We start from the raw sequence: 57,671 nt of genomic DNA on the forward strand, positions 1-57,671 counted from the left end.
CCGGTTGCGGGAAGAACAACACCGAGGGCGGGGAAACAGGCACGGCTGGGACGCCGGGCAGGGCCGCCGCCCGACCGAGCCATGAGCCGCAGGAGGCCGGCACGTGTCGAGCGCACCCGAGCAGGAGGCAGTACAGGAGGGACCCGACGGATCGGAGGGGCGGGGCGGGCAGGCCGGGCCGGGCGGACGGAGCGGGACGCGACAGCGGTCCGCCACCCCGGCGCACGGAGAACCGGGCCCCGCCCTCACCCCGCCCTCCACCGTCCGCCCCGGCAGTCCGACACCCCTCGGAGCCCGTTACCGCACCGGGCCCGACGGCGTCGCGGGCACCAACTTCGCCCTCTGGGCGGGTGGCGCCGAAGGCGTGGAGATCTGTCTTTTCGACGACGAGGAGCACGAGACCCGCCACCCCCTGACCGAGCTGACCCACGAGATCTGGCACGGCTTCCTGCCCGGCGTCCATCCGGGGCAGCGCTACGGCTACCGCGTGCACGGCCGCTGGGACCCGTGGACCGGCGCCCGCTGGAATCCGGCGAAACTGCTCCTCGACCCCTACGCCCGGGCCGTCGACGGCGACTTCGGGGCCACGGCCGGCCCGGACACCCCGCCGGCCCTGCCCGCCCCGCTCTACGGCCATGTCCGCGACTGGCCGCACCAGCAGATAGCGGACACGGTGCGCGACGAGCAGGACTCCGCGCCGTACGTCCCCAAGGGCGTGGTGGTCGGCGGGGACCCGGGGGACGACACGGGCGACGAGTGGCGGGACGACCGCCGGCCCAAGACTCCCTGGCCGGATTCCGTCCTCTACGAACTGCATGTGCGCGGCTTCACCATGCGCCACCCCGGCATCCCGGAGCACCTGCGGGGCACCTACGCGGGCCTGGCCCACCCCGCGGCGATCGAGCACCTCGTCCGGCTCGGCGTCACCGCCGTCGAACTGCTGCCGGTCCATCAGTTCGCGCACGAGGACCACCTGGTGCGCAGGGGGCTGCGCAACTACTGGGGCTACAACTCCATCGGCTACTTCGCACCACACGCCGGGTACGCCGCGACCGGCACCCGCGGCCAGCAGGTCGGCGAGTTCAAACGGATGGTGCGGGCCCTGCACGACGCCGGCATCGAAGTCATCCTGGACGTCGTCTACAACCACACCGCGGAAGCCGGCGAACTGGGCCCCACCCTCTCCCTCCGCGGCATCGACAACCGCGGCTACTACCGCCTCCAGGACGACCCGCGCCGCTACGCCGACTACACCGGATGCGGCAACACCCTGCACGTCGTACAGCCCCAGGTGCTGCGTCTGATCACCGACTCGCTGCGCTACTGGGTGACCGAGATGGGCGTGGACGGCTTCCGTTTCGACCTCGCCGCCGCGCTGGCGCGCTCCATGCACGACGTCGACATGCTCTCCCCGTTCCTCGCCGTCATCGCCCAGGACCCGGTGCTGCGCCGGGTCAAGCTGATCGCCGAGCCGTGGGACGTCGGGTCCGGCGGCTATCAGGTCGGCGCCTTCCCGCCGTTGTGGACGGAGTGGAACGACCACTACCGCGACACCGTCCGCGACTTCTGGCGCGGCGCCCAGCCCGACGTCCGCGACCTGGGCTACCGCCTCTCGGGGTCCAGCGACCTGTACGCCTGGGGCGGCCGCCGCCCGTACGCCTCGGTCAACTTCATCACCGCCCACGACGGCTTCACCCTCCGCGACCTGGTCACCTACGAGCACAAGCGCAACGCCGACAACGGCGAGGGAAATCGCGACGGCACCAACGACAACCGCGCCTGGAACTGCGGTGCGGAGGGCGAGAGCGACGACCCCGGCATCGTGGCCCTGCGCGGCCGGCAGCTCCGCAACCTCCTCACCACCCTGCTGCTGTCCACCGGCGTCCCGATGCTGGTCGCGGGCGACGAGATGGGCCGCACCCAGCACGGCAACAACAACGCCTACTGCCAGGACTCCCCGGTCAGCTGGCTCGACTGGTCGCTCCTGGAGGACCCGCGGTGGTGCGGCCTGGCCGATCTCGCCGCCCGTCTGATCGCCCTGCGCCGCTCCCATCCGGTGCTCCGCCGCCGCGCCTTCTTCTCCGGCCGTCCGCAGGGCCAGGGCGGCCTGCGCGACCTGGCGTGGTTCACGGCGACGGGCACCGAGATGACCGAGCAGGACTGGTACGCCCCCGGGGCCACCCTGGGCATGTACCTCTCCGGCAACGACATCCCCCAACGCGACGGCCAGGGCGTCCGCATCGTCGACGACAGCTTCCTCGTCTTCCTCCACGCCGACCACCGGCCCCGTACGGTCACCCTTCCCGGGCAGCCCTGGGCCGCCGAGTACGAAGTCCTCATCGACACCTCCCGCGACGGGCAACCGCCCCCGGACGCCCCGGCCGAGCGGCACGCGGCGGGCAGCGAGCTCACCCTCCCGGGCCGTTCGGTGCTGCTGTTCCGGGCGGTTCCGGGGTAGGGCACGGGCGGCGCTCCGGCCGCTCCCGGCGCCCCGCAACCGCTCCCGTAGGGTGCGGGCATGACTGACGCGGGGGCGGACCCGGGCGCCGCGGACCACCGTGGCCCCGGGCGGTATCTGTGGTGGCTGGTCATCCGTCAGCGGCGGCGTGTCGCCGCCGGGGCGTCGCTCGGGAGCCTGTGGATGGTGGGGCTGATGCTGCCGCCGTACGTGCTCTCCCGCGCCATCGACGAGGGCCTGGCACCGGGGCACACCGCGGCGCTCGTCGGCTGGGCCGGCGTCCTGCTGGCCGTCGGGGCGCTGAACGCCGTGCTGGCGGTCATGCGGCACCGCACGATGACCAGGATCCGGATGGACGCGACGTTCCGCACCGTGCGCGTCCTGGTGGCCCACACCATGCGGCTGGGCGCCGCGCTGCCCCGCCAGGTGACGGCCGGCGAGGTCGTCACCATCGGGATCGGCGATGTCGCCGTGATCAGCCAGACCCTGACGGTCACCGGGCCCGGCGTCGGCGCCGTCCTGGCGTACGCGACCGTCGCCGCCCTGCTCCTTGCCGTCTCCCCGCTGCTGGCCGCGGTGGTACTGGTGGGTGTGCCGCTGCTCGCGGTGCTGGTCGGACCGCTGTTGGGCCGGCTGGAGGGCGCGGAGACGCGGTACCGGGAGCGGCAGAGCGGGCTCGCGGCGCGGCTGGCGGACCTGGTCGGCGGGCTCCGCGTGCTCAACGGCCTCGGCGGCAAGGGGGTGTTCGCGGACCGCTACCACCGCGAGGCGCGGGCGTTGCGGAGCGAGGGCTACCGGGTCGGCGCGGTGACCAGCTGGATCCAGGCCCTGGGGGTCGGCCTGCCGGCGCTGTTCCTCGCCGCGGTGACCTGGCTCGCCGCCCGGATGGCAGCCCAAGGGACCATTACCGTGGGCGAGTTGGTCGCGGTCTACGGATACGCGGCGGCGCTGGTGGTGCCGGTCTCCTTCCTGATCGAGGGCGGCTACGACCTCACCCGGGGGCTGGTCGCGGCCCGCCGTGTCGTCCGTTTCCTGGACCTGGCACCGGCGCCGTCCGACGGGACGAGCCGCGGGCCCGGGACGGCGTCGGCACTGCGGGATCCGGCCTCCGGTGTGGAGGTGGCACCCGGACAGCTGACGGCCCTGGCCTGCGCCCGGCCGGAGCAGTCCGCCTCGGTGATCGACCGGTTGGGCCGCTTCGCGGACTCGGCGGCGACGTGGGGCGCGGTGCGCCTCGACGCGCTCGATCCGGAGGCGCTCCGCGCGCGGATCCTGGTCGCCGACAACGAGGCCGACCTGTTCGCCGGGACGCTGCGCGAGGTGGTCTCCGGGCGGCGGGCCCGCGACCCGGAGGCGATCGACCGCGCCGTCCACACCGCCATGGCACAGGACATCGTCCGGGGTCTGCCGGACGGGCTCGACGCGGCGGTCGAGGCGCAGGGCCGCAACCTCTCCGGAGGGCAGCGTCAGCGCGTACGGCTGGTGCGGGCGTTGCTGGCCGACCCCGAGGTGCTGCTCGCGGTCGAGCCGACCTCGGCGGTCGACGCCCACACCGAGGCAGGACTCGCGACCCGGCTGCACGCCGCGCGGGCGGGCCGCACCACGGTCGTCACCAGCACCTCCCCGCTGGTCCTCGACCGGGCCGACACCGTGTACTACCTGGTCGACGGCCGGGTCGAGGCCGTCGGCAGCCACCGCGCGCTCCTCGACGCCCACCCCGGCTACCGCCTTCTGGTCTCCCGCGGCGAGGAAGACGACTCACCCGACAGCGGCGGCAGGACGCCGGCGTCCCCCGGCGAACCGGCCGGACGCGGCGCCCCCGTTGACGGGTGCGAGGCCGAGCCGGTGTCACCGGAGAGCGCCCGATGAGCGCCAACGGTCCCGCGCGGGCCGGCGGCTCGGCGGAGGGTGCGCTTCCGGTGGCCGGCCCCGCCGGGACTCGGCGCGCCGGGCTGCGGCTGATCCGGCGGGACGGGCGCGCCTTCACCCTCATGATCGTCCTGAACGTCCTGGCCGCAGCCGCCGGGCTGGTCGGCCCGTGGCTGCTGGGCCGGATCGTCGACACGGTGCGCGACGGCGGCGGGGTGCAGGCCGTGGACCGGCTGGCCCTCGTGATCGTGGTGTGCGCGGCGGCGCAGCTGCTGCTTGCGCGCTACGCCTGGTACGTCGGCCACCGCTTCGGCGAGCGGACCCTCGCGCGGGTGCGCGAGGAGTTCGTGGACCGGGCGCTGGCGTTGCCCGCGGCGACCGTGGAGCGGGCCGGTACGGGCGATCTGACGGCCCGTGGCACCGCGGATGTCGCGACGGTCGCCAGGACGCTGCGGGATGCCGCGCCGGAGGTGTTCATCTCGGTGGTGCAGGCGGTGTTTCTGCTCGGCGCGGTGGTGGTGCTCGATCCGCGGCTCGGGGCGTGCGGTGCCGGCCTGCTCGGCTGCCTTTTCGCCGCCCGCTGGTATCTGCGCCGTGCGCACACCGCCTATCTGGCGGAGGGTGCGGCCAATTCCGCCCTCGCCGAGCTGCTCGCGGCGAACGCCGCCGGCGCGCGGACCATCGAGGCCCTCGGGCTGCGGGAGCGCAGGACCACCGCGAGCGAGGAGGCGATCGAGCGGTGCCGCCGCACTCGTACCCGCACGCTCTTCCTGCGCAGTGTGCTCTTCCCGGCCGTGGACATCTCCTTCGTCCTCCCCGTGGTCGGTGTGCTGCTGATCGGCGGGGCGCTGCACGGGCAGGGCGCGGTCCGGCTGGGGGTGGTGGTGTCCGCGGCGCTCTACCTGCGGCAGGTGTCGGAGCCGCTGGACAAGATCCTGTTCTGGGTCGAGCAGTTGCAGAGCAGCGGTGCCGCCTTCGCGCGGGTGGAAGGGCTTGCGCGGGCGCCGAAGTCCGCACGGGCCGCCGGCGCCGCGGCAGCTCGCGTCCCGGCGCCCTCCCCCGCCGGCGATCCGTCCCCCGTCGACGACCGCATCGACGTGTCCGGCGTCCGCTACGCCTACGGGGGCGGCAACGGGGACGACGGGGACAGCGGGCGCGACCGGACCGGTGCCCCCGCCGGCACCGGCACGCACCCCGGCGACGTCCTGCACGGCGTGGACCTGACGATCCGCCCGGGCGAACGGATCGCCCTCGTCGGGCCCTCGGGCGCCGGAAAGTCCACCCTGGGCCGGCTGCTGGCGGGCATCGAAGCGCCGCGTACCGGCTCGGTGACCGTCGGACGGGTGCCCATCTCCGCGCTGCCGCCCGAGACGCTCCGCCGGCAGGTCGTCCTGGTCACCCAGGAGCACCACGTCTTCCTGGGGACGGTACGGGACAACCTGCGGATCGCCGCGCCGGAGGCCGACGACGCCGCGCTGCGGGCCGCGCTCGCCGCGGTCGGTGCCGAGTGGGCGGCGGAACTGCCGGACGGCCTGGACACCGAACTGGGCGCCGGCGGCCACCGGCCCGACGGCGCGCAGGCCCAGCAACTGGCCCTCGCCCGCGTGGTGCTGGCCGACCCGCACACCCTGATCCTGGACGAGGCGACGGCGCTGCTCGATCCGCGGACGGCCCGGCACACGGAGCGGGCGCTGGCCGCCGTCCTGGCGGGCCGTACGGTCATCGCCATCGCGCACCGGCTGCACACCGCCCATGACGCCGACCGGGTCGCCGTCATGGAGGGCGGCCGGCTGACCGAACTCGGCACCCACGACGACCTCGTGGCGGCGGACGGTGCCTACGCCGCGCTCTGGAGGTCTTGGCGCTCCCGGCCCGGCGAGCGGCCCGACGCTCCCGCGGCGCCCGGCGCGGACGGCGCCCCGTAGCCCTGCGGTCCCGGCCGCCCGGCCCCGTGCCCCCGGTCCCACGACCCCCGGTCACCGGCCGATTCGTCCGCCTTCCGGACATGGATTTCGCGCAACGGACGGTTTCCGGCCAATTAGTTGAACCGATCCTGACAATCGCACATCCGTGGTGGGACTCTTCCCCGCAACCGCCGCACGGGGCCCCACAGCACCACTCCCCACGGCAGGCCGTTCCACGGTTCCGTGTTCCACCGTTCCGTGTTCCACGCTCCACCCGTACGTCTCCCCCCACACGCTCCACGTGTTCTGCCTCGCTCTGCCCGGACGGCCGCTTCGCCGCCCGGTCCCCCTCGGCCGCACCGTCACGTCGGCCACCGCAGAAGGAGTCAGTGTGAGACGCACCCCCCATGGACGCGCCGTAGCGACCGGCGCGCTGGTCGCCGCCACGGCGATGCTCGCCGTCGGCGTACAGGCCGGCACCGGTACCGCCGCCGCTCCCCGGCCGGGCACCACCCACACCGCGCCCGACCCCGGCGCCGTGCCGGCCAAGCTGTCCCCCTCCCAGCGTGCGGAGCTGATCCGGGAGGCCGGCGCCACCACCGCCGAGACCGCCCGCAAGCTCGACCTCGGCGCGAAGGAGAAACTGGTCGTCAAGGACGTCTCCAAGGACGTCGACGGCACCACGCACACCCGCTACGAGCGCACCTACGACGGGCTGCCCGTCCTCGGCGGTGACCTCGTGGTGCACGAGAGCAAGGCCGGGGCGCTCCAGGGCGTCACCAAGGCCGTCCGCTCCCAGCTCAAGGTCGCCGGCACCACCGCCAAGATCAAGGCGGCCACCGCCGAGGCGAAGGCCGTGAAGTCCGCCCAGGCCCAGGGTTCGAAGAAGACCGAGGCCGCCAAGGCCCCGCGCAAGGTGGTCTGGGTCGCCGACGGCAAGCCGGTGCTCGCGTACGAAACCGTGGTCGGCGGGCTGCAGCACGACGGCACGCCCAACGAGCTGCACGTCATCACCGATGCCACCACCGGCGCCAAGATCTTCGAGTACCAGGGGATCGAGAACGGCACCGGCAACAGCCAGTACAGCGGCAAGGTGACCATCGGCACCGCGCCCTCGTACACGCTGACCGACACCGGCCGCGGCAGTCACAAGACGTACAACCTCAACCACGGCTCGTCCGGCACCGGGACGCTGTTCTCCGACCCGGACGACACCTGGGGCGACGGCACCCCGCAGAACGTCCAGACCGCCGGTGTCGACGCCCACTACGGCGCCGCGCTGACGTGGGACTACTACAAGAACGTGCACGGCCGCAGCGGCATCAGGGGCGACGGTGTGGGCGCCTACAGCCGCGTCCACTACGGCAACAACTACGTCAACGCCTTCTGGAGCGACAGCTGCTTCTGCATGACGTACGGCGACGGCAGCGGCAACGCCGCCCCGCTGACCTCCATCGACGTCGCGGCCCACGAGATGACGCACGGTGTCACCGCGGCCACCGCCAACCTCACCTACAGCGGTGAGTCCGGCGGCCTCAACGAGGGCACCTCCGACATCTTCGCCGCCGCCGTGGAGTTCAACGCCAACAACAGCAGCGACGTCGGCGACTACCTCGTCGGCGAGAAGATCGACATCAACGGCGACGGCACCCCGCTGCGCTACATGGACAAGCCCAGCAAGGACGGCGCGTCCAAGGACTACTGGTACTCCGGTATCGGCAACGTCGACGTGCACTACTCCTCGGGTGTCGCCAACCACTTCTTCTACCTGCTGGCCGAGGGCAGCGGCGCGAAGGACATCAACGGCGTCCACTACGACAGCCCGACGTACGACAACCTGCCGGTGCCGGGCATCGGCCGGGCCAACGCAGAGAAGGTCTGGTTCAAGGCGCTCAGCCAGTACATGAGCGCGAACACCAACTACGCGGCGGCGCGCACCGCCACGCTGTCGGCGGCCGCGGACCTCTTCGGCCAGGGCAGCGCGACGTACAACACCGTCGCCAACACCTGGGCGGCGGTCAACGTCGGCTCCCGGGTACCGGACACCGGCGCGGTCAACGTCACCAACCCGGGCAACCAGACGAGCACCGTGAACCAGGCGGCCAGTCTGCAGATCAAGGCGTCCAGCGGCACGGCGGGCGCCCTGTCGTACGCGGCGACCGGACTGCCCGCGGGCCTGTCGATCAACGCGAGCACCGGTCTGGTCTCCGGTACACCGACCACGGCCGGCACGAGCAACGTGACGGTCACGGTCACCGACTCGGCCAAGAAGACCGGGACGGCCGCCTTCACCTGGACGGTCAACCCGGCCGGCGGCAGCAACGTCTTCGAGAACGCCGATGACGTCGCGATCCCGGACGCGGGCTCCGCGGTGACCTCGCCGGTCGCCGTGACCCGCAGCGGCAGCGCACCGAGCGCCCTGAAGGTGGACGTCGACATCGTCCACACCTACCGCGGTGACCTGGTCGTGGACCTGATCGCCCCGGACGGTACGGCCTACCGGCTGAAGAACTCCAGCGCTACCGACTCGGCGGACAACGTGAAGGCGACCTACACGGTCAACGCCTCCTCGGAGACGGCGAACGGCACCTGGAAGCTGCGGGTCCAGGACGTCTACGCCCGGGACACCGGCTACATCAACGGCTGGAAGCTCACCTTCTGACCGGCGTCGGCACCTCGGCGTCACCCGGATGTGAAAGAAGCAGGCCGGAATCGTTCGCTCCACCACAACTGACCTGCTGAACAGCCAAGTTGGGCGTCGCTCCTGGATCATCGGGGGCGGCGCCCGACTCCGTTATGCGAACAGCGATCTTCTCTGTACGGACGATTTTCGGCCAACCTGGCCGCACCCCCCTGACATGCACGCGTTCGAATGGCAGTCTTCCCGACGCACGTCACACCCGCATCGCTTTGCACCCCCACCACTTGGCAAAGTTGAAGGAGCACGCGTGACCCCCCGCATATCTCGTAAGACCCGTGTCACCGGTACCGTCGTCGCCGCAGCGGCCCTCCTGGCCGCAGGCATCACCGCAGGTACCGCGGGCGCGTCCCCCACGCAGACCACCGAGCAGGGCGGCACGCCGCTCAAGCTCAGTGCCTCCCACCGCGCGGAACTGCTGCGCGACGCGAGTGCCACCAAGGCGCAGACCGCCAAGGAACTCGGCCTCGGCACGCAGGAGAAGCTGGTCGTCAAGGACGTCATCAAGGACGCCGACGGCACCACCCACACCCGGTACGACCGCACCTACGCCGGCCTGCCGGTCCTGGGCGGCGACCTGATCGTGCACACCGCCAAGGGCGGCGCCATCAAGAGCACCACCAAGTCGACCGGTAAGTCGATCAAGGTGGCCTCCACCACGCCGAAGATCGCCCCGCAGACCGCGGCGAAGTCGGCGCACGGCACCGCGGCGAAGTCCATCAAGGCGGCGAAGGCCGACGCCCCGGCGCCCAAGAAGGTCGTCTGGGCCGCCAACGGCAAGCCCGTGCTGGCCTACGACACGGTCGTCGAGGGCGTCCAGAAGGACGGCACCCCCAGCCGGCTGCACGTCATCACCGACGCCAACAGCGGCAAGAAGCTCTTCCAGTACGACGAGATCCACACCGGCAAGGGCGAGAGCGAGTACAGCGGCAGCGTCGAGCTCGGCACCTCCAAGGAGGGCTCCGGCTTCACCCTGACCGACGCCGACCGCGGTGGCCACAAGACCACCAACCTGGAGAACGGCGAGTCCGGCGACGGCAAGGCCTTCACCGACGAGGACGACGCCTGGGGCACCGGCAAGCCGGACGACCCGCAGACCGCGGCCGTCGACGCCCACTACGGCGCGGCCGTGACCTGGGACTACTACAAGACCGTGCACGGTCGCGCGGGCATCAAGGGCGACGGCAAGGGCGCCTTCTCCCGCGTCCACTACGGCGACAGCTACGTCAACGCCTTCTGGGACGACAGCTGCTTCTGCATGACGTACGGCGACGGCGAGGGCAACAAGGCCCCGCTGACCGCCCTCGACGTCGCGGCGCACGAGATGTCGCACGGTGTCACCTCCGCCACCGCCAACCTCACCTACAGCGGTGAGTCCGGCGGCCTGAACGAGGCCACCTCGGACATCTTCGGTACCTCGGCCGAGTTCTTCGCCAAGAACGACAAGGACCCGGGCGACTACCTCATCGGCGAGAAGATCGACATCAACGGCGACGGCACCCCGCTGCGCTACATGGACAAGCCCTCCAAGGACGGCTCGTCGCAGGACAACTGGGACTCCAGCACCGGTGGTCTCGACCCGCACTACTCCTCGGGTGTCGCCAACCACTTCTTCTACCTGCTGTCCGAGGGCAGCGGCGCGAAGGAGATCGGTGGCGTCAAGTACGACAGCCCGACGGCGGACGGCAAGAAGGTCGAGGGCATCGGCCGGGAGAAGGCCGAGAAGATCTGGTTCAAGGCCCTGACCGAGTACATGACCTCGAACACCGACTACAAGGCCGCGCGTGAGGCGACGGTCAAGGCCGCCACCGACCTCTACGGCGCGGACGGCGCCGAGGTCAAGGGTGTCGAGGCCGCGTGGACCGGTGTCGCCGTCAAGTAACCCCGCATCGCGGGCACTTGTGAGCGATCGCTGATCACTCCGGGGTAGCGTGAACCCAAGAGTGGGCGGTGTCCGGAGCCGGCGGCGGCCGGGGGGATTCTCCCCCGGCCGCCCGCCCGGCCCCGGGCACCGCCCTTTCGCGTGAGGGGGAGTGCGGATGATCCGCGTGCTGCTGGCGGACGACGAGCCGCTCATCCGGGCCGGCGTCCGCGCCACATTGGGGAGCGCGCCCGACATCGAGGTCGTCGCGGAGGCCGCGGACGGCCACCAGGCGGTCGAAATGGCCCGTGCCCACCGCCCCGACGTGGTGCTGCTGGACATCCGGATGCCGCGCCTCGACGGCCTCGGCGCCGCCGCGGAACTGGCCACCGCGGCCCCCGGGACAGCCGTCGTGATGCTGACGACGTTCTCCGAGGACGACTACCTCGCCGGCGCCCTCGCCTCGGGCGCCGCCGGTTTCCTCCTCAAGTCCGGTGACCCCCGGGAGCTGCTCGCCGGGGTGCGGGCCGTCGCCGACGGCGGCGCGGCGCTCTCGCCGTCCGTCGCCCGGCGGGTCATCACCCAGCTGGGACAGGGGCCGTGGGGCCGCGCGGTGGCCGCCCGCACCCGGGTGGGCGAGCTGACCGGCCGGGAGCGCGAGGTCCTCGGGCTGGTCGGCGCGGGCCTGTCCAACGCGGAGATCGCCGAGCGGCTGTTCCTCGTCGAGGGCACCGTCAAGGCGTACGTCAGCGCGATCCTCGCCCGCCTCGGCTTCAAGAACCGCGTCCAGGCGGCGATCCTCGCGTACGAGGCCGGCCTGGTCCCCTCGTCATGACGCCCGCGCGGATCCTCCCGCGGCCGCTGCCGGACCGCTGGCGCGCACGGCTTCCCGGGGCCGGACTGTGGCTGCTGCTGTGCGTGCCGCCCGCCACCGCCTTCAACGAGCTGTCCGGACGGGAGCTGTGGGGGACGGCTCTCGCCTTCCCGCTCCTCGGCATCTGCGTGCTGCTGCGCGGACGACGGCCGTTGGTGTCGCTGGCGCTGCCGCTCGCGGCGAGCCTGGTCCTCTCCCTGGAGCTGTTCACCCCCGCGTACTGCCTGGCGCTCGCCCTCTTCGGCTATCTCAGCGGCGTCCGGCTGCCCCGCGCACGCCCCGCGCTGCGGCTGGTCGCCGCCGTGGCGCTCGCCGGGCTGCCGCTGAGCGCGCTTTTCGGCCGCTCGCTGTGGCCCTGGTTCTCCCTGCTGATGACACTGCTGCTCAACGTGGTGCTGCCGTGGCTCCTGGGTCGCTACCGGCGCCAGTACGGCGCGCTGGTCCGCACCGGCTGGCAGCTCGCCGAGCAACTGGAGCGCGAGCAGCACGTGGTCGCCGACCGCACCCGGCTGCGGGAACGCGCCAGGATCGCCGGCGACATGCACGACTCCCTCGGCCACGACCTGGCCCTGATCGCCCTGCGGGCGGGCGCGCTGGAGATCGACCCGCGCCTGGACGCGGACCGCCGCGCGGCGGCCGGTGAGCTGCGCGCGGCGGCGGGCGCGGCCACCGAGCGGCTGCGGGAGATCATCGGCGTACTGCGCACCGATGACGAGGCGCCGCCCCGGACACCGTCCGGCGAGAGCGTGCCGGCGCTCGTCGAGGACGCACGGTCCGCGGGCATGACGGTCACGCTGGAGCAGGCGCGCGAAGCCGGACGGGACGGCACCGGGGGCGGCGCGGAGGATCCCGAGGACGCCGAAGCCGCGGCGGATGCCGGGGACATCGGGGGCGGTGGGCTGCCCGCCATGACCGGGCACGCCCTGCACCGCGTCGTCCAGGAGTCGCTGACCAACGCCGCCAAGCACGCGCCGGGTGCCGCCGTACGGGTGCGCCTCGTGCGCGCCGCCGGACACCTGCGGCTGACCGTGGTGAACGGCCCGCGCCCCGAAGGCCCCACTCCCGAGGCGGTCTCCGGCGGCAGCGGCCTGGTGGGCCTGGACGAGCGGGTACGGCTGGCGGGCGGCACCCTGCACACCGGGCCGACCCCGGAGGGCGGCTTCCGTGTGTCCGCCCGCCTGCCGACCACCGGAGGCACACCGCCCTCCCCCACCGGCCGACACGCAGACACGGCGGCTCGGCGTGAGTTGGAGCGTGTGCGTCATGAAGTGCGTCGCCGACTACGGCAGACGGTGGTGGTGCCGCTGGTGGTGATCACCGCGCTGTATCTCCTGATGGGCGTCTTCACCCTGGTCAGCCCCTCCTGGACGGTGCTGGACCGGGGCCGCTACGACACCTTGCGGACCGGGATGCCGCGCGCCGCGTCGGAGTCCGCGCTGCCGTTCTTCGCGCTGGACGCCCCACCCGACGGCACGCCCTCTCCCCCGCACGGCTGGTCCTGCGTCTACTACAGCGTCCGGCCCGGCTCCGACTCGGCGTACCAACTCTGCTTCGCCGATGACCGACTGGTCCGCAAGACCGTCGTACACCGGCGCGACTGACACCCGGCCCCGACGACGATCCCGCCCGGCACGCGAACGGCCGGGTGGCGATCGAACGCGCCACCCGGCCGCCACGACACGGCATCAGACCGGCAGCGAACCGGCCCCGTGCACCGCGGACCCCGAGGTCACCTCAGCAACACCCCGGGGACGGGCCGCGACGTCTGCCCGCCCGCCTCCGCCGGCACCGCGATCAGACCCGGTTCGGTGCCGGAGGCCAGCAGCCGGTGGGCCGGCAGGACGCGGACGGTGTAGCCGAAGGAACCCGTGCGGTCCAGCGCCAGGGGCCCTTCGTAGAGCACGCATCCCGCCAGGTCGGGACCCCCGGTCGGCTTGAGCGGCAGGGCAGTGGCATCGGTGATCCGGTCCGAGCCGTCGACCCGGCCGGAGACCACCTGCACCTCGACGTCCCCGGGCGTCAGCTCGCCGAGCGTCACCCGGACCCGCAGCGCCAGGGTGGCACCCAGCTCCGCGCTGCTGTGCGCCGGACCGTCGGCCGCACAGGTCTCCACATGGTCCACCGAGACCTGTGGCCAGGCCGCCCGCAACCGCGCCTTGTGCGCGGCCAGTTCCCGGGCCGCGTCCGGGGTCACGGCACGGTGCGCGTGCGCGGCCGGGGTGTAGAGCCGCTCGACGTACTCGCGGACCATGCGGCCGGCCAGCACCTTGGGCCCCAGCGTGACCAGGGTGCGGCGCACCATCTCGACCCAGCGGCGCGACACCCCCGCCTCGCCCTGGTCGTAGAAGCGCGGCGCGACCTGCTGTTCCAGCAGCGTGTAGAGGGCGTTGGCCTCCAGCTCGTCGCGCCGGTCGTCGTCGATGGCGGCGCCGTCGGCGGTCGGAATGGTCCAGCCGAAGTCCGGGTCGTACCACTCGTCCCACCAGCCGTCGCGCACCGACAGGTTCAGCGCGCCGTTCAGGGCCGCCTTCATACCGGAGGTGCCGCACGCCTCCAGGGGCCGCAGCGGGTTGTTGAGCCAGACGTCGCAGCCGGGGTAGAGCTTCTGGGCCATCGCCATGCCGTAGTCGGGCAGGAAGACCAGGCGGTGGCGGACGCCGGCTTCGTCGGCATACCGCACCAGCTCCTGGATGAGCCGTTTGCCGCCCTCGTCGGCCGGGTGGGCCTTGCCCGCGACCACGATCTGGAGGGGCCGCTCCGGGTGCAGCAGCAGCTCCCGGAGCCGGTCGGGGTCGCGCAGCATCAGGGTGAGGCGCTTGTAGGAGGGAACCCGGCGGGCGAACCCGATGGTCAGGACGTCGGGTGAGAGGACGTCATCGATCCAGCCCAGTTCCGCGCTGCCTGCGCCGCGCTCCCGCCAGGAGGCGCGCAGCCGCTCCCTGACCTCGGCCACCAGTTGTTCGCGCAGGGTGCGGCGCAGCTCCCAGATGGCCGAGTCCGGGATGCTCCGGACCGCCTCCCAGCGCTCCGAGCCGCCGACGGACAGCGCGTCCTCGGCGCGCCCGGCGCCGATCTGCCGCGCGCCGAGCCGCAGCACCTCGGGTGCCACCCAGGTCGGTGCGTGCACCCCGTTCGTGACGGAGGTGATCGGCACCTCCTCGGCGTCGAATCCGGGCCACAGTCCGGCGAACATCTCGCGGCTGACCTGCCCGTGCAGGGTGGAGACGCCGTTGGCGCGCTGGGCCAGCCGCAGCCCCATCACGGCCATGTTGAACAGGTCCGGCTTGCCGCCCGGATAGGACTCCGTCCCCAGCGCGAGGATCCGGTCGGGGTCGATGCCGGGCAGCTCGCCGTCGTCACCGAAGTGGCGGGCGATCAGATCGCGGTCGAAGCGGTCGATGCCCGCGGGGACGGGCGTATGGGTGGTGAAGACCGTACCGGCCCGTACGGTTTCCAGGGCTGCGTCGAACTCCAGGCCGTCTTCCGCGAGTTCGCGGATCCGCTCCAGGCCGAGGAATCCGGCGTGGCCCTCGTTGGTGTGGAAGACCTCGGGCGCGGGGTGGCCGGTCAGCCGGCAGTACGCCCGGACGGCCCGGACGCCGCCGATGCCCAGCAGCATCTCCTGGAGCAGCCGGTGCTCGCTGCCACCGCCGTAGAGCCGGTCGGTGACCTCGCGTTCTCCGGGGCCGTTGTCCTCCACATGGGAGTCGAGCAGCAGCAGCGGCACCCGGCCGACCTGCGCCTGCCAGACGACGGCGCGCAGCTGCCCGCCCCCTGGGAGGGCGAGCGAGATCTGGGCGGGCGCCCCGTCAGCCTCCCGGAGCAGGGTCAGCGGCAGCTCGTTGGGGTCGAGGACGGGGTAGTGCTCCTGCTGCCAGCCCTCCCGGGAGAGCGACTGACGGAAGTAGCCGTGCCGGTAGAGGAGACCTACTCCGATCAGCGGCACGCCGAGGTCGCTGGCGGCCTTGAGATGGTCGCCGGCGAGGATGCCGAGGCCGCCGGAGTACTGCGGCAGGGCCGCGGTGATGCCGAATTCCGGCGAGAAGTAGGCGATGGCGGTCGGCCGTTCCCGGCCGGGTCCGGCACCTCTGGGGTCCTCGTCCGCGGTCTGGTACCAGCGGCGGCCGTCGAGGTAGTCGTGCAGGTCGGAGGTGGCCGTGGCGAGCCGGCGCAGAAAGCGGCGGTCGCCGGCCAGCTCGGAAATCCGTTCGGCCGAGACGGAGGCGAGCATCCGCACGGGGTCGCCGCCCGCACGCCGCCAGCCGTCGGAGTCGACGGCCCGGAACAGCTCGCGGGTCTCGGGGTGCCAGGACCAGCGCAGGTTGCGCGCCAGGTCGCCGAGGGGTCGTAGGGAATCGGGAAGGACGGGACGCACGGTGAAACGACGAATGGCCTTCACGCCTCGAAGGTAACCGTGCGGGGGCCCCGCAACCATCACGCGACGCCGCGTGGCTCCGCCTACCGCCGCGTCGGCCGATATGGCTGATTCCACCCCCTCATGCGCTCTTGTACGGACTCCGTCCTGGAGAGAGGCTGCGGTGTGCGCCGCCGGACCCATGCGGCTCCTGGAACCCGCAGGCCACAACTCCGCTGTGATCACGATGAGTTGAGGAGGGGAATGCCGAGCGTCTTCCTACCGCCACCGCCGCCCGTGCGGCTGTGCGACCGGATCGAACGCCTCGTCACATCCCCTTGGTTACGTACCAGTAGTTCACATACAACCGGATTGCCCGGCCGCCGGCCGAGGGAAGGCTCCCCGGGTACCCCGTTGCTCGCACACGATCCGTACGCACCGACTCGGACCGCCGCACCCCGCCAACCGAGTGAAAGCGGACAGGAGCGACCATGCCCGGACCCCGTACCCCCGCCATGGAACGGATACAAAGGACAAAACCCTTAAAGCATCACAAGCCCCAGGTGAGCCCATGATCGGTCGCATCCCTGTTCTGGACATCCGCCCGCAGATCGATTGCGGCCGCCGCCCGGCGAAGGCGGTGGTGGGCGAGACCTTCGAAGTCTCGGCCACCGTCTTCCGCGAGGGCCATGACGCCGTAGCGGCCAATGTGGTGCTGCGCAACCCGGCAGGACGGTGCGGCCCCTGGACGCCGATGCGCGAGCCGCAGCCCGGCACGGACCGCTGGTCCGCCGAGGTCACCACCGATGTCGAGGGCCGCTGGACGTACACCGTCGAGGCCTGGTCCGATCCGGTCACCACCTGGCGGCGGCACGCCACGATCAAGATCCCGGCGGATATCGACACCGAGCTGGTCCTCGCCGAGGGCGCCGAGCTGCTGGAGCGGGCGGCCGCCGACGTACCCAAGAGCGACGGCCGGGAGACGGTCCTCGGCGCCGTGGACGCGCTGCGCGACGACAAGCTCCCCGCCGCCACCCGCCTGGCCGCCGCCCTGGCCCCCGGGGTCACCGATGCGCTGGACCGCCACCCGCTGCGCGAACTGCTCACCGTCTCTCGTCCGGTGCCGCTGGTCGTCGAGCGGCGCCGCGCCCTCTACGGCTCGTGGTACGAGTTCTTCCCGCGCTCCGAAGGCGCGAGCACCGCACCGGACGGCACCCCCGTCAGCGGCACCCTGCGCACCGCCGCCGACCGGCTGCCCGCCATCGCGGCGATGGGCTTCGACGTCGTCTATCTCCCGCCGATCCATCCCATCGGCACCTCCTTCCGCAAGGGCCCCAACAACTGCCTCGACGCGGGCCCCGACGACGTCGGCTCCCCCTGGGCCATCGGCTCCGCAGAGGGCGGCCACGACGCCCTCCACCCGGACCTGGGCACCTTCGAGGACTTCGCCCACTTCGTGCAGACCGCCCGCGACCTGCGCATGGAGGTGGCGCTCGACTTCGCGCTGCAGTGCTCCCCCGACCACCCGTGGGTCGAGCGGCACCCCGACTGGTTCCACCACCGCGCCGACGGCTCCATCGCCTACGCCGAGAACCCGCCGAAGAAGTACCAGGACATCTACCCGCTCGCCTTCGACGCCGACTTCCGCGGGCTGGTCCGGGAGACCAAGCGGGTGCTGCGCTTCTGGATGGCCAAGGGCGTACGGATCTTCCGCGTCGACAACCCGCACACCAAACCGGTGCACTTCTGGGAGAAGGTCATCGGCGACCTCAACCGCACCGACCCCGACGTGCTCTTCCTGGCCGAGGCGTTCACCCGCCCGCCGATGCTGCATACCCTCGCCAAGGTCGGCTTCCACCAGTCGTACACCTACTTCACCTGGCGCAACACCAAGCAGGAACTCACCGACTACCTCACCGAGCTGTCCGGGGACGGTGCCGCCTACCTGCGGCCCAACTTCTTCGTGAACACCCCCGACATCCTGCACGCCTACCTCCAGGAAGGCGGCCGCGCCGCCTTCGAGATCCGCGCCGTCCTCGCCGCCACGCTCTCCCCGACCTGGGGCGTGTACGCCGGCTACGAACTGTGCGAGTCGACGCCGGTGCGCCGCGGCAGCGAGGAGTACCAGGACTCCGAGAAGTACCAACTCAGGCCGCGCGACTGGGACGCGGCCGCCCGCGAGGGCCGTTCCATCGCCCCGCTCCTCACCACGCTCAACCGTGTCCGCCGGCGGCACCCCGCCCTGCAGCAGCTGCGGTCCCTGCACTTCCACCGTGTCGACAACGACGCCGTCATCGCGTTCTCCAAGCGCGAAGGACACGGCGCCGAGGCCGACACGATTCTCACGGTGGTCAACCTCGATCCGCACCACACCCACGAGGCGACGGTGTCGTTGGACATGCCGGAACTCGGCCTCGGCCGGGACGATTCCTTCCCGGTGCGCGACGAGCTCACCGGCGACACCTACCACTGGGGCAGGGACAACTATGTGCGCCTCGAGCCGGGCCGCTCTCTCGCGCCCGCTCATGTGCTGTCGCTGCGACCGTCCTCACCGATCGGAGGGTCACCCAATTGATCGTCAATGAGCCCGTTCCCGACAAGTTCGAGGACACCCCGGCGAAGGACCGCGATCCCGACTGGTTCAAACGGGCCGTCTTCTACGAGGTCCTGGTGCGCTCCTTCCAGGACAGCAACGGCGACGGCGTCGGCGACCTCAAGGGCATCACGGCCAAGCTCGACTATCTGCAATGGCTGGGGGTGGACTGCCTCTGGCTCCCGCCGTTCTTCAAATCCCCCCTGCGGGACGGCGGCTACGACGTCTCCGACTACACCTCGGTGCTCCCCGAGTTCGGCGACCTGGCCGACTTCGTGGAATTCGTCGACGCCGCCCACCAGCGCGGCATGCGGGTCATCATCGACATGGTGATGAACCACACCAGCGACCAGCACCCGTGGTTCCAGGAGTCGCGCACCGACCCACAGGGGCAGTACGGCGACTACTACGTCTGGGCGGACGACGACAAGCAGTACCCGGACGCCCGGATCATCTTCGTCGACACCGAAGCCTCCAACTGGACCTTCGACCCGGTGCGCAAGCAGTACTACTGGCACCGCTTCTTCTCCCACCAGCCGGACCTCAACTACGAGAACCCGGTGGTCCAGGAGGAGATGATCTCCGCCCTGCGCTTCTGGCTCGACCTCGGCATCGACGGCTTCCGGCTCGACGCGGTCCCCTACCTCTACGCCGAGGAAGGCACCAACTGCGAGAACCTGCCCGCCTCGCACGCCTTCCTCAAGCGGGTACGGGCCGAGATCGACGCGCACTACCCGGACACGGTGCTGCTCGCCGAGGCCAACCAGTGGCCCGAGGACGTCGTCGACTACTTCGGTGACTACGCCGTTGGCGGCGACGAATGCCACATGGCGTTCCACTTCCCCGTCATGCCGCGCATCTTCATGGCGGTACGCCGCGAATCGCGCTACCCGGTCTCCGAGATCCTCGCCAAGACCCCCGCGATCCCCTCCGGCTGCCAGTGGGGCATCTTCCTGCGCAACCACGACGAGCTCACCCTCGAAATGGTCACGGACGAAGAACGCGACTACATGTACGCGGAGTACGCCAAGGACCCCCGGATGCGCGCCAACATCGGCATCCGGCGGCGGCTGGCACCGCTGCTCGACAACGACCGCAACCAGATCGAGCTCTTCACCGCCCTGCTGCTCTCGCTGCCCGGCTCGCCGATCCTCTACTACGGCGACGAGATCGGCATGGGCGACAACATCTGGCTCGGTGACCGCGACGCGGTGCGCACCCCGATGCAGTGGACACCGGACCGCAACGCCGGCTTCTCCTCCTGCGACCCCGGCCGGCTCTCGCTGCCGACCATCATGGACCCCGTCTACGGCTACCAGGTCACCAACGTCGAGGCCGCGATGAGTTCGCCCTCCTCGCTGCTGCACTGGACCCGCCGCATGATCGAGATCCGTAAGCAGAACCCGGCGTTCGGCCTCGGCAGCTACACCGAACTCCCCTCCTCCAACCCGGCGGTGCTGGCCTTCCTGCGGGAGGCGCCGGCCGCCGAGGCGGGCGCGGACGACGACCTGGTGCTGTGCGTGCACAACTTCTCGCGCTTCGCCCAGCCGACGGAGCTCGATCTCCAGGCGTTCAGCGGCCGCCATCCGGTGGAACTCATCGGTGGCGTCCGCTTCCCGCCGATCGGTGAACTGCCGTACCTGCTGACCCTGGCGGGCCACGGCTTCTACTGGTTCCGGCTGCGCAGAAACCCCGCCTAGCGGGCTGCCCCACCGGGCGGCGGCGTCAAGAAATCCGCCCGTACGCGGCGCCATGGCGCGTACGGGCGTTTTTTGACCTTTCGCTCGGGCACTCTTCCTACTACCGCACGGGCCGGGTGGGCCATCGTCGGTCCGCCTCGGCCCGGGGGACCGCCACGCAGCGGGTATCACCGCACGCCGCAAGGCTCCGCTGCCGTACGGACGATCCTCGTCCGACACGTCCCACACCGCCGCACAGTCAAGGCCGCATTCCGGGACACTTTGCCCTACCTGTCGTGTGCCCGGGGAAAGGACGCGACGCCATGTCGGACACCGCCTCGACCCGTGCCACCCGAAACACCCCTGACCGCCCGCTCGTCTGCGCACCCGATCTGCTGTCCTCGCTGGCACCCCTGCTCGCCGAATGGGTGCCACGCCAGCGCTGGTTCGCCGGCAAAGGACGGCTGATCACCGGCTTCACGCTGGTATCGGCGACGGAGCTGCTGCCGTGCACCGGTGACGGCAGCGCGCCGGGCCTGCTCCAGCTGCTGGTCCGTGCCCAGCAGTCCGCACCGGCGAGCCGGACGCCCGTCGTCGGCGACTGCTACCAACTCCTGCTGGGCGTGCACACCGCGCTGCCACCGCAGCTGGCGCCCGCGGTGATCGGCCACCCGGCCGGCGGCCCGCTGCGCGGCCGCACCGTCTACGACGCGCTGCTCGACAACCGCCTGTGCGCGCTGCTCCTGGAGCGGCTGCGGGTGCCCGGCCGGATCGGCGCGGTGCGCTTCTGCCGGGAAGCCGGCAACGACATTCCCTCCGGGCTGCCCGCCCGGCCGATCGCCGTCGAGCAGTCCAACTCCTCCATCGTCTATGGAGATACGTTCATCCTGAAGGTCTTCCGGCGGATCGCACCCGGCGTCAACCCGGATCTGGAGCTGCCGCGCGCCCTGGCCGACGCCAAGTGCTCGCGGGTGCCCGCGCCGGCCGCCTGGTTCGAGACGGACGCCGCCTCGGACGGCACGGAGGCGACCACGCTGGGGGTCCTCCAGCCGTTCCTCCAAGGGTCCGCCGACGGCTGGCAGCTGGCGCTCAACGCACTGTCCGTACGGGCCGACTTCACCGGCTCGGCACGGGCGCTCGGCCACGCCACCGCCGAGGTGCACACCGCCCTCGCGCAGAACCTGCCGACCTCCGAGCTGCGCCGCCCGCAGCTGGAGGCGATCGCCGCCCGGATGAACGAACGGCTGGACGCGACCGCCCGCGCGGTCCCCCTCCTCCAGCCCTACCGCGCACCGCTGCGGGACGCCTTCGACGCGCTCGCCGCGGTCGGCCACGACGGGCGCAGCTGGGCCGCCCAGCGCATCCACGGCGATCTGCATCTGGGCCAGACGCTGCGGTCCGCCGCGGAGGGACGCTGGTCGCTGATCGACTTCGAGGGGGAACCGGCCCGGCCGCTGGCCGAGCGGCGCCGGCTGCAGCCCGCGGTGCGCGATGTCGCGGCGATGCTGCGCTCCTTCGACTACGCCGCGCGCAGCGGGCCGGCCGGCGGCGACCCCTGGTCGCTGGAGTGGGCGCGGCGCACCCGCGAGGCGTACTGCCTGGGCTACGCCGAGGCCGGCGGTCTCGATCCGCGCTCCGCCCCCGAGCTGATGCGCGCCTACGAGACCGACAAGGCCGTCTACGAGGTGCTCTACGAGGCCCGGCACCGCCCCGACTGGCTGTCCGTCCCGATGGCCGCCATCCGGCGGCTGGCTTCGGGCGGGCAGCGCGCGGACGGCACCGGGAACACGCAGTCCGCCGGCGAAGCGGCCCGGTCCGAGCCCCCCGGGGCCGAAGGGCGCGGGTGAGGGCGCCCGGCCACGCGACCGTTCCCGTCGCCTAGGGGGCCGACCGCACCGATCGCCGCGGCGCCCCCGGCACCGCCCCTCTCGCCCCGGAGGCCACCGCGCCCCCGAACGCCCCATCGCCTCACCACGCTCCACCGCCGTGCCGCCCACCGCCCCCGTCCGACCGATGCCCCGCCCCCGAGGAGGCTCCTCTCGTGACCCCCCGTCCGTCGCCCCGCCGTACCGCTTCCGACACCTCGCCCGCCAAGAACGCGCCCGAAGAACCTGCCCGCGGGTCCGGTCGCGGGGCGAGGTCCCGGCCGCCGGCCGGCGAGGCCGCCGCCCGGACCGAACCGGCCGCCGCGCCGGAAGCCCCCGGGGCGGCGGAGAGCGTGACCGCCGCGTCCGACGCCGCGCGCACCGCGGACCCGCGGCCGCCCGCTCCCCGGGCCGAGGCCGCCGCACCGACCCGCACCGCGCGGCCGGCCCGCACCCGGGCGGCGAAGCCGAAGGCCGGCGACGGCGTGCGGGCCGCCGCCCCGCTGGGCGACGAGGACCGCGGACGCCTGCTGGGCGGAGCCCACCACGATCCGCACGGGTTGCTCGGCGCGCATCCGGTGCGCGGCGGTGTGCTGATCCGCGCGCTGCGGCCGTACGCCAAGTCGGTGACCGTGCTGGCGAAGGGGCTGCGCGCCGCGCTGCTGCCGGAGGGCGACGGGCTGTTCGCCGGGGTGCTGCCGGTGGCGCGGATCCCGGAGTACGAGCTGGAGGTCGCCTATGACGACACCACCGTCACGGTGCGGGACCCCTACCGCTTCCTGCCGGCGCTCGGTGAGCTGGATCTGCATCTGCTGGGCGAGGGCCGGCACGAGCAGCTGTGGCACGCGCTCGGCGCGCGCACCATGGACCACGAGGGCGCGACCGGTACCCGCTTCACGGTCTGGGCGCCGAACGCGCAAGGTGTCCGGGTCGTCGGGAACTTCAACTACTGGGACGGCACCGGCTTCCCGATGCGCTCGCTCGGCTCGTCCGGCGTCTGGGAGCTGTTCCTGCCCGGCATCGGCGAGGGCGAGCTGTACAAGTTCGAGATCACAAGGCCGGACGGCTCCCGGACGGTGCGCGCCGACCCGATGGCACGGCGCACGGAGTGCCCGCCGGCCACCGCGTCGGTCGTGGTGGAGTCGCATTACCGCTGGGAGGACGCGGACTGGATGGCCAGGCGCGCCGACCGCCCCGTGCACCAGGCGCCGTTCTCCGTCTACGAGGTCCACCTCGCCTCCTGGCGCCCTGGTCTGACCTATCGCCAGCTCGCCACGCAACTGCCCGCGTATGTGAAGGACTTGGGGTTCACGCACGTCGAGCTGATGCCGGTCTCGGAGCATCCGTTCGGCGGCTCCTGGGGCTATCAGGTGACCGGGTTCTACGCGCCCACCGCGCGGATGGGCACACCGGACGACTTCAAGTTCCTGGTCGACGCGCTGCACCGGGCCGGTATCGGCGTCCTGATGGACTGGGTGCCCGCGCACTTCCCCCGGGACGACTGGGCGCTGGCGGAGTTCGACGGGCGCCCGCTGTACGAGCACTCGGACCCCTCGCGGGCCGCGCACCCGGACTGGGGCACCCTGGAGTTCGACTACGGCCGCACCGAGGTCCGCAACTTCCTGGTCGCCAACGCCGTCTACTGGTGCGAGGAGTTCCACATCGACGGGCTGCGGGTGGACGCCGTCGCCTCGATGCTCTACCTCGACTATTCGCGCGAGGACGGCGGCTGGACGCCCAACGTGCACGGCGGGCGGGAGAACCTCGACGCGGTCGCCTTCCTCCAGGAGATGAACGCGACCGTCTACCGCCGCTGCCCCGGTGTCGTCACCATCGCCGAGGAGTCCACGGCCTGGAGCGGCGTCACCCGCGCCACCCACGAGGCCGGGCCGGACGGCTTCGGCGGTCTGGGCTTCGGCCTGAAGTGGAACATGGGCTGGATGCACGACTCCCTGGTCTATGTGTCCAAGGAGCCGGTGCACCGCAAGTACCACCACGGCGAGATGACCTTCTCCATGATCTACGCCTACTCCGAGAACTACGTGCTGCCCATCTCCCACGACGAGGTGGTGCACGGCAAGCGCTCGCTGGTGTCGAAGATGCCCGGTGACTGGTGGCAGCAGCGCGCCAACCACCGGGCGTATCTCGGGTACATGTGGTCCCACCCCGGCAAGCAACTTCTCTTCATGGGGCAGGAGTTCGCCCAGGGCGCGGAGTGGGCGGAGAGCCACGGCCCGGACTGGTGGCTGCTGGAGCCGTCGTACGAGGCGGCGCCCGACCACCGCGGTGTGCGGGATCTGGTCCGCGATCTCAACCGCGGCTATGCGGCCGCACCCGCGCTCTGGGAACGGGACACCGACCCGGCGGGCTTCTCCTGGATCGACGGCGACGCGAGCGAGGACAACGTCTTCGCCTTCGCCCGCTTCGCCGCCGACGGATCCCCCCTGATCTCGGTCACCAATTTCTCACCGGTCGTACGTCATGGCTTCCGGCTCGGTGTCCCCGACGAGATCCCCGCGTGGCGCGAGATCCTCAACACCGACGAGGTGCGCTACGGCGGCAGCGGCGTCGGCAACGACGAGCCCCTGAAGGCGGAGCCGACCCCCTCCCACGGCCGCCCCGCCTCCATCGCGCCGACCCTTCCCCCGCTGGCCACCCTGTGGTTCCGCCCGGCCTGACCCGCACCGAAACCGTCAGGGACGGTGACTGTCCGGACCGTCCGCCGCCCTGCCCCGCACCGCACCGGTCGCGGGGCGGGGCCCCGGCCGCCCCGCCTCCCCCCGGCATCCGCCACAGCCTCCCCGCCGCACGGACAAATCCCCCCAAGTGACCAATGACCCACCCCTCTTTTCGGCCGCAGCCGACCGGCGCCGGCTGCTGTTCTGCCGCTGTATTCATGCTCCCAGGGGGCACTGACAATCGACCGAGGCGAACGGCGGGGGTGGGAAAACACCAGGTCACAGGGGCAATGGCCGGACCGGGGAGCGAGCGGTCGCGGGGAGCGGAAACAGGAGGGGCGGGCGCCGTGCGGCGCCCGCCCCTCCTGTTGTGGCCCGTCCGGGGAATCAGACCCCCGCGGCCTTCTTCACCGACGTCCCGTCGCGCGGTCCGACGACCTCCGCCTCGGGCGCCGGGCCGTGTCCGTCCGCGGACAGCGTCTGCTCGTCGAACGGCACCCGGCCGGCCAGCACCTCGGCCACCCGGACCTTGTCGATCTCCTTGGTCCAGGTACCGACCAGGACCGTGGCCACCGCGTTGCCCGCGAAGTTGGTCATCGCCCGCGCCTCGCTCATGAACCGGTCGATGCCGACGATCAGGCCGACGCCGTCCACCAGCTCCGGCCGGTGCGACTGCAGCCCGCCGGCCAGCGTCGCCAGGCCCGCGCCGGTGACGCCCGCGGCGCCCTTCGAGGCGATGATCATGAACACCAGCAGCGAGATCTGCTGCCCGAGAGAGAGCGGGTTGCCCATCGCCTCGGCCACGAACAGCGAGGACATCGTCAGATAGATGGCGGTGCCGTCGAGGTTGAAGCTGTAGCCGGTCGGGACGGTGATGCCGACCACCGGCTTGCTGACGCCCAGGTGCTCCATCTTCGCGATCAGCCGGGGCAGCGCCGACTCCGAGGAGGAGGTGGACAGGATCAGCAGGAACTCCCGCGCCAGGTACTTCAGCAGCATGAAGATGTTGACGCCGGCGACCAGCCGCAGCAGGGCGCCCAGCACGACGATCACGAACAGCAGACAGGTGATGTAGAAGCCGATCATGATGATGGCCAGCGACTTGAGGGCGTCCAGGCCGGTCTCGCCGACCACCGCCGCGATCGCGCCGAAGGCACCCACCGGCGCCGCCCACATGATCATCGAGAGCACCCGGAAGACCAGCTTCTGGATGTGCCCCACGCCGCGCAGCACCGGCTCACCCGCCGAGCCCAGCGCCTGCAGGCCGAAGCCCACCAGCAGCGCGACGACCAGGGTCTGCAGCACCTCGCCCTGGGTGAAGGCGGACACCAGCGTGGTCGGGATCATGCCCAGCAGGAACTCGGACAGGCTCTCGCCGCCGCCCTCCGTCTGGGCGTGGCCGGCGTCGCGGACCGTGTCGGTCAGGTGCAGGCCCGATCCCGGGTCCAGCAGGTTGCCGACGACCAGGCCGATGGCGAGCGCGACGGTGGACATCACCATGAAGTAGCCGAGGGCGAGCCCGCCCACCGCGCCGACCTTGGCCGCCTTCCGTACCGAGCCGACGCCCAGCACGATGGTGCAGAAGATGATCGGCGAGATCATCATCTTGATGAGGTTCACGAACCCGGTGCCGAGCGGCTTGAGCTCGACGGCGACACCGGGAGCGGCGAAGCCCACGATGACACCGAGCACCACCGCGCCGATGACGGCGATGTACAGGAAGTGGGTCCGGTCCCGTTTCTTCGTCACGGTCGCCTCGGTGATGCCCCCGGACGGCGGGGTCTGTGCAGCCACGGCTGCCTCCTCGGGTCTACGGCTGTGCGGCTGATCTGCGGCTCTCTCGCACAACGGGTTCCGGTGACTATGCACGCCGCGTGTGGCGCCCGTCACCCTTGCGTGCATTTCGTTCACGTAAAAGTGACCGTGCAGACTGTTACGTATGCGCCTCCCCCGCCCCCGCCTCCCCCTGCCGTTCCGGGGCCCTCGCAGCCTCGCCGGGCAGCTCTTCGCCATGCAGGTGGTACTGGTCGCGGTGGTCGTCGCGGGTTGCGCCGTCTTCGCGTACCTCAGCGCCGGCCGGCAGGCGGAGGAGACCGCGCGGCAGCAGGCGACCGCCACGGCCACCGCCGTCGCCGACTCCCCCGCCGTCGTGGCGGCGGCCCGCACCCGGAACCCGACGCCCGCGCTCCAGCCGTACACCGAGCGGGTGCGGCGGGACGCGGGGGTCGACTTCGTCGTCGTGATGGCCCCGGACAAGACCCGCTGGACCCATCCGAGGCCGTCCGCGATCGGCAAGACGTATCTCGGCCACATCGGGCCCGCGCTGCGCGGCGAGACCTTCGACGAGACGCATCTGGGGGTGCTCGGCCCGTCCGTGCGGGTCGTCGCGCCGGTCCGCGACCCGGAGCGCGGGAACCGGGTGACGGCCCTGGTCAGCTCCGGCATCACCGTCCAGACGATCAGTGAGCAACTGCGCGACCAGGTGCTGGCGCTGGTCGGCGTCGCGGCGGCCGCCCTGGCGCTCGGCGGTCTCGGCACCTACGTGATCAACGCGCGCCTGCGGCGGCACACCCACGGGATGAACGCCGCCGAGCTGAGCCGGATGCACGACTATCACCAGGCCGCGCTGCACGCGGTGCGCGAGGGGCTGCTGATGCTCGACGGGCAGCGTCGGGTCGCCCTGATCAACGACGGCGGACGGGAGCTGCTCGGGCTCGCCGACAGCGCGCTCGGCCGCCCCGTGGCGGAACTCGGCCTGCCCGCCCCCCTGACCGAGGCGCTCCTGGCGCCGGGCCCGCGCGTCGACGAACTCCACCTCACCAGCGAGCGGGTCCTCGTCGTCAACTCCGCCCCGGTCTCCGGCGGCGAGCAGCGCGGCAGCGTCGTCACCCTCCGGGACCACACCGAGCTCCAGGCGCTCTCCGGCGAGTTGGACTCGGTACGCGACTTCGCCGAGGCACTGCGCTCGCAGGCGCACGAGGCCGCCAACCGGCTGCACACCATGGTGTCGCTGATCGAACTGGGCCGCGTGGCGGACGCCGTGGAGTTCGCGACCGCGGAGCTGGAACTGGCCCAGGAACTCACCGACCAGGTCGTCGCGGCGGTCGCCGAGCCGGTCCTCGCCGCGCTGCTCCTCGGCAAGGCCGCCCAGGCCAACGAGCACGGCGTCGAACTGACCCTCACCCCCGACAGCCGGATCGACGACGGGCTGATCCCGCCCGGCCTGCCCGCCCGCGACCTCGTCACGGTGCTCGGCAACCTCATCGACAACGCCATCGACGCCGCCGCACCGCCCCGGGAGCACGACGCCGCCGGCCCCGCACGGGTCCTGGTCACCGCGCGGGCCACCGACGAGGAGCTGCTGCTGCGCGTCGAGGACAACGGGCCGGGGGTGCCGGCGAACGCCGCGGAGGAGATCTTCCTGCGCGGCTGGAGCACCAAGGAGGGACCTGCCGCGCCCGCCCGCGGCCGCGGCCTCGGCCTGGCCCTCGTCCAGCAGGCCGCGCGGCGCCATCACGGCACCGTCACCCTCGACGCGGCGGCGAGCGGCGGTGCACGGTTCACCGTACGGTTGCCGCTGCGCACAGGGGTGGCACCATGACGCACGCGGGCGGCCACGCGGCCCGCCGGGCCGGCCACCACGCCCGCTCGACCACGAGAGGATGAGCCCGGTGCCCCCTTCCGACATCCGGGTCCTCATCGTCGAGGACGACCCGGTCGCCGCCGACGCGCACGCCCTGTACGTCGGGCGGGTGCCCGGCTTCACCGTCTCCGGCACGGTGCACTCCGGCGCCGACGCCCGCCGTCACCTCGACCAGCACCCCGTCGATCTGTTGCTGCTCGACCTCTATCTGCCGGACGCCCACGGGCTGAACCTGGTGCGCAAGCTGCGCGCGGCGGGCCACACCGCCGATGTCATCGCCGTCACCTCCGCCCGCGACCTGGCCGTGGTGCGCGAGGGCGTCTCCCTGGGCGTCGTGCAGTACGTGCTGAAGCCGTTCACCTTCGCCACCCTGCGCGACCGGCTGACCCGCTACGCCGAGTTCCGCGCCACCGCGGGCGAGGCCAGCGGGCAGGACGAGGTGGACCGGGCGATCGCCGCGCTGCGCGCGCCGCGCCCCGCCGCCATGCCCAAGGGCCTCACCGCGGCCACCCTGCGCGCGGTGACCGATGTGCTGCGCGCCGCCGAGGACGGTCTGACGGCGACCGAGGCGGCCACCGATGTGGGGATCTCCCGCATCACCGCCCGCCGCTACCTCGAACACCTCGTGGAGAGCGGCCGGGCCGCCCGCGCCCCGCAGTACGGCCAGGTCGGGCGTCCGGAACTGCGCTACCGATGGTCGGGCCATTGACCCGTCCGGAGAGGTGACTTACCTTCACCGGGCAGCCCACCGTGGCTAGTTGGAGGTCGTGTCGTGCGCCCCACCGCCCCGCTGACCCTTCTCGTCGCCGCCGCTCTGGCCGCCGGCACGCTCACCGCCTGCGGCGGCGGATCCGCCGCCGACCGGAACACCGTCCGGGTCGCCTTCATCAAGGACACCAACAACCGGGTGACGGTCCGCGACGACTACGTCCGCCTGGTGGCGAAGCAGTTCGAGAAGGCCAACCCCGGCAAGAAGGTCAAGCTCATCCCGATCCAGGCGTCGGAGAACGACTACTACGCCAAGATCCAGCAGATGATGCGCTCCCCGAAGACCACACCCGACGTGGTCTACGAGGACACCTTCCTGATCAACTCCGACATCAAGGCCGGGCTGCTGCGCCCGCTGGACGACCACCTCGGCACATGGGACGCGTGGGGGCAGTTCGAGGCGACCGCGAAGACCGCCGCCAAGGCCCAGGACGGCAAGACCTACGGCGTCCCGGACGGCACGGACACCCGCGGGCTGTGGTTCAACCGGAAGTACTTCGCGCGCGCCGGCCTGCCCACCAACTGGAAGCCCAGGACCTGGGACGACGTGCTCGACGCCGCCCGCACGATCAAGCGCAAGGTGCCCGGCGTCATCCCGCTGAACGTCTTCACCGGCAAGGGCGCGGGCGAGGCCGCCGTCATGCAGGGCTTCGAGATGCTGCTCTACGGCACCGGCGAGCATCAGCTCTACGACCCCGGCACGAAGAAGTGGGTCACCGGCAGCAAGGGCTTCCGCGACAGCCTGCGGTTCATCGACACCGTCTACAAGGAAGGGCTCGGCCCCGAGGTGTCGGACGCGCTCAGCCCCAACATCCAGACCAATGTCGTGGCCGAGCTGCTGCCCGAGCAGAAGCTCGCCATCGACCTGGACGGCTCATGGCTCGGCCAGCAGTGGCAGAAGACCGGCGGCAGGCCCTGGCCGGAGTGGTCCAGGACGCTCGGCCAGGCGCCGTTCCCCACCCAGCACGGCGAACCGCCCGGCAAGGTCAGCCTGGCCGGCGGCTGGACCTGGTCGATCCCGCAGCGCTCCCAACAGCCCGACCTCGCCTGGAAGTTGATCGAGACCTTCCAGTCGCGGCAGAACGCCCTGGAGTGGTGCGTACGAGGCGCGCAGATCGCCGTACGCAAGGACGTCGCCGCCGACCCGCGCTACCTGAAGTCGGTGCCCGGCATCGGCTTCTTCACCGGCCTGGTCAAGATCAGCCGGTACCGGCCGGCGCTGCCCGTCTACCCCCAGGTCTCCTCGGCGATCGGTGAGGCGATGGAGGCGGTCACCGCCGACGACTCCGCACCGGAGGCGGCGGCCCGGGAGTACGACGAGCAGCTGAAGTCGCTGGTGGACGGCCGCGTCATCCGCAAGCCGTGAGCCGCGCCGCCAAGGCCGTCCGCCAGGACCGCGGCGTGCGCACCCCCGCCCGCGGGAGCCTGCTGCGCTGGTCCCCGCTCGCCCCCGCCACCGTCCTCCTGCTGCTCTTCCTCGCCGGGCCGATCGGCTACTGCGTCTACATCGCCTTCACCGACACCCAGTTGACCGGCCAGGAGTCGGCGTCCTTCGTGGGCCTGGCCAACTTCCGCCGCGCCTTCACCGACACCCGCTTCCTCAACGCGGTCGTCCTGACGCTGGTGTTCACCCTGATCTCCTCGATTCTCGGCCAGAACACCCTGGGACTCGCCCTCGCCGGCCTGATGCGGCGCGCTTCGCGGCCGATGCGCGCGCTCACCGGCGCGGTGGTGATCACCGCCTGGGTGCTGCCGGAGATCGTCGCCGGTTTCCTGCTCTACACCTTCTTCGAACGCCGCGGCACCCTCAACGCCCTCCTGGACTGGCTCCATCTGCCCACCCAGAACTGGCTGTTCACCCTCCCCATCCTCGCCGTGTCGTTCGCCAACGTCTGGCGCGGCACCGCGTTCTCGATGCTCATCTACTCCGCCGCGCTCGCCGAGATCCCTCGGGAGGTCACCGAGTCCGCGCAGGTCGACGGCGCCGGCGGGGTGAAGCGGCTGTGGCACATCACGCTGCCGATGATCCGCCGCTCCGTCGGCACCAATCTGATGCTCAACACCCTGCAGACACTCTCCGTCTTCGGGCTGATCTGGGCGATGACCCGCGGCGGGCCCGGCAGCCGCAGCCAGACGCTGCCGGTGTTCATGTACGACCAGGCGTTCATGAAAGCGCTGATCGGCTACGGAACGGCGGTGGCGCTGCTGCTGCTCGTGGTGGGCGCGTTGTTCTCCGCGGTCTATCTGCGGCTGATGCGCGAGGAGGTCTGATGTCACGCCTCGCCGTGCCGGGCAGGAGGAGCGCCGCCCCGCACCCGCGGCGCCAGGACCGGGCAGCCACCGGCCGCCGCCGCGGCCTTCTCACCCGGTCCGCCCGCCACCGCCTCGCCGCCGACGCCGGGCTGCTGGCGGCCGCGACGGCGTTCGCGATCCCGCTGGTGTGGCTGGTGCTGTCCTCCCTGGACACCGAGGCCACGCTGCGGGTGCGGCTGCCGAAGTCCCCCACCACGGACAACTTCTCCGCGGTGCTGACCGACGAGATCACCTTCACGCCGATGCTCAACAGCCTGCTGCTGTGCGGCGGCGCGACCCTCCTCGCGGTCGTCTGCGCGGCCCTGGCCGCCTATCCGCTCTCCCGCTTCCGTGCCCGCTTCAGCCGCCCCTACCTGCTGACCGTCCTGTTCTCGACCTGTCTGCCGATCACCGCGATCATGGTCCCGGTCTACGGGCTGTTCGTGCAGGTGAATCTGATCGACACCATGTACGGCACCGCGCTGTTCCTGGCCGCCACCCAGCTCCCCTTCGCCATCTGGCTGATGAAGAACTTCATGGACGGTGTCCCCAAGGTCCTGGAGGAGGCGGCCTGGACGGACGGCGCCTCCTGGCTGCAGACCTTGCTGCGGGTCGTGCTGCCGCTCATGGGCCCCGGCTTCACCGTCGTGACGATCTACACCTTCATCATGATGTGGGGCAATTTCTTCGTCCCCTTCATGCTGCTGCTCTCCCCCGAGCAGCTGCCCGCCTCCGTCAGCATCTTCACGTTCTTCGGCAACTACGGCGCCATCGCCTTCGGCGAACTGGCGGCATTCTCGATCCTTTACTCGACACCCGTGATCCTGCTGTACATCATGATCTCCAGGCGCCTGGGCGGCGGCTTCGCGCTCGGCGGCGCGGTGAAGGGCTGACCCCGCCACCGAAACCGACCCGCCCGTAGCTTCCTACGACATTCAGGCTTGGTCATACGCACAATAGGTGCGAATGGGCACCGTCACCTACCGTGTGCCAGTGAACACGCACGCCGGGGATCAGCACAGGCCCCCCTTCGACGCCGAGGCTGCCGGAAAGCTCCGCGAGGCCCTCGGCATGACCCACGCCCACGTCGCCTACGGCATCTGGGCCGCCTACGGCCTGCGCATATCACCCTCGACCGTGGCGTCCTGGGAGCTGGCCGAGAGCTCCCCCACCGAGGCGGAGCTGACCGCGCTGGCCGGCGCACTGTGGTGCGCCCCCGCCGAACTCCTCGGCGCCCCGGGAACGCTGCGTGAGTACCGTCTCGCGCTGGGCCTGGCCCCGGCGGACCTGGCGCTGGTCATCGGCATGGACCAGGGCGCGTACGAGCGCCTGGAGGACGGCGGGCGGTGGACCGGCAACGACCGGCAGGCCGCGGCGCTCGCCGACACGCTCCACCTGCCGCTGCCCGCACTGATCCGGTTCACCGGCCAGGACACCCGGCTGACCGAGCTGCTGACGAGCGCCGCGACCACCCGGTGGCAGGCGTACGTCCGGCCGGTGGGCAAGCTCGTACCGCTGCCCAAGCAGCGGATCCAGGACGTCCTCCAGGGGCTGCACACCGACTACCAGGCGACGATGACCGCCTCCCTCAACTGGGGCGGCGGAGGCAGCGCCGACGCGTCCGGCAAGGCCGGACAGGCGTTCCTCGGCGACATCCTGGCGGAGTTCTGGCAGCGGCTGGCCCCGTAGCGTCGGTCCACGGCCCGCCGGCTGCCCCTGGGGGAGCACCCTGACAAGGCGTCGCCCAGGCGTCGGCCAAAGGTCGGACGGCCCTCCGTCCAGGGGATGACGGCAGCGCCCCCGATAGGACTTCCGGCCGGTCCCACTGTCGGTCCCTCCGGGTGACGACCTGCCTGACCTGCGCAAACAAGAATGGGGACATCACATCGTCCGTCCCCTTCCAGGAGTCCCCGTGTCCCACGCGGCAGCCTTTCCGGGCTTTCCCGGTTCCCCCGCCCCCGCCCGAGCCACCGCGGCCGTCGCCGCGCGGGCCACGGATCTGAGCAAGGTCTACGGACAGGGGGATACCCGCGTGGTCGCCCTGGACTCCGTCTCCGTCGACTTCCGGCAGGCCCAGTTCACCGCCATCATGGGCCCCTCCGGCTCCGGCAAGTCGACGCTGATGCACTGCATGGCCGGACTGGACTCGATCTCCGCCGGCTCGGCCCGGATCGGTGACGTCGAGCTGGCGTCGCTGAACGACAAGCAGCTGACGCGGCTGCGCCGGGACAAGATCGGTTTCATCTTCCAGGCGTTCAACCTGCTGCCCACGCTGAACGCGCTGGAGAACATCACGCTGCCCATGGACATCGCGGGCCGCAGGCCCGACCGGCAGTGGGTCAGCAACGTCATCGAGACCGTCGGTCTGGGCGGGCGGCTCCGCCACCGCCCGGGCCAGCTCTCCGGCGGCCAGCAACAGCGCGTCGCGGTCGCCCGCGCACTGGCCGCCCAGCCGGAGATCATCTTCGCCGACGAGCCCACCGGCAACCTCGACTCCCGCTCCGGCGCCGAAGTGCTGGGCTTCCTGCGGGAGTCGGTGCGCGCCATGGACCAGACCGTCGTGATGGTCACCCACGACCCGGTCGCGGCCGGCTACGCGGACCGGGTGGTCTTCCTGGCGGACGGCCGGATCGTCGAGGAGCTGCACGAGCCGACCGCCGACGCCGTGCTGGACCGTATGCGGCTGTTCGACTCGGGCGCCCGCACCTCCTAGGGCATCCCCGGACGGGCCCCCGGCCCGGCCCCGACCGCCCCGGCACCGGGCGCCCGGCTCCGGCCGGGCACGGCCGGTACCCGCGGCGCACCCGCCGCCCCCTCCGTATCCGGCGCACCACGACTCCAGGACTGACCACCACCATGCTGACAACCGCCCTGCGCAATGTCCTTGCGCACAAAGCCCGCTTGCTGATGACCGCGCTCGCGGTGCTGCTCGGCGTCGCCTTCGTCGCCGGCACCCTCATCTTCAGCGACACCGTCGGAGAGGCCGTCAAGAACGCCTCCACCAAGAACCTCAAGGACGTGGCCGTCTCCGTCCAGGCCGTCTCGGACAGCGACACCGGCGGCGGGCCGGAGAAGGACGGCAAGCGGGCCACCGCGCTCGACGACAAGCTGGCGGACCGCATCCGTGCCCTGCCGGGTGTGGCGTCCGTACGGGCCGAGGTGACCGGCGAGGCGACGCTCGCCGGGAAGGACGGCCGGCCGCTCGACGAGGGCCTCTTCAATCGTGCCGTCAACTACCGCCCGGACACCGGCGGCAAGGACAGCCGCTACCCGCTGGCCGAGGGCCGCGGCCCGGCCGCCGGCGACGAGATCGCCCTGGCCGCCGGCACCGCGCAGGCCGCCGGCTACCGCATCGGCGACACCGTGCGGTTCGCGACGGACGGTCCGGTGCTGGAGAAGAAGCTGGTCGGCACGGTCACCACCGACGACCCGCAGGTGACCTCGGGCGGCACCCTGGCGCTGTTCGACACCGCCACGGCACAGAAGCTGTATCTGCACCCCGGCCAGTTCGACGAGCTGGTGGTGGCCGCGGAACCCGGCACCGACCAGCAGGCGCTGACCGCGAAGGTCCGCGAGCTGCTGCCCGCGAAGCGCGCCGAGGCGACCAGCGGCACCGAACTCGCCGCCGAGCAGGCCCGGATGGTCGCGCAGCAGAACAGCGCGCTGAGCCAGACCCTGCTGGCCTTCGCCGGAATCGCCCTGTTCGTCGGCGTCTTCATCATCGCCAACACCTTCACCATGCTGATCTCCCAGCGCAGCCGGGAGATCGCGCTGCTGCGTGCGGTCGGTGCCTCGCGACGACAGGTCGTCCGCTCGGTACTGGCCGAGGCCGCCCTGTTGGGGCTGGTCTCCTCCCTCGTCGGCTTCGCGCTGGGCACCGGTCTCGCCGTCGGCCTGCGGGCGGTCCTGGACGCCAACGGCGTCGGCTTCCCGGACGGGCCCCTCGTCATCAGCCCCGCCGCGGTGCTCTCCGCCCTGGGCGTCGGCGTCGTGGTGACCGTGCTGGCCGCCTGGCTGCCGTCCCGGAAGGCGGCGAAGATCGCCCCGGTGGAGGCGCTCAGCACCGTCGAGGCACCGCCCGCGCCGCGCAGCCTCGTCGTGCGCAATGTGATCGGCTCGGTGGTCACCGGTCTCGGCGTGGCCACCATGCTCTGGGTCTCGACGCTGAAGTCCGGTGACGATCTGCCGATCGCCATGGCCGGCTCTATGCTGACGCTGACCGGCGTGATCATCCTGGCCCCGCTGCTGTCCCGCCCGCTGGTGTCGCTGGCCGGTCTGGTCACCACCCGGCTGTTCGGCGTCGGCGGCAAGCTGGCCAAGGAGAACGCGCTGCGCAACCCCCGCCGTACCGCGGCGACCGCGTCCGCGCTGATGATCGGCCTCACCTTGATCACCGGTATGACGGTCGTCGGACACTCCACCCAGCGCGGCATGGACAAGATGGCGGCCACGGGGATGACGGCCGACTACCGGATCGAGACCTCGACCTTCGTCGGTCTGGACCCGCAGCTGTCGAAGAAGGTCGCGCGGCTGCCCGGCGTCGAGGCGACGGCCTCCCTGCGCGGCGCCGGCTTCAGCGCCGACGGCGGCTACGGCTACGTCCACGGCACGGACCTCGACCAGATCGGCAAGGTCACCCGGCTGAGCTTCCGCAAGGGCTCGTTGGACGCGGTACGCGCCGGCGGTATCGCGGTCTCGCAGAGCAGCGCGAAGGACCACGGCTGGCAGGTCGGCGACCGGATCGACGCCGAGTTCTACGACAAGAAGAAGGCCGAACTCACCGTCGCGGCGGTCTACGACGACAACGACATGCTCGGCGAGTCCTTCGCGGCCTCCTCGCTGGTCGATCCGCACCTGGAGCAGCTGAAGGACGACACGCTGCTGGTGAAGGCGGCGGGCGGCGGCTCCGAGGCGCTGGTCGAGGACATCCGGCACGCCCTCGGCGACAGCCCGCTGGTGAAGGTGCAAAACCACGAGGACCTGCGCAAGGAGAGCGCGGGACAGATCGACACCGTGCTGAACATGGTCTACGGGCTGCTGGGCATGGCCGTCGTCATCGCGGTGGTCGGTGTCGTCAACACCCTGGCCATGTCGGTCTTCGAGCGGACCCGGGAGATCGGGATGCTGCGGGCGATCGGCCTCTCGCGCGGCGGCATCAAGCAGATGGTCCGGCTGGAGTCGGTGGTTCTCTCGCTGTTCGGCGCGGTGCTCGGCATCGGGGTGGGGATCTTCCTGGCCTGGGCCGGCGGCAGCCTGGCCGGCTCCTCGTTCCCCACGTACGAGATGGTGCTGCCCTGGGGCAGGCTCGGGCTGTTCCTGCTGATCGCCCTGGTCGTGGGAGTGCTGGCCGCGCTGTGGCCGGCCCGCCGGGCGGCCCGGCTCAACGTCCTTGAGGCCATCGGCGCGCAGTGAGCCGCACCTGACAGGACGGTGGCGCCCCTTCCCCGGCCGGGGAAGGGGCGCCACCGTTTTGGTGCGGGTCCGCGCGGAACCGGCGCCGCGGGAGAGTCCGGGAGCCCGGCAGTGCGCAGCGACGGGTCAGAAGACCGACTCGGCCTCGTCCATGCGCGCCGCCGGCACCGTCTTGAGCTCGGTGACCGCCTCGGCCAGCGGCACCATCTCGATGTCCGTGCCGCGCAGGGCGGTCATCCTGCCGAAGTCGCCCCGGTGCGCGGCCTCGACGGCGTGCCAGCCGAAGCGGGTGGCGAGCACCCGGTCGTAGGCGGTCGGGGTGCCGCCGCGCTGGACGTGGCCGAGGATGACCGGGCGGGCCTCCTTGCCGAGGCGCTTCTCCAGTTCGACGGCGAGGTGGTTGCCGATGCCGGTGAAGCGCTCGTGACCGAACTGGTCGATCGCGCCCTTGGCGTATTCCATGGTCTCCGCGGCGGGGTGCGCGCCCTCGGCGACGCAGACGACCGCGAACTTCTTGCCCCGGGCGAAGCGTTCCTCGACCATCGTCACGAGGTCGTTGACGTCGAAGGGGCGCTCGGGCAGGCAGATGCCGTGGGCGCCGCCGGCCATCCCGGACTCCAGCGCGATCCATCCCGCGTGGCGGCCCATCACCTCGACGACCATGACCCGCTGATGCGACTCCGCGGTGGTCTTGAGGCGGTCGATGGCCTCCGTGGCGACACCGACGGCGGTGTCGAAGCCGAAGGTGCGGTCGGTGGAGGAGATGTCGTTGTCGATGGTCTTGGGGACGCCGACGACCGGCAGACCGGCGTCCGACAGCATCCGCGCCGCGGTGAGGGTGCCCTCGCCGCCGATCGGGATCAGGACGTCGATGCCGTAGTCCTTGGAGTGGTCCTTGGCGTCCTCGCATGCCTCGCGCAGCCGCGCGCGCTCCAGCCGGGACGAGCCGAGGATGGTGCCGCCGCGGGCGAGGATGCCGCTGACCGCTTCGAGGTCGAGCTTGCGGAAGCGGCCGTCGAGCAGGCCGGCGAAGCCGTCCTCGAAACCTATGACCTCGTCACCGTGACCGGTGAGGGCACGGTGGACGACAGACCGGATCACAGCGTTCAGCCCGGGGCAGTCGCCGCCTGCGGTGAGGACTCCGATACGCATCGTGCTGTGTCTCCTGTGCTCGCTGTCGGTTCGTGAGAGCCGGTCCGATTGTTTCACGAGCCGGCGGGCCCTGCCCTCACCCACCGGACCACCCGTACTGTCTCCTCCACTGGTCTGCTCGGGGAAACCGGGAGAGCGACCTACCGACACACGCAGGTATTGTCAAGAGGGGCAAGCCCGCCATAAAGGGTCATTTGATCTTGCCGCGGCGGAACCAGCGACAGAACAGGATCGGAGAGCACGCGTGACGCGCAGCGTGTACGTGACCGGGATCGACCGCGGCGACGGCCGTCAGGTCGTCGAGCTGGGAGTCATGGAGCTCCTGACCCGCCATGTCGACCGGGTGGGGGTCTTCAGGCCGCTGGTCCACGACGGGCCCGACCGGCTGTTCGACCTGCTGCGGGCCCGCTACCGCCTCGCCCAGACCCCCGACGCGGCCTTCGGTCTGAGCTACGAGGAGGCCGGCACCCTCCAGGCCGAGCGCGGCACCGACGAGCTGGTCTCCCGGCTCGTCGAGCGCTTCCACCGCGTCGCCGACGAGTACGAGTACGTCCTCGTGCTGGGATCCGACTTCGCCGCGACGAACCTGCCCGCGGAACTCAACCTCAACGCCCGGCTCGCCAACGAGTTCGGCGCCTCCGTGATCGCCGTCGTCGGCGGCCAGGGCCAAGAGGCCGAGTCGGTGCGCGACGAGGCCCGCAACGCCTACCGCGCCTACCACTCGCTGGGCTGCGACGTCGTCGCCCTCGTCGTCAACCGCGTCGACCCCGCGCAGCGCGAGGCCATCGAGGAACGCCTCACCGCCCGCCTGCCGGTGCCCTGCTACGCGCTCCCCGAGGACGGCTCGCTCTCCGCGCCGACCGTCGGCCAGATCGTCCACACACTCGGCGCCGAGGTACTGCTCGGCGACAACTCCGGCCTCGCCCGGGACGCGCGCGACTTCGTCTTCGGCGGCGCCATGCTGCCGACCTTCCTCAAGGCGCTGACCCCCGGCTGCCTCGTCGTCACCCCCGGGGACCGCGCCGACCTCGTCATCGGCTCGCTCGCCGCGCACAGCGCCGGCGCCCCGCCGATCGCCGGCGTGGTGCTGACCCTCGACGAGCAGCCCGGCCCCGACATCATGGCGCTGGCCGGCCGGCTCGCCCCCGGCACCCCGGTCGTCTCCGTGCCCGGCGGGTCCTTCCCGACCGCCGCCGAGCTGTTCGCCATCGAGGGCAAGCTCAACGCCGCCTCCCCGCGCAAGGCGGAGACCGCCCTCGGCCTGTTCGAGCGGCATGTGGACACCGTGGAGCTGACCAACCGCATCTCCGTCGCCCGCTCCGGCCGCGTCACCCCGATGATGTTCGAGCACGAGCTGATCGAACGCTCCCGCTCCGCCCGCCGCCGCGTCGTGCTGCCCGAGGGCACCGAGGAGCGCGTGCTGCGCGCCGCCGATGTGCTGCTGCGCCGCGACGTCTGCGCGCTGACGCTGCTCGGCGAGGAGGAGGCGATCCGCAAGCGCGCCGCCGACCTGGCCATCGACCTGGCGGACGCGCAGATCATCGACCCGCAGACCTCCGAGATGCGCGAACGCTTCGCGGAGCGGTACGCGCAGCTGCGCGCCCACCGGGGCGTCAGCCAGGAGCTGGCCTACGACATCGTCGCGGACGTCTCCTACTTCGGCACCCTGATGGTCCAGGAGGGGATGGCCGACGGCATGGTCTCCGGTGCGGTGCACTCCACCGCGGCGACCATCCGCCCTGCCTTCGAGATCATCAAGACCCGGCCCGGCGCCCAGATCGTCTCCTCGGCGTTCTTCATGTGCCTGGCCGACCGGGTGCTGGTCTACGGCGACTGCGCCGTCAACCCCGACCCGAACGCCGAGCAGCTCGCCGACATCGCCATCCAGTCGGCGGCCACCGCCGCCCAGTTCGGTGTCGAGCCGCGGATCGCGATGCTGTCGTACTCCACCGGCACCTCCGGCTCCGGCGCGGACGTCGACAAGGTCCGCAAGGCCACCGAGCTGGTCCGCGAGCTGCGCCCCGACCTGCTGGTCGAGGGCCCGATCCAGTACGACGCCGCGGTGGACGCGGCGGTCGCGCAGACCAAGCTCCCGGAGTCGGACGTCGCGGGCAAGGCCACCGTGCTGATCTTCCCGGACCTCAACACCGGCAACAACACCTACAAAGCCGTGCAGCGCTCGGCCGGCGCGGTCGCCGTCGGCCCGGTCCTGCAGGGTCTGCGCAAGCCGGTCAACGACCTCTCGCGCGGCGCGCTGGTCCAGGACATCGTCAACACCGTGGCCATCACCGCCATCCAGGCCCAGGGTGCCCAGCCCGGCGCCGGGCACACCGGCTGACGCGCCGGTTCCCCACGCCCTCCCCCAACCCCACCGGAAAGCCCCTTCATGACTGCCAACGCCTCCCGCGTCCTCGTCCTCAACTCCGGCTCCTCGTCGGTGAAATACCAGCTGCTCGACATGGCAGACGGCAGCCGTCTGGCCGTCGGCCTGGTCGAGCGGATCGGTGAGGCGACCTCGCGCCTGGCCCACACCCCGCTGTCCGGCGACGGCGTCACGCGCGAGCAGGAGGGGCCGATAGCCGACCATGAGGCGGCCCTGAAGGCCGTCGCCGCGGAACTGCAGGCCGACGGCCTCGGGCTGGACTCACCGCAACTGGCCGCGATCGGCCACCGCGTGGTCCACGGCGGCCTGAAGTTCTCCGCGCCGACGGTGATCGACGACGCCGTGCTGCAGGAGATCGAGCGGCTGGTGCCGGTCGCTCCGCTGCACAACCCGGCGAACATCACCGGCATCAGGACCGCTCGCGCGCTGCGCCCGGACCTGCCGCAGGTCGCCGTCTTCGACACCGCGTTCCACACCACGATGCCGGAGCACGCGGCCCGCTACGCCATCGACGTCGCGACCGCCGACGCGCACCGCATCCGCCGCTACGGCTTCCACGGCACCTCGCACGCCTACGTCTCGCGCCGGGCGGCCGCGCTGCTCGGCAAGGACCCCTCCGAGGTCAACGTCATCGTCCTGCACCTGGGCAACGGCGCGTCCGCCTCGGCGGTGGCCGGCGGCCGCTGCGTCGACACCTCGATGGGACTGACCCCCTTGGAAGGTCTGGTCATGGGTACCCGCTCCGGTGACATCGACCCCGCGGTGGTATTCCACCTCAAGAGGGTGGCGGGCATGGACACCGACGCCATCGACGAGCTGCTCAACAAGAAGAGCGGTCTGGTGGGCCTCTGCGGCGACAACGACATGCGCGAGATCCGGCGCCGGATCGACGAGGGCGACGAGCGCGCCGCGCTCGCCTTCGACATCTACATCCACCGGCTGAAGAAGTACATCGGCGCCTACACGGCGGTGCTCGGCCGGGTCGACGCGGTGGCCTTCACCGCGGGCGTCGGCGAGAACGCCGCCCCGGTGCGGGCGGCCGCCATCGCCGGTCTGGAGGAGATGGGCATGGCCGTGGACGCCGATCTCAACGCCGTCCGGGCCGACGAGCCGCGGCTGATCTCGCCCGAATACGCGCGAGTAGCGGTCGCCGTGATCCCCACCGACGAAGAGCTGGAGATCGCTCAGCAGACATATGCGCTGGTCAGCGCCTAGTGGTTGGTGTTTCCACCACGTGGAATATTCCGCTCCGAAACAAACCGATAGGATTCCGCCCATGCGCCGTTCCAAAATCGTTTGCACCCTGGGCCCCGCCGTCGACTCCTTCGAGCAGCTGAAGACGCTGATCGAGGCCGGTATGAACGTGGCCCGTTTCAACATGAGCCACGGGACCCACTCGGAGCACGAGGAGCGGTACCACCGCCTCCGCAAGGCCGCCGAGGAGACCGGCCGCGCCATCGGCGTGCTGGCCGACCTCCAGGGCCCCAAGATCCGCCTGGAAACCTTCGCCGACGGCCCCGTGGAGCTGGTGCGCGGCGACGAGTTCGTCATCACCACCGAGGACGTCCCCGGCGACCGGACCATCTGCGGCACGACCTACAAGGGCCTGCCCGGTGACGTCTCCAAGGGCGACCCGGTCCTGATCAACGACGGCAACGTCGCGCTGCAGGTCGTCGAGGTCGACGGCCCGCGGGTGCGCACCATCGTCATCGAGGGCGGGGTCATCTCCGACCACAAGGGCATCAACCTGCCCGGTGCCGCGGTGAACGTCCCGGCGCTGTCCGAGAAGGACATCGACGACCTCAAGTTCGCCCTGGCCATGGGCTGCGACATGGTCGCGCTGTCCTTCGTCCGGGACGCCAAGGACGTCCAGGACGTGCACCGCGTCATGGACGAGGTGGGCCGCCGGGTCCCGGTCATCGCCAAGGTGGAGAAGCCGCAGGCGGTCAACAACATGGAAGAGGTCGTGATGGCGTTCGACGCCATCATGGTCGCCCGTGGTGACCTGGCGGTGGAGTACCCGCTGGAGAAGGTCCCGATGGTGCAGAAGCGCCTGGTGGAGATGTGCCGCAGGAACGCCAAGCCGGTGATCGTCGCGACCCAGATGATGGAGTCGATGATCACCAACTCGCGGCCGACCCGCGCCGAGGCGTCCGACGTCGCCAACGCCATCCTCGACGGCGCCGACGCGGTCATGCTCTCCGCGGAGTCCTCCGTCGGCCAGTATCCGATCGAGACCGTCAAGACGATGTCGAAGATCGTCGAGGCGGCCGAGGAGGAGCTGCTGTCCAAGGGCCTGCAGCCGCTGGTGCCCGGCAAGAAGCCGCGTACGCAGGGTGGCGCGGTGGCCCGTGCGGCCTGCGAGATGGCCGACTTCCTGGACGGCAAGGCCCTGATCGCCTTCACCAAGTCCGGTGACACCGCCCGCCGGCTGTCGCGCTACCGCGCGGCTCAGCCGATCCTGGCCTTCACCACCGAGGCCTCCACCCGCGCGCAGCTGGCCCTCAGCTGGGGCGTGGAGACCTACGTCGTGCCGCACGTCGACAACACCGACGCGATGGTCGACCTGGTGGACGCGGAGCTGCTCAAGCTCCAGCGGCACAGCAAGGGCGACACGATGATCATCACCGCGGGTTCGCCCCCCGGCGTCCCCGGCACCACCAACATGGTCCGGGTGCACCACCTCGGCGGCCAGAGCGCCTGACGCGCCCCTGGCGCCTGTGAACGCGGCTGTGGGCCGCCCCCTTCCTCAGGGGGCGGCCCACAGCCGTTTCTGCGGCTCCCGGACGGGTCCGTGGATCCCGGGCGCTCAGTTCTCGATGCTCTGATTCATGCCCGGGACGGTGAGGTTGCCGCCGAACTGACCCGCCTGCTTGATCTTCACCTTGGTGAAGTAGGCGAAGGGGACATTGATGGGCGGCGGGTGCTCGGGGTCGAAGACGATCGGGATCAGGCCGAACAGGTTGCCTTCGAGCCGCTCGGTGTACATCGTGACGGTGCCTCCGCGGATCGTGGAGGTCGAGCCCTTCGCGGCCTGTACGTGGTACTTCTCGCCGGACGGGCCCTGGACGATCTGGTGCAGATCGCCGATGTCGATGCTCTCCGAAGTGAACTTCAGGGCCTGCTTGGTCCCGCCGTCGGGCGTCCTGAGGTTCACGACGCCCTTGTAGTCCAGATCGCGCAGGGTGAGGGCGCTGGACTCCAGCTCCCACGGGTCGTTCGGGACGGTGGCAGGGGCTTCCTCGTCGGAGCCCTTGACCTTGTTCTCGACGACGCAGGGGTAGGACTTCTTGCCGCTGGCGTCCTTGCCGTCCAGACCGCCGCCGGGAAGGGCGTTGTCCACCGTGCCCACGGCGCCGTGAACGGTGTCGTCCACCGTGTCCTTGGCGTCCTTGGCGGGATCGCCGGCCTTGTCCGCTCCGCCCTTGACGGCGTCGACGGTGTCCTTGACCGGCTCGGTGGCCTTGTCGGTCTCGGACGCGGCGTCCTCGGTCGCCGACTTCGACGCGGAGGGCGTCGGGCTCGGCGAGGTGGACGGCTCCTCGGACTCCTCGGAGTCCTTGGTGCCCAGCAGACCGCCGAGGGCGTCACCGACGCCGCCCAGCAGACCGCCGCTGTCCTTCTCCTCCTCGGAGGCCGACGGCGACGGAGTCGCGGAGCCCGACGGCTCGTCGGTCTTCTTGGAGTCGGACGGCTCGGGCGCGGGCGTCTCGCTGCCCGGTTCCTTGCTCTCCGAGGGCGAGGGCTTCGCGGAGGGCGTGGCGGACGGCTTGGTGTCGTCCTTCTCGTCCTTGGCGCCGTCCTTGCTGTCCTTCTCCACCTTGTCCGGCGCGGTCACACAGGGACCGTCCTTGAAGGGGCTCTTGGGCGCCGGCTTGGCGATGGCCATCTGAGGCGTCAGCCCCATGCCCATGAGCACGGCGGACGGCATCGCGGCGATGGCTATCGCCTTGCCCGCGGGCACGTGGAGCCGAGTCAGCAGCGGCTTCTTCGGCGCCGCGTGCCTCGGCCCGGATCTCGCCCCGGCAGCTGCGTTGTCGTGCAGCTCGTCACCCGGCACGGTGCCTCCCGTTCGTTCCGTAGGTCGGGCTCGTTCCTGACAGGTCGTCCAGTGCCCTGCCCGACCCGGCACCCGCTCCGGAAGCCGCGGGCTCCGCGTCGCCGACCGGGCCGCCCTTCTCGGGACGGGCCGGATCACCGGCGTCGCCCGCCTTGGCAGGCGCCCACGAGACCCCCAGCGCCCCACCGATCAGCCCCAGAAGGAAGCCGATCAGGAAGGCCCCGAAGTTCGAGACGACCAGGGAGACCAGGGAGAGCAGAATCGCTGCGACACCCGCGAACACGCGGGATGCGGGCTGAAACCACATGGTCAGACCGAGCACGACCAGCAGTACGCCGATGATCAGCGAGCCGGCGCCGGCGGTGGTCGCCATGCGGACGGTCAGGGAACCGATCGTGAGGTTCGCGTAAGGGATGTACATGATCGGGAAGCCGGCCAGCAGAGTCAGCAATCCGCCCCAGTACGGGCGGTGTCCGCGCCACTCCCGGAACGTAATCCGCTTCCGGCCGATGGTCTCGATCAGCCGTGGTCGCGTGTCGGCGCTCATGTCGTACAGCTCCTCGGGACTGGCAAATCGGTGGTTCTGAGCTGGGTGCGCTCCTGCGCGATGGGCGTACGGGCACGGGGAACGGCAGCACTCGCCGTACAGCTCTCGCCCGCGCCCGCACGCTCAGTGCGTCAGTAGCACTCGTTCTTGCCCTTGCTGACGCTCATCTTCAGACCGCTGAGCTTGAACGTGCCGGCCGTCGTGGCCCAGGCACGCTGCTTGACTCCGGTCAGCACGGCGGAGTCGGCCTGCTGGGCGAACGAGCCCGGGTCGGCCTTGTCGCCCTTGTGCATGCCCGGACCCTTGGTCGTCGAGCCTGCAGCAACACCGATGTCGATGTTGTTGAAGGTCGCGTCCGCGTCCAGCTGGTCGAGGTCGATGTAGAGGTTCTTCGCCTCGACAGGCGTGGCACCTCCACCGGCCGACAGCTTCATCGACACATCGCCGAAGACCGGGACCGGCACGACAACCGACTGGCACAGGTTCTTGATCTTGGCGTTCGAGAACCCCGAGACCGCCACCGGGACCTGCTTGCCGCCCTTCTGGGCGTCAATGGCTCCGTACTGAACGAATCCGGTGCCGTCCAGCCGGTCGGTAGTGACCTTGAACTGCTGGCCGGACACGCTGAACGATGCCGCGAGCGCACCCTGCGAGAGGGCCACGCCGATCGCGGCGGTCGCCGCGACGCTGGGCACCATGACGACGGCGAACCGCTTCCATCTGGTCCCGCCACGAGCCAGGGACTCCATGACTTTCCTCCTTCTCGGACGTACATCTCCGGCGTCAGCCGTCTCCGAACGGAGCGGCCGCACCTGGGATGGGAGAAGTGCTACGTCCTCGGGAAGGAGAGCGCCCGTCCTCGGAGGCGATGTGCGTTCCGATTACCGGCGATCACCCCCGAGCGACAACCACTGGCCACGCTCTCGCGCAACCTCTCAGGACAGGCTCCGCCGGGTGTGGCGAAGACCCCCCTGCCCATGGCCGGCGCCACTGCCGCCGACCACTCGGTGGGGACCCAATTGCCCCGCGACGCCGACCGGATGCCGGGCTGCGGGAATGGACCGAGCGTGGCCGATCGTGGTGCATTCACGGCCGCCGCACAAGGGGCTCGTTACTTGCGGGTAACGGGCCGATAACCACGTCGCGACCGGCTGATATCAAGCGGGCACACAGGGTCGTCGCTCACCGCGACCAGACATACGGCAATTGCGGACACACCACCACAAGAGGGCGGGTTTGATTTACTCCAAGTAACAGCGGCCACGTTTACCAAGTTTTGGTAAAGCGTGGCCGCCGTTCCGTTTGCCGAAAAGACTCGCGGGAGGTGAAGAGGGTGTGAAACGGGGTGGATCAGAACAGCACGCGTGCAAGGGCGGTGCGCGCCACGGTGACCCGCGGATCGTCGGCACCGATCACCTCGAACAGCTCCAGCAGACGAAGCCGCGCGGCCTCCCGGTCATCACCGAACGTCCGCTTCACCGCGTCGACCAACCGGCCGAAGGCGTCCTCCACATGCCCGCCGACCAGCTCCAGGTCCGCGGCGCGGATCTGCGCCTGCACGTCGGCCGGGTTCTCCGCGGCCTCCTTGCGCACCGCCTGCGGATCGAGGTCCCGCACCCGCTGGAGCAGTTCGGCCTGCGCGAGCCCGAGCTTCGCCTCCGGGTTCGCCGGGTCGTCGGAGAGGACGTTCTTGTACGCCTGGACGGCACCGCCCAGGTCACCGGCGTCCAGCGCCTGGTTCGCCGACTCCAGCAGCGCGTCGTACGGGCCGACCGGCTCGGGCGCCGGCTCCTGCGCCTCGGCCGCACCCGCCGCCTCGGCGTCGATCGGCGCGCCCACGATGCCGAACTGCTGCTCGGCGGCCTGCACGAGCTGGTCGAGCACCTGCCGGATCTGGGACTCGGGGGCCGCGCCCTGGAACAGCGGGATCGGCTGACCGGCGACGACGGCGAAGACCGCCGGGATGCCCTGCACCCCGAACTGCTGGAAGAGATTCTGGTTGGCGTCGACGTCGATCTTGGCCAGTACGAACTTGCCGGCGTACTCACCCGCGAGGCGCTCCAGCAGCGGACCGAGCTGCTTGCACGGCTCGCACCACTCGGCCCAGAAGTCGATGACGACCGGCACCTCGGTGGAGCGCTGCAGGACGCTCTGCTGGAACCCTGCCTCGTCGACGTCGAACACCAGGGGGCCGCTGCTCGCGGGCTCCCCGCCCGTGCGGGCGGCCTCTGTGCGGGCCTGCTCCGCCTTCTGCTTCGCTTCCCCGGCCGCCTTCACCGCTGCGAGGTCGACGACTCCACTCATGGACATGTTGCGTGGCTGCATGAACCCATCCTCCCCCCTGGGCGGTCCGTTCCGAAAAGCGATGCGGAAATTACCTTCCGGCGGCGCCGCCGAACCTTTCCGCAGGGCGCCGCTCCCGTCCGCACGCCCCGCCGGAATGCCGGCGTACGTCCGGGCCCGCGCCGCCCGCACGGTCCCGAGGAGGACCGGTCGTACAGGCCATGGGTCCCCACCCAGGGCCAGTGGTTATCGCTCTTACGCTACGACCCGTAGCGTAACTGTTCGAGCCCCCCGCACCGCAACCACTTCCGCCACCCTGCTTCGTGATCTCCCTCACGAGCCGCACGACGCCGGCAACTACTGGCGGGTATGGTCGCCGCCATGCACTGCTCCGACAGGTCCCGGAAAGGGCGCACGGGCCGCCCGCGCAGCGTCGAGACCGACCGCGCGATCCTCGACGCGACCCGGGCCGCCCTCGTCGACCTGGGCTGGGGCAAGCTCACCATGGGCGAGGTCGCGGCCCGGGCGGGCGTCGCCAAGACGACGCTCTACCGCCGCTGGGCCAACAAGAACGAGCTCGTCGTGGACGCCGTGGCGGTCCTCTTCGACGAGCTCGAACTCCCCGACCGGGGCTGCCTGCAGGCGGACATAGAGGGCGTGGTGCTGCAGTTCGGTGCGCTGCTCGCGCGGCCCGAGACCAAGACGGCCCTGATGGCCGTGGTCGCCGAGTCCACCACCGACGACGCGCTGCGCGAGCGGATCCGCTCGGCCATCGTCGACCGCCAGAAGCGACTGGTCGTCCTCGGCCGCGAACGGGCCCAGGTCCGCGGCGAACTCCCGCCGGACACGCCCGGCGCCGACGGCGCGCTGGCCGCGGCACAGGCCATCGGCCTGATCTTCGACCTCATCGCCGGTGCGATCGTGCACCGCACCCTCGTCAGCGCCGAGCCGGTGGACGTCGCCTGGGCCCGGCAACTGTCCACCGTCCTGCTCCAGGGACTCGGCGGCCTCGGCTGACGGGCGGCCGCCCGCAGCCGGCCGCCCGTCGACTCACACCTGGTAGCGCTCCGAGCGGAACAGCTCCGGGTGCTCCGCCACCCACGCCGACGTCCGCTCCAGCCCCTCCCGCAAGGACACCCGCGGCTCCCACGAAGCCCACCGCAGCGCCCGCGAGTTGTCCGACACCAGGCGCTCGACCTCACTGCCCGAGGGCCGCAGCCGGTCGGTGTCCACCACCACCTCGGCCGTCCGGCCCGAGGCCGCTATCAGCGCCTCGGCGAGCGCCCCGATCGAGATCTCCCGCCCGGTACCCAGGTTGACGACCTCACCCAGTGCCCGGTCGCAGTCGGCCATCGCCAGGAACCCGGCCGCCGTGTCGGTGACATAGGTGAAGTCACGGGTCGGCGTGAGCGAGCCCAGCTTGATCTGCCGTGCGCCGGAGTGGAGTTGCGCCAGGATGGTGGGGATCACGGCGCGCGCGGACTGCCGCGGGCCGTAGGTGTTGAAGGGCCGTACGACCGTCACCGGGAGCCCGAAGGCGTGCCGGTGCGACAGCGCCATCATGTCGGCGCCGATCTTCGACGCGGAGTAGGGCGACTGGGGCTGGAGCGGGTGGTCCTCGTCGATCGGCACGGTCAGCGCGGTCCCGTAGGCCTCGCTCGTCGAGGTGTGCACCAGCCGTCGCACGTCGTGCCTGCGGCAGGCTTCGGCGACGTTCTCGGTGCCGACGACGTTCGTCTGCACGTAACTGCCCGGCGCGTCATAGCTGTACGGAATGCCGATCAGCGCGGCGAGATGGAAGACCGTGTCGCAGCCGGCGACGGCGTCCATCACCCGGCCGGCGTCCCGCACATCGCCCGAGATCATCTCCACGGGGCTGCCGGGCACCAGATAGCGGGCCAGATTGCCCTTCTCCGCATACGGCTTGTAGTGCACGAAGGCGCGCACCTCCGCGCCGCCCTCGACCAGCAGGTCGACCAGGGCCGAGCCGATGAATCCCTCGGCGCCGGTCACCAGAACCTTGCGGCCCTCCCAGGCCCGTGTGCTGTCGCTGCTCATGCTGACTCCTTGGTGTCGGGGTTGGTGTGGGGAAGGTGAGAGACGTGGTGGGGCCGGTGGGCAAGGGGCGGATGGGGGCGGCCCGCGAGGGCGAGGGCCTCGGCGGCGAGCAGATCGGCGGCCCGCGCGTGGGTGCCCGGGTCGGCGGCCGCGCCCATCGCCGCCAGCCGCGCCGGGTCGTCCAGCAGCGGGGTGACCACGGCGTCCAGCCGCTGCGCCGAGGTCTCCGCGTCCGACAGCAGCAGCGCGGCGCCGGCGTCGCCGAGCACCCGCGCGTTGTGCGTCTGGTGGTCGCCCGGCGCATGCGGATACGGCACGAGGACGGCGGGCATACCGATGGTGGCCAGCTCCGCGACGGTGGCCGACCCCGCCCGGCACACCACGAGATCGGCGGCGGCGTAGGCCAGATCCATCCGGTCCAGGTAGGGCACCGCCCGGGCGACCGCCGCCCCGCCGTTGGCCGCAAGCAGCGCCCGGGTCTCCTCCAGGGCCGCCGGGCCGGTCTTGATCAGCAGCCGCAGGTCCGGACGGGAGCGGTACCGGGCCGCGAGCCCCACCGCGGCCTCGGTGAGCCGGGCCGCGCCCAGGCTCCCGCCGTTGACGAGCAGCAGCCGCGCCCCGTCCGGCACCCCCAGCTCCCGCCGCGCGCCCGCCCGCAGCGCCGCGCGATCCAGCCCGGCCAGCGGCCCGACCAGCGGCATGCCCACGGTCACCGCCCGCTCGCCGCCCGCCAGATGGGGACGGCTGCGGTCGAAGGCGAGGGCGAGGTGCGGGGTGAGCCGGGCCGCGAACTTGTTGGCCCGGCCGGGCACCGCGTTGGACTCGTGCACCAGGCTCGGCACTCCGGCCATCCGGGCCCCCACGATGACCGGCGCGCTCGGGTAGCCGCCCATCCCGACCGCGACCTGGGCCCCCTGCTCCTTGAGCAGGGCACGGCACTGGGCACCGGATCTGAGCAGCGCCGCCGGCAGCAGATAGCGCCTGGCGCCCAGCGACGGGTCGAACGGGATCATGTCGACGGTGTGCAGCCGGTAGCCGGCCTCGGGAATCAGCCGGGTCTCCAGCCCCCGCTCGGTGCCGACGAAGGAGATCACCGCATCGGGCTCGGCCCGGCGGAGCGCGTCGGCGAGCGCGAGCCCCGGATAGATGTGGCCGCCGGTGCCGCCCGCACCGATCACGACGGAAAGTGGTGTGCGCATGCCGCCACGCTCGCCAGGCGCCCTAAGAAGCTTCTAAGAGCGGTGTTTGGCAGCCTGTGTCCATGCCGTCCACGCCCCGGGGCCCCGCCCGCCCGCCGTCGTCCTCGCCCGCGCCCACGCCGTCATCCGCGGCCGGGGGCGCCCCCGCCCCCAAACTCCTCGTCGTCGACGACGAACCGGAGGTACGGGCCGCCGTCTCCGACGGCCTGGCCGTGGAGGGATACGAGGTACGCGGCGCCGCCGACGGCCTGGCCGCCCTCACCGAGGTCGCCACCTGGCAGCCGGACGCCATCGTGCTCGACGTGATGATGCCCGTCCTGGACGGGCTGGCCGTCTGCCGCCGCCTGCGCGCGCTGGACGACCGCACCCCGATCCTCGTCCTCACCGCGCTGGACTCGGTCAGCGAACGCGTGGACGGCCTCGACGCCGGCGCGGACGACTACCTCGTCAAGCCGTTCGCGCTGGACGAGCTGGTCGCGCGGGTGCGGGCCCTGCTGCGCCGGGCCTCGGCCGCCGCGGCGGACGACACCCGGCTCACCTTCGACGATCTGGTCGTCGACCCGCTGACCCGCACCGGTCACCGGGCGGGCCGGCCCCTGGAGTTCAGCCGCACCGAATGGGCGCTGCTGGAGCTGCTGCTGTTGCACCCGGGACAGGTGATGCCCCGCGAGGTGATTCTGGAGCGCGTGTGGGGCCGCGACTTCGGCCCGGACTCCAACTCCCTCGCCGTCTACATCGGTTACCTGCGCCGCAAGCTGGAAGCGGGCGGCGAGTCCCGCCTCGTCCACACCGTGCACGGCGTCGGCTACCGCCTGGACCGGGCGGACCGGACATGAGCGGCCGTCGTTCCCTGGGCGCCCGCTGGCGTCGCCGCAGGCCGCTGCGCACCCGGCTGGCGCTGGCCGCGTCCGCGGCGGTGGCGCTTGTCGCCGTCGGCGTCTGCGCCGCCGCCTTCTTCATCATCAGCTACCAGATGACCCGCCAACTCGACCTGCATCTCACCCAGACCGCCACCCAGCTCACCCAACGGGCCCGCGGCTGGGGCCCGACCGCCGGCGACACCTCCTGCCGGTACCAGGCGGTGCCCTGCATGCAGATCGTCCCGTCCGACCCGGCACGCGACCCCCGCAAGCCGTACGCGCTGCCGGCCGGTGACGCCACCCGCCAGGTCGCCGGCGGACGGCACACGGCGTACTACAGCGAACTGACGGTCGCCGGCGAGCCCGTCCGGATGTTCACCACCAAACTCCCCGGCAGGCCCGAGGCCCTCCAGGTCGCGCTGCGCTCGGACACCGTCGACCGGGGCGTCCGGCAGGCCGCCTGGGCGCTGTCCGCGGTCGGCGGCGCGGGCGTACTGCTGGCCGCCGCACTCGGCTACTGGGTCTCACGCACCGGCCTGGCACCCGTCGCCCGGCTCACCGCCACCGCCGAACGCATCTCCGCCACCCGCGACGCCCGGCACCGCATCGAGCTGCCCACCGGTCCGCAGGCCCGCGAGGACGAGATCACCCGGCTCGCCACCAGCTTCAACATCATGCTCGGCGAACTGGAGCAGTCCGTCACCGCGCAACGCCGGCTGGTCGCGGACGCCTCGCACGAACTGCGCACCCCGCTCACCGCGCTCCGCACCAACGCCGAACTCCTCGCCCGTGCGGACCGGTTGACCGACGCGCAGCGCGACCGGGCCGCGGCGGCCCTGGGCCGCCAGCTGCGCGAGGTCACCACCCTCGTCAACGACCTGATCGAACTGGCCCGGGACGAGGAGCCGCAGCCCCTGGTGGAGCAGGTCCGGCCGGCCGCCCTCCTGGAGCACGCGGTCGGCGCGGCCCGCGAGCACTGGCCGGAGATCACCTTCACCCTCGACACCGACCCGGCGGCGGCCGGCATCACGGTCCCCGGGGTCCCGCCCCGCCTCGCCCGGCTGCTGTCGAACCTGCTCGACAACGCCGCGAAGTTCTCGCCCCCGCAGGGCCCCGTCGAAGCGGAACTCGCCCGTGTCCCCGGCGCGGTGGAACTCACCGTCCGCGACCACGGCCCCGGTATCGCGCCCGCCGACCTCCCCCACGTCTTCGACCGCTTCTACCGCGCCCAGGCCGCCCGCGCCCTCCCCGGCTCCGGCCTCGGCCTCGCCATGGCCCGCCAGATCGCACGCGCCCACCACGCCGACCTCACCGCGGAAGCCGCCCCGGGCGCCGGCGCCCTCTTCCGCCTCCGGCTACCGGCGCCGTAGCACCGGTCAACGGCCGTCGCCGCGAACCTCCGCCTCCGCCGCTTTCTCCTCGACGTCCGCCCGCACGGCCTGCCGGTCCTGCGGCGACATCGACCGCCAGCTCTCCCGCATCCCCGAGATGCCCTCGGTGAGCGCGCGGTGCCCGGACGGGTCGTCCAGGACATCCTTCAGCTCCAGGCGCCCACTGAGCATCTTGCGGGCGAGGTCCTGAAGCTCCGGCGGGGCGGACGAGTTGCCCCGAACCGCCCGAAGGGCCTTGGTGAGGTGCTCGTTCTGCTCCTCGGAGAGATCCTTGTCCTCGACGGGGTATTCGCGGTCGCCGGGGTCGGTGAAGGCGTTGTTGCTGCTGGCCATGGTGAGGGGCTCCTGTCGGGCGGTACGGGTCTGCGTCAGCCGAAGGCGCTGCGGACGCGTTCGGCCTCGTCCTGACCGCTGTTGTCGGTGTTGGCGTTGGCGTCGGCGGCGCGGGGCCTCGCACCTCCGCTCGCGGAGGAGGCCGAGGAGGAGTCGCCGGAGCCACCCTCGGACGAGGACGAGGACGAGCTGGACCCGCCCTCGGAAGACCCGCCCTCGGAGGAGCCGCCCTCTGAGGAGCCGCCGTCGCCGCCTTCCGACGACGTGCCGTCACCGGTGGCAGCCGGCTCAGCGTCCTTATAGGCGACGCCATAGGCGCTCTTGGCGGCCTTGGCGGCCTTCTGCTCCCCCTCGTAGGCCTGCTTGGCGCCCTCGGCGAAATCACCCGTCGCCATCTTTCCGGCGCCCTGGGCCACCTCGCCCACACCCTTGGCGCCGTCGACGACCTCTTTCCCCTTGTCGACGACGGGCTTGGCCGCGGCCTCACCGGCAGCCGCGAAGTCGAACCCTTGCTGCGCCCCGAAGTGGCTCTTGATCCCCTGCGTGGCGAGGTTCCCGGCGACCTTCTTGCCGGAGTCCATGGCGAGTTCCTTGATCAGGTCCACCGCCATCTCCCTGGCCGACCGCTTCACCTTCTGCGCGAGAGCGTCCTTGATGGCCTGGATGATCTCTGTCTTCGCCTTGCTGATGATCTCGCGGACCATCACCCTGGTGGTCGCCGTGGCGGCGGCGGCCCCGGCCTCGGAGGCACCCAGGGTTACGGGCGCGGCGGCCTGGGCCGCGGCGAACTCGAATGCCAGCGCGATGAGTTGGGCGATCACCGCCATCTTCATCACCATGATGATCGTGGCCACCACCTGGAGCACGATGCTGAGCGCCTCGGCGGCGTCCGCGGCCTCGGCGAGGAAGCCGTCGCCGGAGAACTTCTTCCACTTGTCGTCGAACGACTCGATGGCCTCGCCGGAGTTGGCGCCGCGCACCGCTTGGGTGGCGCTGTCACCGTCCTGCTGAGCCGCGCGCACGGAGACCGCGAAGCTGCTCCAGGCTTCGGCGGCGTCGCGCATCTTGTCCTCGTCGATATTGGGCCATTGGAAGCCCAGCAGATCGAGGACCCAGTCGACCTCGACAGGAAGCATGATGGTGGCCACAGTGAGTTACTCCCCCGGGAAGCGCGTGTTCGGTGGTGTACGGGGCGTACGTGGGGCGGTTATCGCCGAGTTGAATTAACGTCAGTTCGCGAATTTGGGGCGGCTCGCCGCGTACTTGGTGATGCCGTCGCGCTGATCCTGCTCGGTGCTGTCGTAATGCGCACCCATTGTCTCGAGGTTCTCGCCGATCTTGGAAAGACCTTCACCAAGGGTGGGCATCGACTCGACGATGCCGTCGCTCACCGGCGTGTAGATGTCCATAAAGATCTTGAGGAGATCGTCGTCGCCCCACTCTTGAGCGTCTTTGAGCGTGTCCTTCAACTTCTTGGCGGCATCGCTGAAATCGGAGCCGATATCCTTGAAGGCACCGCCCTGTGATGTAAGGACGGCCGGATCCACGTCGTACCCGGAGCCTGCCATGGGTCTCCCTCGTTCTCGGCTGCATAAGAGTCCGCTAAAGCTTATGTCGTACGGTAGCCGACGTCTGCGCCTGCCGGATTCCCGGCCGACGACCACGAAAGGGAAAAGCTTCCATGTCCAACTCTCCACGGATGTCCGGCAAGACACCTTTGAAGACGCTATGCGGGCACATTTTCTTTCTTGCTGTCGCCCTGGTGATCTTCTCCGTCTTCTTCATCAAGGGACTGACCGCAGCGGGCCTCACAGGTACGCACGGAACATTCACGGTCAAGGAATGCACCCGTGAAAGCACAAGTCACCGCTCCACGGCCCAGCATGATTACGACTGTGACGGCACCTTCCGCTCGGACGACGGGAAGGCCGTGGACAACAAGGCGTCCTTGGGCAGCCTCGACACCGAGTACGACCCGGGCGTCGAACTCGCGACCCAGGGGCACAACGACAGCAAGGTGCTCAGCACCCTGTCCGGCGCGACCTACACCGTCGCCGGCCGCGGAGCGGCCACCGGCAACTTCTCCACCGGCTTCGCCGCCCTGCTCCTGATCATCCCCGTGCTGCTCTTCTCCTGGCTCACGCGCTTCGGTGAAACCACTCGAACGATTCCCCAGCAGTGGGCGGCGTGGCGTGCGACCGCCGGCACCCGGACCCGCAAGATCGTGCTCAGCGCCGCCGCGGTGGCCCTCTTCGGCATGATCGTCGTCAGCCCGGCCCTCGGCTTCGCCCTCACTGCCGGCAGTTGAGCCGGCCCCGGAAACGCTCTAAGGGGGCGGAGCCGTCAGCGCGACGGCTCCGCCCCCTTCGAGCGGTACTCGGAAGAGCGGTGCTCAGAACCCCGCAGGCTCCGTGTAGACGCCCCACTCGTCCCGCAGGACGCCGCAGATCTCGCCCAGCGTCGCCTCGGCGCGGACGGCCTCCAGCATCGGCTCGATCATGTTGTCGCCGTCCCGGGCCGCGGCCAGCATCGCCTTGAGCGAGGTCTGGACCCGGGCGTCGTCGCGGGCGGCCTTGCGCTCGGCGAGGGTGCGTACCTGCTCGCGTTCGACCTCGTGGCTGACCCGCAGGATCTCCAGGTCGCCGGTGACCGAGCCGTGGTGGCAGTTGACGCCCACCACCCGCTTGTCGCCCTTCTCCAGGGACTGCTGGTACTGGAAGGCGGATTCGGCGATCTCGCCCGTGAACCAGCCGTCCTCGATGCCGCGCAGGATGCCGGACGTCATCGGGCCGATGGGGTGCTGCCCGTTCGGTACGGCCCGCGCGCCCCGCTCCTTGATCTGGTCGAAGATCTTCTCGGCGTCCGCCTCGATCCGGTCGGTCAGCGCCTCGACGAACCACGAACCGCCCAGCGGGTCCGCGACGTTGGCGACGCCGGTCTCCTCCATCAGCACCTGCTGCGTCCGCAGTGCGATCTCGGCGGCCTGCTCGCTGGGCAGCGCCAGCGTCTCGTCCAGGGCGTTGGTGTGCAGCGAGTTCGTCCCGCCGAGCACCGCGGACAGCGCCTCGACGGCGGTGCGGACGACGTTGTTGTAGGGCTGCTGCGCGGTCAGCGAGACGCCGGCGGTCTGCGTGTGGAACCGCAGCCACTGCGCCTTCTCGCTGCTCGCGCCGTACACGTCGCGCATCCAGCGGGCCCAGATCCTGCGCGCCGCCCGGAACTTGGCGATCTCCTCGAAGAAGTCGAGGTGGGCGTCGAAGAAGAACGACAGGCCCGGTGCGAAGGTGTTGACGTCCAGGCCGCGGGAGAGGCCCAGCTCGACGTAGCCGAAGCCGTCGGCGAGGGTGTACGCCAGCTCCTGCGCGGCCGTCGCGCCCGCCTCGCGGATGTGGTAGCCGGAGACCGAGAGCGGCTTGTACGCGGGGATGCCCTGCGCGCAGTGCTCCATGAGGTCACCGATCAGCCGCAGATGAGGCTCCGGCTGGAAGAGCCACTCCTTCTGGGCGATGTACTCCTTGAAGATGTCCGTCTGCAGGGTGCCGTTGAGCACGCCCGGGTCGATGCCCTGCCGCTCGGCCGCCACCAGGTACATACAGAAGACCGGGACGGCCGGGCCGCTGATCGTCATCGAGGTCGTGACATCGCCGAGCGGGATGTCCTTGAAGAGGACCTCCATGTCGGCGGCGGAGTCGATGGCGACGCCGCAGTGGCCGACCTCGCCGAGCGAGCGCGGGTCGTCGGAGTCGCGTCCCATGAGCGTCGGCATGTCGAAGGCGACGGAGAGGCCGCCGCCGCCGGCCTTGAGGATCATCTTGTAGCGCTCGTTCGTCTGCTCGGCATTGCCGAAGCCGGCGAACTGGCGGATGGTCCAGGTCCGGCCGCGGTAGCCGGTGGGGTGGAGGCCGCGCGTGAAGGGGTACTCGCCCGGCCACCCGATCCGCTCGAATCCGTCAACGGAGTCCCCGGGCCGGGGCCCGTACATGGGGTCGACGGGGTCGCCCGAGAGCGTGGTGAAGTCCGCGTCGCGCTTCCGGGCGGAGTCGTACCGGGCCTGCCAGCGAAGGCGGCCTTCTTCGATCGCGTCAGCGTCCATACCTTCGAATTTACTAGGACGTCCTAGTAATTGTCGATGGGAGAACCGGGTGAACTGCGCCGACCTGCGGAAACAGGAGTCGCGGCGTGGCCTTCAGGGGCCCATTCGGCCCCGGGTCGGCCCCGGGTCCGCCCCCGACGCACCCTGCCGACCGACCGGAAAGCACGAACGCGCCCCTCCGGCGGAGGAGCGCGTCAGCGGTGGACGGTGCGGGGAGCCGGTCAGGCCTTGGCCGGCTGCGGCGCCGCGTCCGACACCAGGGGCTCGACCTCGCGGACGACCTTGCGCTCGACGAAGAAGGCGGCCGTCGGGATGGTGCCGGAGATCAGCACCCACAGCAGCTTGCCGAACTTCCACTTCGCCT

General features: G+C 71.4%; 40 protein-coding genes (1 of these 40 only partly in view). 26 read left to right on the forward strand and 14 right to left on the reverse strand.

Annotated features, from left to right (window positions below):
* Positions 1–103 precede the first annotated feature (103 nt).
* From glgX to QOM21_RS11840, 7 genes are all read left to right on the forward strand, one after another.
* A complete protein-coding gene (glgX, locus tag QOM21_RS11810; RefSeq protein ID WP_407549875.1) occupies positions 104–2,458 on the forward strand; it encodes a glycogen debranching protein GlgX in 2,355 nt (784 codons plus the stop codon).
* A gap of 60 nt (positions 2,459–2,518) precedes the next feature.
* The gene (locus tag QOM21_RS11815) at positions 2,519–4,327 is read left to right on the forward strand and encodes an ABC transporter ATP-binding protein (RefSeq protein WP_407549876.1); all 1,809 of its coding nucleotides are present in this window, start codon (positions 2,519–2,521) and stop codon (positions 4,325–4,327) included.
* Entirely contained in the window at positions 4,324–6,252 is a 1,929-nt protein-coding gene (locus QOM21_RS11820) for an ABC transporter ATP-binding protein (RefSeq protein WP_407549877.1), read from the forward strand. Before QOM21_RS11815 ends, QOM21_RS11820 begins: the two co-directional genes overlap by 4 nt.
* A 370-nt stretch (positions 6,253–6,622) precedes the next feature.
* On the forward strand, positions 6,623–8,893 hold the full coding sequence (locus QOM21_RS11825) for a M4 family metallopeptidase (protein ID WP_407549878.1): 2,271 nt from the start codon (positions 6,623–6,625) through the stop codon (positions 8,891–8,893).
* A gap of 286 nt (positions 8,894–9,179) precedes the next feature.
* Entirely contained in the window at positions 9,180–10,811 is a 1,632-nt protein-coding gene (locus QOM21_RS11830) for a M4 family metallopeptidase (protein ID WP_407549879.1), read from the forward strand.
* 157 nt (positions 10,812–10,968) lie between these two features.
* Positions 10,969–11,625, forward strand: coding sequence for a response regulator (locus QOM21_RS11835; RefSeq protein WP_407549880.1), 657 nt, complete (start codon positions 10,969–10,971; stop codon positions 11,623–11,625).
* Positions 11,622–13,265, forward strand: coding sequence for a histidine kinase (locus QOM21_RS11840; RefSeq protein ID WP_407549881.1), 1,644 nt, complete (start codon positions 11,622–11,624; stop codon positions 13,263–13,265). Before QOM21_RS11835 ends, QOM21_RS11840 begins: the two co-directional genes overlap by 4 nt.
* A gap of 128 nt (positions 13,266–13,393) precedes the next feature.
* Here the strand turns inward: QOM21_RS11840 and glgP are convergent, their stop codons facing one another.
* Positions 13,394–16,063, reverse strand: coding sequence for an alpha-glucan family phosphorylase (glgP, locus tag QOM21_RS11845; RefSeq protein ID WP_407549882.1), 2,670 nt, complete (start codon positions 16,061–16,063; stop codon positions 13,394–13,396).
* A 526-nt stretch (positions 16,064–16,589) separates the two neighbouring features.
* On the opposite strand from glgP, the gene QOM21_RS11850 reads away from it, so the two are divergent.
* From QOM21_RS11850 to glgB, 4 genes are all read left to right on the forward strand, one after another.
* Positions 16,590–18,593, forward strand: a complete 2,004-nt coding sequence (locus tag QOM21_RS11850; RefSeq protein WP_407549883.1) for an alpha-1,4-glucan--maltose-1-phosphate maltosyltransferase — start codon at positions 16,590–16,592, stop codon at positions 18,591–18,593.
* Positions 18,590–20,311 carry a maltose alpha-D-glucosyltransferase gene (treS, locus tag QOM21_RS11855; RefSeq protein ID WP_407549884.1) on the forward strand — a complete coding sequence of 574 codons (1,722 nt, stop codon included), beginning with the start codon at positions 18,590–18,592 and terminating at the stop codon, positions 20,309–20,311. Before QOM21_RS11850 ends, treS begins: the two co-directional genes overlap by 4 nt.
* Before the next feature lie 302 nt (positions 20,312–20,613).
* Positions 20,614–22,137, forward strand: a complete 1,524-nt coding sequence (locus tag QOM21_RS11860; RefSeq protein ID WP_407549885.1) for a maltokinase N-terminal cap-like domain-containing protein — start codon at positions 20,614–20,616, stop codon at positions 22,135–22,137.
* A 194-nt stretch (positions 22,138–22,331) separates the two neighbouring features.
* Positions 22,332–24,833 carry a 1,4-alpha-glucan branching enzyme gene (glgB, locus tag QOM21_RS11865; protein WP_407549886.1) on the forward strand — a complete coding sequence of 834 codons (2,502 nt, stop codon included), beginning with the start codon at positions 22,332–22,334 and terminating at the stop codon, positions 24,831–24,833.
* Between the two features lie 387 nt (positions 24,834–25,220).
* Here glgB and QOM21_RS11870 read toward each other — a convergent pair whose 3' ends face one another.
* Positions 25,221–26,627 (reverse strand): cation:dicarboxylate symporter family transporter, encoded by a 1,407-nt coding sequence (locus QOM21_RS11870; RefSeq protein WP_407549887.1) that lies wholly within the window; start codon positions 26,625–26,627, stop codon positions 25,221–25,223.
* Positions 26,628–26,772: 145 nt separating this feature from the next.
* Here QOM21_RS11870 and QOM21_RS11875 point away from each other — a divergent pair, with 145 nt between their 5' ends.
* The 8 genes from QOM21_RS11875 (at position 26,773) to QOM21_RS11910 (ending at position 36,948) form a co-directional block, all read left to right on the forward strand.
* Positions 26,773–28,434, forward strand: coding sequence for an ATP-binding protein (locus QOM21_RS11875; protein ID WP_407549888.1), 1,662 nt, complete (start codon positions 26,773–26,775; stop codon positions 28,432–28,434).
* Between the two features lie 61 nt (positions 28,435–28,495).
* Positions 28,496–29,185, forward strand: coding sequence for a response regulator (locus tag QOM21_RS11880; protein WP_407549889.1), 690 nt, complete (start codon positions 28,496–28,498; stop codon positions 29,183–29,185).
* 63 nt (positions 29,186–29,248) lie between these two features.
* A complete protein-coding gene (locus tag QOM21_RS11885; RefSeq protein WP_407549890.1) occupies positions 29,249–30,610 on the forward strand; it encodes an extracellular solute-binding protein in 1,362 nt (453 codons plus the stop codon).
* 35 nt (positions 30,611–30,645) lie between these two features.
* Positions 30,646–31,515: a carbohydrate ABC transporter permease gene (locus QOM21_RS11890; RefSeq protein WP_407555638.1), complete on the forward strand. Its 870-nt coding sequence runs from the start codon at positions 30,646–30,648 to the stop codon at positions 31,513–31,515.
* The gene (locus QOM21_RS11895) at positions 31,515–32,429 is read left to right on the forward strand and encodes a carbohydrate ABC transporter permease (protein ID WP_407549891.1); all 915 of its coding nucleotides are present in this window, start codon (positions 31,515–31,517) and stop codon (positions 32,427–32,429) included. Before QOM21_RS11890 ends, QOM21_RS11895 begins: the two co-directional genes overlap by 1 nt.
* 94 nt (positions 32,430–32,523) lie before the next feature.
* The gene (locus tag QOM21_RS11900) at positions 32,524–33,225 is read left to right on the forward strand and encodes a helix-turn-helix domain-containing protein (protein WP_407555639.1); all 702 of its coding nucleotides are present in this window, start codon (positions 32,524–32,526) and stop codon (positions 33,223–33,225) included.
* Between the two features lie 223 nt (positions 33,226–33,448).
* Positions 33,449–34,249, forward strand: a complete 801-nt coding sequence (locus QOM21_RS11905) for an ABC transporter ATP-binding protein (protein WP_407549892.1) — start codon at positions 33,449–33,451, stop codon at positions 34,247–34,249.
* A 143-nt stretch (positions 34,250–34,392) separates the two neighbouring features.
* A complete protein-coding gene (locus QOM21_RS11910) occupies positions 34,393–36,948 on the forward strand; it encodes an ABC transporter permease (protein WP_407549893.1) in 2,556 nt (851 codons plus the stop codon).
* Between the two features lie 126 nt (positions 36,949–37,074).
* Here the strand turns inward: QOM21_RS11910 and QOM21_RS11915 are convergent, their stop codons facing one another.
* Positions 37,075–38,100 (reverse strand): ATP-dependent 6-phosphofructokinase, encoded by a 1,026-nt coding sequence (locus tag QOM21_RS11915; protein ID WP_407549894.1) that lies wholly within the window; start codon positions 38,098–38,100, stop codon positions 37,075–37,077.
* Positions 38,101–38,344: 244 nt separating this feature from the next.
* Here QOM21_RS11915 and pta point away from each other — a divergent pair, with 244 nt between their 5' ends.
* The 3 genes from pta (at position 38,345) to pyk (ending at position 43,187) form a co-directional block, all read left to right on the forward strand.
* On the forward strand, positions 38,345–40,438 hold the full coding sequence (pta, locus tag QOM21_RS11920; protein WP_407549895.1) for a phosphate acetyltransferase: 2,094 nt from the start codon (positions 38,345–38,347) through the stop codon (positions 40,436–40,438).
* A gap of 48 nt (positions 40,439–40,486) precedes the next feature.
* Complete coding sequence (locus QOM21_RS11925; protein ID WP_407549896.1) at positions 40,487–41,698, forward strand: acetate kinase; 1,212 nt, start codon at positions 40,487–40,489, stop codon at positions 41,696–41,698.
* A gap of 61 nt (positions 41,699–41,759) precedes the next feature.
* Positions 41,760–43,187 carry a pyruvate kinase gene (gene pyk / locus QOM21_RS11930; RefSeq protein WP_407549897.1) on the forward strand — a complete coding sequence of 476 codons (1,428 nt, stop codon included), beginning with the start codon at positions 41,760–41,762 and terminating at the stop codon, positions 43,185–43,187.
* 105 nt (positions 43,188–43,292) lie between these two features.
* Here the strand turns inward: pyk and QOM21_RS11935 are convergent, their stop codons facing one another.
* From QOM21_RS11935 to QOM21_RS11950, 4 genes are all read right to left on the reverse strand, one after another.
* The gene (locus QOM21_RS11935) at positions 43,293–44,543 is read right to left on the reverse strand and encodes a hypothetical protein (RefSeq protein WP_407549898.1); all 1,251 of its coding nucleotides are present in this window, start codon (positions 44,541–44,543) and stop codon (positions 43,293–43,295) included.
* A complete protein-coding gene (locus QOM21_RS11940) occupies positions 44,533–45,090 on the reverse strand; it encodes a DUF6114 domain-containing protein (RefSeq protein WP_407549899.1) in 558 nt (185 codons plus the stop codon). Before QOM21_RS11940 ends, QOM21_RS11935 begins: the two co-directional genes overlap by 11 nt.
* Before the next feature lie 131 nt (positions 45,091–45,221).
* Positions 45,222–45,839, reverse strand: a complete 618-nt coding sequence (locus tag QOM21_RS11945) for a DUF6230 family protein (RefSeq protein ID WP_398557866.1) — start codon at positions 45,837–45,839, stop codon at positions 45,222–45,224.
* 601 nt (positions 45,840–46,440) lie between these two features.
* Positions 46,441–47,415 carry a tetratricopeptide repeat protein gene (locus tag QOM21_RS11950; RefSeq protein ID WP_407549900.1) on the reverse strand — a complete coding sequence of 325 codons (975 nt, stop codon included), beginning with the start codon at positions 47,413–47,415 and terminating at the stop codon, positions 46,441–46,443.
* 327 nt (positions 47,416–47,742) lie between these two features.
* Here QOM21_RS11950 and QOM21_RS11955 point away from each other — a divergent pair, with 327 nt between their 5' ends.
* Entirely contained in the window at positions 47,743–48,390 is a 648-nt protein-coding gene (locus tag QOM21_RS11955) for a TetR/AcrR family transcriptional regulator (protein ID WP_407549901.1), read from the forward strand.
* A 33-nt stretch (positions 48,391–48,423) separates the two neighbouring features.
* On the opposite strand, the gene QOM21_RS11960 is transcribed toward QOM21_RS11955, so the two are convergent.
* Both QOM21_RS11960 and QOM21_RS11965 read right to left on the reverse strand, forming a co-directional pair.
* Positions 48,424–49,431 carry a GDP-mannose 4,6-dehydratase gene (locus QOM21_RS11960; protein ID WP_407549902.1) on the reverse strand — a complete coding sequence of 336 codons (1,008 nt, stop codon included), beginning with the start codon at positions 49,429–49,431 and terminating at the stop codon, positions 48,424–48,426.
* Positions 49,428–50,630, reverse strand: coding sequence for a UDP-N-acetylglucosamine--N-acetylmuramyl-(pentapeptide) pyrophosphoryl-undecaprenol N-acetylglucosamine transferase (locus QOM21_RS11965; protein ID WP_407549903.1), 1,203 nt, complete (start codon positions 50,628–50,630; stop codon positions 49,428–49,430). The genes QOM21_RS11960 and QOM21_RS11965 overlap by 4 nt, the downstream gene beginning before the upstream one ends.
* Positions 50,631–50,692: 62 nt before the next feature.
* On the opposite strand from QOM21_RS11965, the gene QOM21_RS11970 reads away from it, so the two are divergent.
* Together QOM21_RS11970 and QOM21_RS11975 are read left to right on the forward strand one after the other, a co-directional pair.
* Positions 50,693–51,466 (forward strand): response regulator transcription factor, encoded by a 774-nt coding sequence (locus tag QOM21_RS11970; protein ID WP_407549904.1) that lies wholly within the window; start codon positions 50,693–50,695, stop codon positions 51,464–51,466.
* Positions 51,463–52,860 carry a sensor histidine kinase gene (locus QOM21_RS11975; RefSeq protein WP_407549905.1) on the forward strand — a complete coding sequence of 466 codons (1,398 nt, stop codon included), beginning with the start codon at positions 51,463–51,465 and terminating at the stop codon, positions 52,858–52,860. Before QOM21_RS11970 ends, QOM21_RS11975 begins: the two co-directional genes overlap by 4 nt.
* Positions 52,861–52,866: 6 nt before the next feature.
* Here the strand turns inward: QOM21_RS11975 and QOM21_RS11980 are convergent, their stop codons facing one another.
* From QOM21_RS11980 to QOM21_RS11990, 3 genes are all read right to left on the reverse strand, one after another.
* The gene (locus QOM21_RS11980) at positions 52,867–53,214 is read right to left on the reverse strand and encodes a hypothetical protein (protein ID WP_407549906.1); all 348 of its coding nucleotides are present in this window, start codon (positions 53,212–53,214) and stop codon (positions 52,867–52,869) included.
* Between the two features lie 35 nt (positions 53,215–53,249).
* Positions 53,250–54,362 (reverse strand): hypothetical protein, encoded by a 1,113-nt coding sequence (locus QOM21_RS11985; protein ID WP_407549907.1) that lies wholly within the window; start codon positions 54,360–54,362, stop codon positions 53,250–53,252.
* Positions 54,363–54,443: 81 nt separating this feature from the next.
* Complete coding sequence (locus QOM21_RS11990; RefSeq protein WP_407549908.1) at positions 54,444–54,782, reverse strand: hypothetical protein; 339 nt, start codon at positions 54,780–54,782, stop codon at positions 54,444–54,446.
* A gap of 113 nt (positions 54,783–54,895) precedes the next feature.
* On the opposite strand from QOM21_RS11990, the gene QOM21_RS11995 reads away from it, so the two are divergent.
* Positions 54,896–55,522, forward strand: coding sequence for a hypothetical protein (locus QOM21_RS11995; RefSeq protein ID WP_407549909.1), 627 nt, complete (start codon positions 54,896–54,898; stop codon positions 55,520–55,522).
* Between the two features lie 84 nt (positions 55,523–55,606).
* Here the strand turns inward: QOM21_RS11995 and QOM21_RS12000 are convergent, their stop codons facing one another.
* Positions 55,607–57,307 (reverse strand): methylmalonyl-CoA mutase, encoded by a 1,701-nt coding sequence (locus tag QOM21_RS12000; protein ID WP_407549910.1) that lies wholly within the window; start codon positions 57,305–57,307, stop codon positions 55,607–55,609.
* A gap of 221 nt (positions 57,308–57,528) precedes the next feature.
* Positions 57,529–57,671: the final stretch of a DUF3817 domain-containing protein gene (locus QOM21_RS12005; RefSeq protein WP_407549911.1), read on the reverse strand. Its footprint extends 190 nt past the window's final position; only the last 143 of its 333 coding nucleotides appear in the window; the start codon falls outside the window, past its right edge; its stop codon occupies positions 57,529–57,531.

Source organism: Streptomyces sp. Pv4-95, from assembly GCF_045782725.1.
In the GTDB taxonomy this organism is placed as follows: Bacteria; Actinomycetota; Actinomycetes; order Streptomycetales; family Streptomycetaceae; genus Streptomyces.

Excerpts from the sequence above, each read along its gene's own strand:
- QOM21_RS11815 (WP_407549876.1), top strand. The coding sequence starts at position 2,519 with ATGACTGACGCGGGGGCGGACCCGGGCGCCGCGGACCACCGTGGCCCC.
- QOM21_RS11820 (WP_407549877.1), top strand. The coding sequence starts at position 4,324 with ATGAGCGCCAACGGTCCCGCGCGGGCCGGCGGCTCGGCGGAGGGTGCG.
- QOM21_RS11835 (WP_407549880.1), top strand. The coding sequence starts at position 10,969 with ATGATCCGCGTGCTGCTGGCGGACGACGAGCCGCTCATCCGGGCCGGC.
- QOM21_RS11840 (WP_407549881.1), top strand. The coding sequence starts at position 11,622 with ATGACGCCCGCGCGGATCCTCCCGCGGCCGCTGCCGGACCGCTGGCGC.
- QOM21_RS11850 (WP_407549883.1), top strand. The coding sequence starts at position 16,590 with ATGATCGGTCGCATCCCTGTTCTGGACATCCGCCCGCAGATCGATTGC.
- QOM21_RS11860 (WP_407549885.1), top strand. The coding sequence starts at position 20,614 with ATGTCGGACACCGCCTCGACCCGTGCCACCCGAAACACCCCTGACCGC.
- QOM21_RS11875 (WP_407549888.1), top strand. The coding sequence starts at position 26,773 with ATGCGCCTCCCCCGCCCCCGCCTCCCCCTGCCGTTCCGGGGCCCTCGC.
- QOM21_RS11880 (WP_407549889.1), top strand. The coding sequence starts at position 28,496 with ATGAGCCCGGTGCCCCCTTCCGACATCCGGGTCCTCATCGTCGAGGAC.
- QOM21_RS11895 (WP_407549891.1), top strand. The coding sequence starts at position 31,515 with ATGTCACGCCTCGCCGTGCCGGGCAGGAGGAGCGCCGCCCCGCACCCG.
- QOM21_RS11910 (WP_407549893.1), top strand. The coding sequence starts at position 34,393 with ATGCTGACAACCGCCCTGCGCAATGTCCTTGCGCACAAAGCCCGCTTG.
- QOM21_RS11915 (WP_407549894.1), bottom strand. The coding sequence starts at position 38,100 with ATGCGTATCGGAGTCCTCACCGCAGGCGGCGACTGCCCCGGGCTGAAC.
- QOM21_RS11925 (WP_407549896.1), top strand. The coding sequence starts at position 40,487 with ATGACTGCCAACGCCTCCCGCGTCCTCGTCCTCAACTCCGGCTCCTCG.
- pyk (WP_407549897.1), top strand. The coding sequence starts at position 41,760 with ATGCGCCGTTCCAAAATCGTTTGCACCCTGGGCCCCGCCGTCGACTCC.
- QOM21_RS11940 (WP_407549899.1), bottom strand. The coding sequence starts at position 45,090 with ATGAGCGCCGACACGCGACCACGGCTGATCGAGACCATCGGCCGGAAG.
- QOM21_RS11945 (WP_398557866.1), bottom strand. The coding sequence starts at position 45,839 with ATGGAGTCCCTGGCTCGTGGCGGGACCAGATGGAAGCGGTTCGCCGTC.
- QOM21_RS11950 (WP_407549900.1), bottom strand. The coding sequence starts at position 47,415 with ATGCAGCCACGCAACATGTCCATGAGTGGAGTCGTCGACCTCGCAGCG.
- QOM21_RS11955 (WP_407549901.1), top strand. The coding sequence starts at position 47,743 with ATGGTCGCCGCCATGCACTGCTCCGACAGGTCCCGGAAAGGGCGCACG.
- QOM21_RS11960 (WP_407549902.1), bottom strand. The coding sequence starts at position 49,431 with ATGAGCAGCGACAGCACACGGGCCTGGGAGGGCCGCAAGGTTCTGGTG.
- QOM21_RS11965 (WP_407549903.1), bottom strand. The coding sequence starts at position 50,630 with ATGCGCACACCACTTTCCGTCGTGATCGGTGCGGGCGGCACCGGCGGC.
- QOM21_RS11970 (WP_407549904.1), top strand. The coding sequence starts at position 50,693 with ATGCCGTCCACGCCCCGGGGCCCCGCCCGCCCGCCGTCGTCCTCGCCC.
- QOM21_RS11975 (WP_407549905.1), top strand. The coding sequence starts at position 51,463 with ATGAGCGGCCGTCGTTCCCTGGGCGCCCGCTGGCGTCGCCGCAGGCCG.
- QOM21_RS11980 (WP_407549906.1), bottom strand. The coding sequence starts at position 53,214 with ATGGCCAGCAGCAACAACGCCTTCACCGACCCCGGCGACCGCGAATAC.
- QOM21_RS11990 (WP_407549908.1), bottom strand. The coding sequence starts at position 54,782 with ATGGCAGGCTCCGGGTACGACGTGGATCCGGCCGTCCTTACATCACAG.
- QOM21_RS11995 (WP_407549909.1), top strand. The coding sequence starts at position 54,896 with ATGTCCAACTCTCCACGGATGTCCGGCAAGACACCTTTGAAGACGCTA.
- QOM21_RS12000 (WP_407549910.1), bottom strand. The coding sequence starts at position 57,307 with ATGGACGCTGACGCGATCGAAGAAGGCCGCCTTCGCTGGCAGGCCCGG.